We start from the raw sequence: 55,976 nt of genomic DNA, 5'->3' as shown, positions 1-55,976 counted from the left end.
ACCACCGCCTTGGCGCCCTGGTCGGCGAAGGTCTGGACGTTGGCGACGAGCTTGCCGATGTCGTTCTGGGAGTTGGTCAGCGGCAGTGCCTTCACCTCGCCGTCCTTCACCCCCTTCTCGACGTAGGTCTGGTAGGAGTTCCAGAAGTCGCTGTCGCTGCGCGGCAGGTCGATGCCGACCTTCTCGCTGCCCGCGCCGCTGTCCGACGATTCGCGGTTGCAGCCCGCGAGGGCAGTGACGGCCAGCAGTACGGCGCAGGCCGCCGCACTCGTCGTACGCACTCTCATTGGTGTCCCGTTCCTTTGTGGAGTAGCGGCTCGAAGGATCTGATGGCGTTGCGGGGGTGCGTGCTGCGAGAGGTGCGGTCCCGGCCCTCCGGTGCGGACCGCGCGTCCCGGTTTCAGCTGTCGGCGGGGCGCAGGCGCAGTCCCTGCATGCCGCCGTCGACGGCCAGTGCCGTGCCCGTCACGGAGGCCGCGGCCGGACTGGCGAGGTAGAGGATCGCTGCGGCCACCTCGTCGGCGGAGACCAGCCGGCCCAGCGGCTGCCGGGCGTTGAGGGCCGCGCGTTCGGCGGCCGGGTCATCGGCGCGGCCGAGCAGCCGGCCGATCCACGGGGTGTCCGCGGTGCCCGGGTTGACGCAGTTGACGCGGACGCCCTCGCGGACGTGGTCGGCGGCCATCGCCAGTGTCAGGGAGAGGACGGCGCCTTTGCTCGCGCTGTACAGGGCGCGCTGGGGCAGCCCCGCGGTCGCGGCGATGGAGCAGGTGTGGGTGATCGATACGGCGCCGGGGCGCTCGGCGGCGGCCCTGCGCAGGTGCGGCAGGGCGTGCCGGGCGGTGCGGACCATGCCGAGGACGTTGATGTCCAGGACCCGGGTCCACTCGTCGTCGTCGTTGTCCTCCACGCTGCCGATGGAGCCGATGCCCGCGTTGGACACGAGCGTGTGCAGGGAACCGAATTCCGCGGCGGCGCGGTCCACACCCTCGCGGACGGCGGCGTTGTCGGTGACGTCCGCCGTGACGGCGAGGACGCCCTCGGGCGCCCCTGCCGTCTCCCGGTCGAGGACCGCGACGCGGGCGCCGCGCTCCAGCAGCATGGTCGCGACGGCGGCCCCGATGCCGGAGGCGCCGCCCGTCACCAGAGCGTTCATTCCCTCGAAGTCGTGTGTGCCGGTCATCGGCCGTCCTCCTCATCGGTGCGGCGGGCCTGCCATACGGGGCCCTCCGGGTAGCGGTGTGCGGCGATCGACTCGGGGTGCATCCGGGCGGAGAAGCCCGGCGCCGCCGGAGCGGTGTAGCGCCCGGACTCGATCACGGTGGGGTCGACGAAGTGTTCGTGGAGGTGGTCGACGTACTCGATCACCCGGTCCTCCCAGGTGCCGGAGACCGCCACGTAGTCGAACATCGACAGGTGCTGGACCAGCTCGCACAGTCCGACACCGCCCGCGTGCGGGCAGACGGGCACGCCGAACTTGGCGGCGAGCAGCAGGATCGCCAGGTTCTCGTTGACGCCGGCGACGCGTGCCGCGTCGATCTGGACGAAGTCCACCGCTCCGGCCTGGAGCAGCTGCTTGAACACGACGCGGTTGGCGACGTGTTCGCCGGTGGCGACCTTGACCGGCTGGCCGGCGCGCACGGCCGCGTGGCCGAGGACGTCGTCGGGGCTGGTCGGCTCCTCGATCCAGTGCGGGTCGTACGGCGCGAGCGCGGTCATCCACTCCACCGCGTCGGCGACGTCCCAGCGCTGGTTGGCGTCGACGGCGATCCGTACGTCGGTGCCGACGGCCTCCCGGGCGAGCGAGAGCCTGCGGACGTCGTCGCCGATGGTGCCGCCGACCTTCAGCTTGATCTGGGTGAAGCCGTCGGCGACGGCCTCCTTCGCCAGCCGCACCAGCTTGTCGTCGGAGTAGCCGAGCCAGCCGGGCGAGGTGGTGTAGGCCGGATATCCCTCGGCGCGCAGCCGCTCCGCGCGCTCGCCCCGGCCCGGCTCGGCGGCGCGCAGGATCGCGAGCGCCTCCTCGGGGGTGAGGGCGTCGGTGAGGTACCGGAAGTCGACGAGGGAGACGAGCTCCTCGGGCGTCATCCCGGCCAGGAACTCCCAGACGGGTCTCCCCGCGTGCTTGGCCGCCAGGTCCCACGCGGCGTTGAGGACCGCGCCGGCCGCCATGTGCATCACGCCCTTCTCGGGGCCTAGCCAGCGCAGTTGCGAGTCGTGGGTGAGGTCGCGGTACAGCTCGCCGAGGTCGGCAGCGGTCCGGGGCACCGGACGGCCGGTCAGGTAGGGCCGCAGCGCCTCGATGGCGGCGGCCATCACCTCGTTGCCGCGCCCGATGGTGAAACAGAAGCCATGTCCCTCGACAGGGCCGTCGTCACCGTCCGCGGCGTCGGTGCGCAGGACGACGTAGGCGGCCGAGTAGTCGGGGTCGGGGTTCATGGCGTCCGAACCGTCCAGTTGTTCCGAGGTCGGAAAACGGATGTCGTGGACCTCGAAATCCGTGACGGTCTGACTCATGTGCGCCCCCAGGGGAAATAACATCGGACCTCTGCTCTGGTCATCCGATGTATAGCGCCCTGAAGGCCCCAACGTCCAGGGTTGAGCGGAAACTGACCCGCACAGCTCGGATGTATAACGCCACCGCTTGCTCGGCTTCGACCGGTGACACACCCGGGCAGACCGGCTTCGTCCCACGGTGTGCAAGGGCTTCGGCGGGAGTGGCCGGAAGCCGTAAGGTTGTTCCGTACGCAAGGGAACTTCGGAAGGAGGCCTGGGTGATCGAGCTCGAGGGCGTTCCCGAGCTGATCGACCCGGTCATGGTGGCCGCGTTCGAGGGGTGGAACGACGCAGGTGACGCCGCCTCCACGGCGGTCGCGCACCTGGACCGGGAGTGGAAGGGCGAGGTGTTCGCGGCGCTGGACGCCGAGGACTACTACGACTTCCAGGTCAACCGCCCGACGGTCTGGCTGGACGGCGGGGTGCGCAAGATCACCTGGCCGACCACCCGGCTCTCCGTGGTCCGCATCGGCGGCGACAAGCCCCGCGACCTCGTCCTGGTGCGGGGCATCGAGCCGTCGATGCGCTGGCGCTCGTTCTGCAACGAGATCCTGGGCTTCGCCCATGAACTGGGCGTCGAGATGGTGGTGGTGCTCGGTGCGCTGCTCGGCGACACCCCGCACACCCGGCCGGTGCCGGTCAGCGGTGTCACGTCCGACCCGGATCTGGCACGGACCATGGACCTGGAAGAGACGAAGTACGAGGGTCCGACCGGCATCGTCGGCATCCTCCAGGAGGCGTGCACGCACGCGGGTGTGCCCGCGGTGAGTCTGTGGGCGGCGGTGCCGCACTACGTCTCGCAGCCGCCCAACCCGAAGGCCACCCTGGCGCTGCTGAACCGCCTGGAGGACCTCATCGGGCTGCGCATTCCCCTGGGTGAACTGCCCGAGGACGCACGCGCCTGGCAGCTGGGCGTCGACCAGCTGGCCGCCGAGGACAGTGAAGTGGCGGAGTACGTACAGACGCTGGAGGAGGCCCGGGACACCGCGGAGCTGCCCGAGGCGAGCGGTGAGGCCATCGCCCGGGAGTTCGAGCGCTATCTGAGGCGCCGGGACCCCGGTCCCGCCCAGGCCCCGGGCGGGCACGCCACGGAGAGCGGTGACGGCTCGTACCTGCGTGATCCGCCGAGCGGCCGGGCCCGGCCGCCGAAGCCGTCCAGGCCCGAGACCGGCCCCGGGAAGGGTGCCCCGCCGGCCGGCGGTACCGCGAGCAGCGGGCCACCGGAGCCACCGGAGGATTCGTCGGACGGCTCCCCGGACGATCCCTCCGAGGACTGAGACGGGCAGCGCGGAGCCGGGCGGGTGCGTACCCGCCCGGCTCCCCTGCGTCGCTTCCGGCATTCAGGAACAGACGAAGCGCGCCGCGCCCCAGTCCCCGTGGTCGCCGGTCTTGGACCCGTTGGTGTCCGTGACCTTCAGACGCACGTGCCGCGCGCCGTCGAGCGGCACGTCGACCGGCACCGTCGCCGACGCTCCGGTCACCTTGGGCGAGGTCCACAGCACCTTGCCGTCGGCCTCGACGGAGAACGCCACTTCGCCGTAGCCGTTGATCTCGTCGTCGATCCCGGCGTCGGCGGTGAACTTCGAGCACTGTCCGCCGAGGTAGACCTCGATGTCGGAGTCGGCATGGGTGCCGATCCCCTTCTCGTACACCTTCCCGGCCAGGGTCAGCGGGTGTCCGTCCGCGGCGCCCGATTCGCCGTTGCTGCGGTCGCGCTCCGCCGGCCCGTACCCGTTGGTGGAGGTCAGCCACTCCAGGTCGCTCGCCCAGGCCTCACCGGTGGGCGGCGCCGGCATCACGGCCGGGGCGAAGCGCTGGAGCGCCGTGCGGGACTCGCCCGCCGAGCGGTAGCGCGTGAGCGCGGTGATCCGCGCCTCGCCCACCTTCGCGTCCTTCGCCGGGGTGACCCGCACCTCGACCCGCCGGGTCGTGCCGGCCCTGATCCGGTCCACGGCGGGAGCCGGAGTGGACCGCCAGCCCTCGGGGACGTCGAGCGAGACCACGGCGTCCGTGACATCGGCCGAGCCCGCGGTGACGTCGACGGCGACGGTGCCCGTGGCCCCCGCGCCGATCTCCTGCCCCTGGGGCGCGGAGAGGACGGCTGCCGCGGCGGCGTCACGCCCGCCGATCGCACTGGTGTTCTCCAGCTTCACGGAGAACTTCTTGCCGGTGGACAGCGGGGCGGTCTTGATCTTCACCACACCGCCGCGGTCGTCGCGGTCGTACCACCAGCCCTGCTTCGCGGCCGCGTACGCGGCGGCCGAGTCCAGCCGGGGCAGCTTGCCGGAGAGCTTCACCGCACTGGGCGCGGAACCGGTGTGCACGCTGAACTCGTACGGGCGGGTGGCCTGCTTCCCGGTGAACTTCCCCTTGCTCGCACCGATGTCCACGGTGACGTCGCCCCCGCCCTCGGCAGGTGCGCGGACGTCGGCCCGCTGGGTGGCGTACGCGCCGTCGCGGTGCTGCCGGGTCACGCCGTCGTCCTCGTACAGCGTGAAGGAGGAACGGCCCTGCGGGTAGATGTCCCACGCGAGCGCGGAGGTGGCGGTGCGGTCCTTGTACGAACGGATGCCCGGCCACATCGGCACAGCGGCACCGCCCTTGACGAACAGCGGCAGCGTGTCGAGCGGAGCGCTGTAGTCGTCGACGGTGACCGGCCCCTGGTATGTCCGCCCGCTCCAGTAGTCGGTCCAGGTGCCCTTCGGCAGGTAGATGCCGTCGCGCTCGGTGCTGTCCTGGTAGACGGGGGCGACGAGGAAGTCCTCGCCCGACATGAACTCGTACTTCGCCGCGTCCGTCGCCGCCCTGGGGTCGTCCGGGTACTCCAGCGCCAGCGGGCGGACCATGCCGACACCGGTCTTCGTCGCCTCGTGGGCGTAGGAGTACTGGTAGGGCAGCAGCGACTCCTTGAGCTTGAGGTAGTCGCGGTTGACCGAGGTGTACGGCTCTCCGTAGCGGAAGGGCTGCTTGTCGCTGGCCGCCCAGCCGTCCATGGTCATCGTGGTGCCCAGGAACATCTTCCACTGGAGGTCACGGGTGTACGTCTTGGCGCTGCCGCCGAAGATGCCGTCGACGTCACCGGTGGTGTAGGCGAGACCGGACATCGTGGCGCCCGCGTAGGTCGGGATCTGCCAGCGGATGTAGTCCCAGGTGCCGTACTGGTCGCCGGACCACTGGACACCGCAGCGCTGCGCGCCCGACCAGCTCTCGGGGGCGTAGGTGAAGCCGCGGGCGTCGCTGTTGTCCTCGATGCCCTTGTACGCGTCCTTGCAGCCGTCGAGGGCGAACTTGTAGCCCTCGCCGACCCAGGCCACGTCCAGCTTGGCCACGCGCTGGCCGGCCTTGACCTGGTCGGCGATCTTGTCGATGCCGTCCTCGGTCCACAGGCCGAGCTCCATGTCGCGGTCCTGGAGCCCCTTCGCGGTCTTTGCGAGGTCCTCGTACCCGCAGCCGTAGCCGTCGTTGACGAGCATCCAGCCGTTCGGCATGTCGTTCTCGGCATAGCCGTCGGCGACCTTCAGCGCGTCCAGGGTCCGGCGCTCACCGCGGTTGGCGTTGTGCAGGTAGCAGTCGGAGTCGCCCATCTCCAGTCCGTAGACCGGGGGCATGAACGGCTTGCCGGTCAGCTTCGTGTACTGGCCGATGACGTCCTTGGCGCTGTCACCCGCGAAGTAGTAGGCGTCGAAGCGGCTTTCCTGCTCGGTGGTGCTCACCGGGTCGGTGAAGGCATAGGTGCCCGGCGCGAAGGTGTTGCGGAAGACCCCGTAGCCGGCCGTCGAGAGGTAGAACGGCACCGAGTTGGGGTGCCCGCCGTCGTCCCAGTCGTAGTCGACGCCGACCTCGACGGTCTTGTCCCGGTGCGAGGTGTTGCCGCGGCCGTTCTGCATGCCGGCGCCGTAGAACTGCTCGTCGGCGCCGCGGGCCAGGGTCTGGGTGGTCTTCTCGCCGTCCCAGCTCAGCCCCTTCGCCTCGGACCAGACCTGACTGCCGTCGGCCCGGTACAGGGCGAACCGCAGAGGCGACTTGTAGACACGCAGGGTGACGTCGCCCGTGGAGAGGTCGTAGCGGTCGGCCCGCTCCTTCCACCGGGTGCGGGGCGGAGCCCCCTGCGGCAGCACGATGGCGTCGCCCGCGGGGTCCTCGAACGTGCCGTCGGGGGCGAGTTCGATACGGAAGGTCTCCTCGGACACGAAGCTGACGCGGGCCTTCGCGGCGCCCGCGCTCAGCCGGTAGACGGGCCCGTCGGCCGTGAAGCCGGTCAGGTCCCCGACCGTCGTGCCGACCGGTTCGGCCGGCTCCGCCGCCTGTGCGCTGCCTGGTCCGGAGACCGCGGCGAGCAAGCCCAGCAGCGCTGCAACTACTGCCCCTCTGATGCGCGTTGTTGATTGCATAGAGTGCTTTTAGCGCAGCATCGAGCATTTGACCATGGACAAAACGGAACCGGCCCCGAACTTCATCAAGAAGTTCGGGGCCGGTGAACGGACGTCGTACGGCGGGCAGTTACAGAGCGACACCGAGCAGGGCGTCGACAGTGCGCGAGACGAGACCCGGAGCACCCTCGTCCGTGCCGCCCTCGGCGGTCTGCCGCTCCGCCCAGCGGTCCACGGCGGCCAGGGCCGTCGGGGCGTCCAGGTCGTCGGCGAGGGCCTCACGGACCTCCTGCACCAGCGCGTCGGCGGACAGCCCGTCGGGCCGGGAGACGGCGGCGCGCCACCGGGCGAGCCGTGCCACCGCGTCGGCGAGCACCTGGTCGGTCCACTCCCAGTCGGAGCGGTAGTGGTGCGAGAGCAGGGCGAGGCGGATCGCCGCCGGGTCCACGCCGTCGCGGCGCAGCGCCGAGACGAAGACCAGGTTGCCCTTCGACTTGGACATCTTCGCGCCGTCCAGGCCGACCATGCCGGCGTGCACGTACGCCTGGGCGAACGGATGCTCGCCGGTCAGCACCTGGGCGTGCGAGGCGCCCATCTCGTGGTGCGGGAAGGCGAGGTCGGAGCCGCCTCCCTGGACGTCGAAGCCCATGCCGAGGTGGTCCAGGGCGATGGCGACGCACTCGATGTGCCAGCCGGGCCGGCCGGCGCCGAGCGAGGCCCCGTCCCAGCTCGGCTCGCCCTCGCGGGCGGCCATCCAGAGCATCGGGTCGAGCGGGTTCTTCTTGCCCGGACGGTCCGGGTCGCCGCCGCGTTCGGCGGAGAGCAGGCGCATCGCGTCGGCGTCCAGGTTGGAAACCTCGCCGAAGTGCGGGTCGGTGTCGACGGAGAAGTACACATCGCCGTCGAGTTCGTAGGCGGCGCCCGCGTCCCGGAGCCGTTCGACGAGCGGCACGATGCCGGGTATCGCCTCGACGGCTCCGATGTAGTGCTGCGGCGGGAGCATGCGCAGGGCAGTCATGTCCTCACGGAACAGGGCCGTCTCGCGCTCGGCGAGCTCGGTCCAGTCCTGTCCGTCGCGCACGGCCCGCTCCAGTAGCGGGTCGTCCACGTCGGTCACGTTCTGGACATAGTGAATCTGCCGCTTGGTGTCGAGCCACACGCGCTGAACGAGGTCGAACGCGTTGTAGGTCGCCGCATGACCCATGTGGGTCGCGTCGTACGGCGTGATGCCGCAGACATAGATGCGGGCGACGGGACCGGGGTCAAGGGTGATCCGTCCGCCGGTCGCGGTGTCGTGGATCCGAAGGTCGCGGCCCTTGCCAGGCAGGGCGGGGACCTCAGAAGCGGGCCAGGCATGCATGCCACGAGCGTAACCGGACGCGGCTTCCGGATACGAACCGGAGGGGTGATCCTGACCGAAGACGCACTCTTGTGTCCCGGCCGGGAAGGTGCATGCCCAGGCGGCTCCCGGGGCCCGGCGGCGGTCACGGGGGCTTGATCACACCGGTGGCCACGGGATGGCCGGCCACTCGCCGCTCGGCTCACGGTGCAGTCCCGTGCCCCGCAGCGCCGCCACCCGGGCCCGCAGGGCCTCGATCTCGGCGGCGGTGATCAGTTCGCCCAGCCGGGTGACCAGCGCGGCCCCCGGCTCCAGCTCCGCTGCCAGCCGGTCCAGCACCTCGACGGCCTCCGCCGTCAGCGGCTCCCCGGCCCACCCCCACAGCAGTGTGCGCAGCTTGTCGTCCGCGTTGAAGGTCACACCGTGATCGATGCCGTACAGCCGGCCGTCGGGCGCGGGCAGCAGATGACCGCCCTTGCGGTCGCCGTTGTTGATCACGGCGTCGAGCACCGCGAGCCGTCGCAGCCGCGGATCGTCCGCGTGCACCAGCAGCGCCGTCTTCCCCTCCGCCACCTCGGCGAGGGCGACGGGCTTCCAGCCCTCGCCCGGCTCCTCGTCCTCGATGAGCGCGAGCAGCCCGGGGTCGTCCTCGTCCTGCGGGGCCGCCTCGATCCAGAGCTGGCACATGCCCTGGCCGTACGGGCCGTCCCGGAGCACGGTCGGGGGCACCAGGCCCCATCCCGTGACCTCGGAGACCTCGTAGGCGGCCACCTCGCGCTGGGCGAGGGTGCCGTCGGGGAAGTCCCACAGGGGCTGCTCGCCCGCCACCGGCTTGTAGACGCACGTCGCCTCCTCACCCTCGTACGCGACCGAGCAGTAGAGCACCGCGTTGGACGCCCCGCGGACCTGTCCGAGGACCGTGAGCCGCCCCTTGCCGAGCAGGGTGATCAGCCGGTCGTCGGTCAGGCCCCGCGGCGGTATCCGTTCTGGCGCGGGCATACGTGTCCTTCCGGGTCGAGCGGCAGGCTGCACAGCGGGCACGGGGGGCGGCCGGCGTTCACGACGTCCAAGGCGCGTTTGGCGAAGGCCCGGGCCTGCGCGCCGCTGAGCCGGACCCGGAGCATCGGCGGGCCGTTCTCCTCGTCCTGGAGCAGCCGTTCCTCGGCCTCGGCGAGGTCCTCCACGGACTCCGCGTCCAGTTCGACCAGGGCCTGCGCCTCGACGATCATGCGCTGTTCGTCGCCGTCCCAGGCGAGCGCCATGGTGCCGACCCGGAACTCCTCCTCGACGGGGACGTCGAGCGGAGCGGTGTCGGTGACGTCCATCGGGGCGACGACGGGGACCGGCGAGTTACCGCCGGTGCGCCGCACCACTTCGTCGAGCAGTTCGTCCACCCGCTCGGCGAGCGCGGCGACTTGGGTCTTCTCCAGGGCCACGCTGGTGACACGTCCGCCTGAGGATGCCTGCAGGAAGAACGTACGACGTCCAGGCAGCCCGACCGTACCGGCCACGAAACGGTCCGGGGGGTCGTAGAGGAACACCTGACGGGACACGTCCTGTCTCCCTTGAAAATTGACGGCATATGAGGGTCGGCCGGGGCCCGGGAGAGTCCTCCCGGTAAGGCGCCTGCGGCGCGTCCACCCTACTGCGCGGAGCGATCACGGTGCCCCAGCGCCGCCGCCGACCGCCGCGTCCCCTTCGCCGCCGGTCCGCGCACCCGGCCCGGCGCTCGCGTCCGGCGCCGGTTCGCGGGGCGCCAGCGAGGCGAGATCGCCCGTGTCGCCGAGGCGCAGCAGGAACGGGCGCAGCCTGGTGTAGCGGATCGCGGTGACGGAACACGGGTCGGCGTGGACGCGCTGGAAGAGGTCCAGGTGCATGCCGAGGGCGTCGGCGACGAGTGACTTGATGATGTCGCCGTGGGAGCACATCACGTAGACGGCGTTCTCGCCGTGCTCCGCCTCGATCCTCGCGTTCCAGTCCCGTACCGCGTCGACGGCGCGTGCCTGCATCGCCCGCATCGACTCGCCGCCCGGGAAGGCCGCGGCGGAGGGGTGCTGCTGGACGACCGTCATCAGCGGCTCGTCGGTGAGCTCCGCGAGCTTGCGCCCCGACCAGTCGCCGTAGTCGCACTCGCTGATCCGCTCCTCGGTGTGCGGCTCCAGCTCCGGCCGGGCGGCGAGCAGCGGCGCGAGTGTCTCGCGGCAGCGTTGCAGAGGGCTGCTGACGGCGGCGACGAGGGGCAGGGCGGCCAGCCGGCCGGGGAGTGCGGCGGCCTGCTCGGTGCCGCGTTCGTCGAGCGCGACACCGGGGGTGCGGCCGGCGAGCACCCCGGAGGTGTTGGCGGTGGAGCGTCCGTGGCGTACGAGGATCAGGGTCGGCATACCGGCAAGCGTAGGGCCTCCCCAAAGGTGCGCCGGGGGCCGGAGCAGGGAAGAATGCGCGCGTGATCGTGGACTGTGCCATTTACCGCGACGGACGCCGCACCGACGGCCCCGCCGATTTCTCCGATGCCCTGGACGAGGCGCGGGCCTACGGCGACGCGTTCCTCTGGATCGGCCTGCACGAGCCGACGGAGAAGGAGTTCGAACTGGTCAGCAGCGAGTTCGGGCTGCATCCGCTCGCGGTGGAGGACGCGCTGTCGGCGCACCAGCGGCCGAAGCTGGAGGTGTACGACGACTCGCTGTTCGCGGTGATCAAGCCGATCGTGTACGAGCACGAGAGCGACACCGTCAGCGCGGGCGAACTGATGGTGTTCATAGGCGACTCGTTCGTGGTGACGGTCCGGCACGGCGAGGGCGCACCCCTGGCCGCGGTCCGCCGCCGTCTGGAGGCCGAGACCGATGTGCTCAAGCACGGGCCGACGGCGGTCCTGTACGCGATCAGCGACGCGGTCGTGGACCACTACATCGATGTCGCGGGTGAGCTCCAGGTCGACCTGGAGGAGCTGGAGACGCGGGTCTTCGCCCCGGACGGCAGCGGCGACTCCAAGAGCACCGCGGCCCGCATCTACACCTTCAAGCGCCAGGTGCTGGAGTTCCGCCGGGCGACGGTCCCCCTGGCCGCGCCCATGGCCCGGCTGGCGAGCGCCGGGGTGCCGTTCGTCCACGAGCACTCGCAGCCGTTCTTCCGGGACGTCCAGGACCACCTGACACGCGCCAACGAGCAGGTGGAGGGGCTGGACCGGCTGCTCTCCGACATCCTGTCCGCGCATCTCGCGCAGATGGGGGTGCGGCAGAACGACGACATGCGCAAGATCTCGGCCTGGGCGGCGATGGCCGCCGTGCCGACCATGGTGGCGGGGATCTACGGCATGAACTTCGAGCACATGCCGGAGCTGCGGTGGGTCTGGGCGTACCCGGCCGTCATCCTGCTGATGGCGGGCGCGGTCGTCGGGCTGTACCGCCAGTTCAAGCGCCGCGGCTGGCTCTGACGACCGGATGAGCGGGCCGGTAGCCCGCGCTCAGGCGAATTCGGGCGCCGGTGCGACCGGTCCGCCCAGCGCGTCGGCCGTCCCGGGAGGCGCCAGACTGACCATGCGCCGCCAGCCGAGGAGCCGCTCGTACGCGTACACGGCGTGAATCCCCGCCGCGAGCGCCGCGGCCCTGGCCCGGGACCAGCCCAGGACGCGGCCCATGTGCTCCATCACGGCCAGGCTGACGTCCCGGTACACCCGGATCTCGGCGAGGGCGCACACGCGCAGGGTGTGCTGGATCGTCCGGCCGTGGCCGGCCGCCGCGAAGCGCAGGAGCTCCTCGTGGCAGTACGCGAGGTGGTTGTCCTCGTCGTTCGAGATCATCCTGACCGCGCGGCCCAGGTCGGGGTGGTCGGCGAAGTACCTGAGCAGCAGCCGCATCTGCTCGGACGCGCGCTGTTCGGTCACCCGGCTGTGGGCGAGGTAGGTGATGATGTCGTGCTCGGTGAGGGGTTCCTCGCGTCCCAGCTGCTCGTGGGCGAGTCCGATGCCGTGCTTCTCCAGGAGCATCGTGTAGTCGGTGTCCTCCGGGACCGGGACCGCTGTCAGCCCGCGCTTCCTCAGCAGGGCGTGGAAGATCCGCCCGTGCTTGTCCTCGTCGGCGCCGTGCCGGGCGATCTTCGGGGCGAGCGCGCGCTGGCTCGCGGGCACGAGGGCCGCGATCCGGCCGTTCTCCCAGCCGCCCTGGGACTCCCCGCTGGCGGCGATGGAGCAGAACAACCGGAACGAGCCGTCGTCGTCGAGAATCTCCTGGAACAGGTTCTTTGCCGAGAGCATCACTGCCACCTCCGTGCGGGCGTCCGCCGTGCGACAGTCAAATGCGCCCGGCCCGGGTGGGCAACAGGAGCGCTCACACCCTGGGCCGAACGGGTGACCCACGCCGGCTGCGCACCCCATGTGGCGAACCGTTTCCGCACAGGCCCCGTAACCCAACCGCCCCGCTCGCGTTGTTCCTCGTGACGGCCGTGGCGGGGAGGACCCCCGAGCCCCCACCACGGCCGTAGTGCTGCCCGGCCCCGGGCCTCCGCGGTCCGCCCTAGGCGAGCCCGGAGCGCTCCAGCGCGTCGGTGCCGGCCCGCAGCGCGGCGATGCGCTCGTCGAGCGTGAAGCCCGCGGGGGCGAGGGTCAGGGTCGTGACGCCCGCGGCCGCGTACGCCTGCATCCGGTCGGCGATCCGCTCCACCGATCCCAGCAGCGTGGTCTGGTCGATCAGCTGGTGCGGAACGGCGGCCGCCGCCCCGGCCTTGTCGCCGGACAGGTACTTCTCCTGGATCTCGGCGGCTTCCTTCTCGTACCCCATGCGCTGGGCGAGCTGGTTGTAGAAGTTCTGCTTGGGGCTGCCCATGCCGCCGACGTACAGCGCGGTGTACGGCCGGAACATGTCGGCGAGGCCCTTGACGTCGTCGCCGACGGCGAGCGGCAGCGTCGGGCAGACGTCGAAGCCGTCCATCGTCCGGCCGGCCTTCTCGCGCCCCGCCCGCAGATACCTCATCGCGGTGTCCTCGAGGTGGTCGGCGGACGGGAAGATCAGCAGGGCGCCGTCGGCGATCTCGCCGGTCTGCTCCAGGTTCTTGGGCCCGATCGCGGCGATGTACAGCGGGATGTGCTCGCGCTGCGGGTGGACGGTCAGCTTGATCGGCTTGCCAGGACCGCCGGGCAGCGGCAGCGTCCAGTGCTGCCCCTCGTACGAGAGGCGCTCGCGGGCCATCGCCTTGCGGACGATCTCGACGTACTCCCGGGTGCGGGCGAGCGGCTTGTCGAACTTGACGCCGTACCAGCCCTCGGAGACCTGTGGCCCGGACACCCCGAGGCCGAGGCGGAAGCGGCCGCCGGAGAGGGAGTCGAGGGTCGCCGCGGTCATGGCCGTCATGGCGGGCTGACGGGCCGGGATCTGCATGATCGCGGAGCCGACGTCGATGGACTCGGTCTGCGCGGCGACCCAGGACAGGACGGTCGGCGCGTCGGAGCCGTACGCCTCGGCCGCCCAGCAGACGTCGTAGCCGAGCCGGTCGGCCTCCTGCGCGACGGCGAGGTTGTCGCCGTCCATTCCCGCACCCCAGTAACCGAGATTGATGCCGAGCCGCATAGCCGCTCCCCTTACTGATCAGTAACGTCCCTTTGCTCCGGACTCTAGCGCGCGGCAGGGCGATTCGGCAGGGGCCACCCGGGCCCCGGTTGTCCCCGGGCCTGCGACGCGTGGGGCCATGGCCAGTAATCTCAGCGCCCATGGAGCAGAGGCATCTCGGCCGCACCGGCCTTCGAGTGTCCCGGATCGGGCTCGGCACCCTCACCTGGGGCCGGGACACCGACGAGCACGACGCTGCCGAGCAGCTGAAGGCCTTCTGGGAGGTGGGAGGCACCCTGGTCGACACGGCGGACGTGTACGGCGGCGGAGAGGCCGAGTACGTGCTCGGGCAGCTCGTCGCCGGCCTGGTGCCGCGGCACGATCTGGTCATCGCCACCAAGGCGGGCAGCGTGGCCGATCCGTACCGCAGGTTCAACGGCTCGCGCGGGCATCTGCTGGCCGCCCTGGACGCCTCGCTGGCACGCCTCGGCACGGACTACGTGGATCTGTGGCAGGTCCACGCCTTTGACCCCATGACCCCGCTGGACGAGACGCTCCAGGCGCTGGACATCGCGGTCTCCAGCGGACGCGCCCGGTACGCGGGGGTGTCCAACTTCTGCGGCTGGCAGCTGGCGAAGGCCGCGACCTGGCAGCTCGCCTCGCCCGGGGTGCGGACCCGTCTCGCCAGTACGCAGATGGAGTACTCGCTCCTGCAGCGGGGCGTGGAGCGCGAGGTGCTGCCGGCCGCGCTCGACCTCGGTGTGGGACTGCTGCCGTCCTCCCCGCTGGGCCGGGGCGTGCTGACCGGCAAGTACCGCACCGGGACCCCGGCCGACTCGCGCGGCGCCTCCGAACTGCTGGCCCCCTTCGTCGAGCCGTATCTCGACGACCCGGCGAGCCGCATCGTGCACGCGGTGGCCACGGCGGCCGAGGGACTGGCCACCACGGCCCTCCAGGTGGCGCTGGCCTGGGTACGGGACCGGCCGGGGGTGGTGGCCCCGATCGTCGGCGCGCGCAACGCGCGGCAGCTCGAGGAGGCATTGTCAGTGGAGGCGCTTAGTCTTCCTGACGAGATCTGCCAGGCGCTCGACGATGTGTCGGCGCCCGTGCACCGCTATCCCGACCAGGACTGGAGCACGCTGTGACTGCGCTTCCCCGGGGGGAATCCCCCGGCCCCTCGGCCACCGACGACGACGGCGTCGTCACGGACGAGCCCGCCACCGTGCCCGCACCCGCCGACGGGACCGTCGCGGGGGCCGATGACGAGGAGACGGCCGGGGAACCCGGAGCAACGGACGGGCCCGCCGCCTCCGAGGACACCGCCGGGGGCGACGCCACCGCCTCCGCGGCGCCTTCCGAGGCCGAGGCGGAACTGGCCGCCCAGCGCGAGCTGCTGGAGCGGATCGAGAAGCGCAAGGCCGAGAAGGAGGGCCCCATCGACGCCGGCACGAAGCTGAGCGGCCCGGCGGCCGACCTGCTGGCGGCCGTGCGGGCCGTGGAGAGCGGTGAGAAGCCCGGCGCCGCGTTCTTCGACTCCCCCGCCCCGTCCCCGGCCCGCCGGAGCGTCCCCGCCCCGGCGCCGGTGCGCGAGCGGGCCGCCGAGCCCGTCCAGGTGCGGAGCGCGCCGCCGGAGGCCGTCGCCGCCGTGGCGGCCGTGCTGGCCGAGGGAGGCGCTCCGGAGGCGCTGGCGGGGCCCGCGGCCGCCACCCTGGGCGCACAGGCCGGCGAGGCCCTGCGGCAGGACCCCTGGCAGCTGTTGTCCCTGCCCGGTGTCGGCCCGGAGCAGGCGGACGGCTTCGCCCGGGCGCTGCTGGGCGCCGGATGCGGACCCGACGACGAGCGGCGCACCGCGGCCCTGGTGGGCTGGCTGCTGGAGCGTGCCGCGTTGCAGGGCCACACCGCGCTGGACGCCGAGCAGGTCCGCGCCGCCCTCGCCGGGCGGTCGGTGAGCGACCCCGAAGCGGCGGTGCGGCACGCCATCGCCGAGGGCGTGGTCCTGGTCTTCCAGGACGGCCCGGAGGGCGAGGCGAGCGAGGGGGAGACCTCGGAGACCGACGCGGGCGACGAGGAGGGCGCGGAGCCGGCGGCCGGGGCGGAGCCCGTACAGGTCTTCCTCGGCCTCGACCGGTACGCACTGGCGGAGGAGAGCCTCGCCGACGGACTCGCCCGGCTGGTCAACGCCTGCGAGAAGGACGCCGACTGGTCGGACGCCGCCACCGCGGCCGCCTCCCCCTCGGCCGCCGAGCTGATCCGCACGGCCGCGGCCCACGGCCTCGTGGCGCACACGGGCGGTGAGGCGGCGCGGGCCGAGCCCGCGGCGCTGATCGCCGCAGCCGCCGGTCTCGGCCTGCGCGCCCTGGGCGCCACACACAGCGTGGACGGCCGTCTGCGGCTGGCCGACGCGGTGGGCGACGCCCCGGCGGCCGTCACGCTCGCGGGGCTGCTCACCGGCGCGGAGGGCCCCGGGCGGGACGAGGAGGGGGCGCTCGCCCTCGACCTGCTCGTCGTGCTCGACGCCCCGCAGCTGGACGTCGAGACCGGCGCGATGCTGGTGGAGTCCCTCGCCGACGGCACCCGCCTGGTGCTCAGCGGTGACCCGGGGGTGCTGGGGTCGGCCGGTGCGGGGCGGGTGTTCGCCGATGTGCTGGCCGCCCGCGCCTGCCCGCAGGTCGTCTCCCGCACCCCGGACCCAGGTCCCATCGGCGAGCTGGTGTCCGGCATCGGCATCGGGGAGCTGAACCAGGTGGAGGCGCCGGGCAAGGAGGTCGTGATCGTCCCCGCGCGGGACGCGGGCGAGGCGGTGCACCGCACGGTGCAGCTGGTCGCCGACTCCGTACCGCGCGCCATCGGGGTGCCGTCCTCGGACACCCAGGTCATCACCGTCGGCCATGGCGGCTCCGCCGGCACCCGGGCGCTGAACGAGGCGCTCAAGCAGCGGCTCAACCCGGGCCCCGGCCGCTTCGGCGGTTTCGACCCCGGGGACCGGGTGGCCCATGTCCCCGCGCCGGGCAGGACCGTGCCCGGGGTGGTCGTCTCGGCCGACGCCGAGGGCCTGCACCTGGACTGCGCGGGGAGCGCCGTCGTCGTACCGCAGGAGCGGGTGGCCGCGTCCGTCCGGCATGCCTGGGCGCTGAGCGCCCACCAGGCGGCGGGAATGCGGTGGCCCGCGGTCGTCGTCGTCCTGCCCGGTGACGCGGCTCAGGGGCTGAGCCGCCCCTGGGTCTACACCGCGTTCAGCCGGGGCGAACGGCATCTCTCCGTGGTGCACGGCGTCGACCAGGCGCTGCCCCGCGCCGTGGCCGAGTCCCCCGCCGAGGCCCGCACCACCCGGCTGCGCACGCTGCTGGAGGCGTCCGAGGGCTGACGGCCGGAGGGCCGGGCGGACGCGGCGTGCGCGTCCGCCCGGCCCTCCGGTACGGATCGGTCAGGAGCGGCGGCGAGGCATCAGGTCCTGTCCCGCGTCAGCCCGTCCAGCTCCTCGTCCAGATCGTCCTCGTCGAAGACGGCGCTGACGTCGAAGCGGCAGACGACCAGCTGGGGGTCCGCGTCGTCGAACGGGGCGCCGAGCCACTCCCCCGGCTCCGGCAGTTCGTCCACGGCCGCGACCCAGAGCGTGGAATCGCCCTCCTCCAGACCGAACTCCGTGTGCCGGGAGGCGATCTCGTCCGCCTCGTACTCCCCGAAGAGCACCCCCAGCGCCGCGTGGACGCTGCCGCCGACCACGGCGCTCTCGCCGCCGCGGTCCTCGGGGTCCACGTCCGCGATGCGCTGCGCCTGCGCGAGCAGCCGCTGCGGCTCCACCACCGCGTAGTCGCGGCGGATCAGCACGCTGAGCGCGTTCGGCTCCTCCGGGCCTGCGTACGGCGGCAGGGAGTCCTCGCCCCCCGGAATCTCGAAGGGGGTGACCTCGTCATGGCGGTCGTAGAGGAGTTCGTCGTAGACCTCGGCCGCAGCGGCCAGTGCGTTGAACGCGTCGTAGACAGCGGGGTCATCGTCCCCGGACCGGCGTTCGACCGCCGCGAGGTGGTGGTCGATCGCGGCCTTGACCGCATCGGCGGCGGCGCGTACCTCGGCAGCAGTGGGCTGCGCAGCATCAGACATAGGGCAGACGCTATCCGTACACGGGCTCTGCCCGCACAATAGATGCGATGCCGGAATACGAATTTGTCGACGTGTACGTGCCGCGCGGGGTGTCCCGGAAGGATACGGCCCGCCTGTTGACCGACCATGCCGAGTACGGGCACTGGGAGTTGGACCGACTCACGCTGCGCTTGGACGGCAGCCGCCGGGTGCGGCTGCGGCGGCGGATCATCCGCCAGCTACGAGCCACCTGGTGACACGGAACGGGCCCCGCTGCCGCGGGGCCCGTTCCCTTCACCGTGCTGCCTGCTGCCGTCAGGCGGCGGCCTTGGCGCGGCGGTACAGCACCGTGCCGGCACCGGCCAGCAGCAGTCCCGCGCCTGCGGGGACGAGCAGGTCGAGCCCGCCCGCCCCGGTGTGCGCGAGCTGCGGCGTGCTCGCCGGCAGCGTCTGCGGCTCGGGCACGTTCGGGACGGTGTGCGGCCCGGGCTTCGGCGGTGTCACGTGGGTGACAGGGGTCTCCGGGACGACCGGCGGCGGCGTGCTGTCGTTCTCGCACGTGTTGCCCAGCGCGGGGTTCAGCAGACCAGCGATGGTGACGCTGTTCCCGCAGGCGTTCACGGGGATGTCGATCGGCACCTGGATCTGGTTGCCCGAGAGCAGGCCGGGTGAGCCCTGCGCGACTCCCTCGGCGGTCGCCCCGCCCCCGTTGTCGCTGCCGGCGGCCCGGTGCTTCCCGGTGCCCGCCCGCACCCCCTGACCGCGGTCGTCCGACGCCCGGCCGTGGCCCGCGGCGTGACTGCCCGAGGACGAGGACTGGGCGGTCGCACCGTGGTGGCCGGCGGCCGCACGGTCCGAGCCGTTGCCGCAGGCGTTGCCCGCCGCGGGGTTGAGCAGTCCCACCACGTTCACGGAGTTTCCGCAGACGTTGACCGGCACGTCGATGGGGATCTGTACCGAATTCCCTGAAAGCACCCCCGGGGAATTCGATGCGCCGCCGACCGCTCCCGCGTCGGCGTGCGCGTAACCGCCACTGAGCGCGAGCACGCCGCCCGCAGCCGCCATGGTGATCAGGCCTTTACGCGTGACCTGTCGCATAGGTTGATTCCTGCCTTCTACCTTCCGGAATACCCCCGGACTTGACCGTGCGGAGGCAAAGGACCCGACGGCCCCGGAGCGCATGGCGTGCGCTCCGGGGCCGAGCGGGCTCAAACCCTTACGGGTTGACGCACAACGTCAGGCGTTGACGCAGGTGTTGCCGAAGGCCGGGTTCAGCAGCCCGATCACGGAGATCGTGTTGCCGCACACGTTCACGGGAACGTGGACGGGGACCTGAACGACGTTGCCCGAGAGCACACCGGGGCTGCCGATGGCGGCACCCTGGGCACCCGAGTCGGCGACGGCCATGCCGGCACCCGCGAGAACCAGACCACCGGTGACAGCCGCAGCGGCGACGATCTTCTTGATCATTATTCCTCCTAGTTGGCAAATGCGGTCCCAGCCGCGGACCGCATCACCTGTAACGAGGAAGAAGTAATCGGGCTACGAGCGATCCGCCCCTTTCACTCGTTCCGGTTAGGTACGTACACGCTGGCGATTCTTGCGAAGAGATGTCTGTCAGCTGTGGTCGATGAAGCGGTCGAGCACTCGCGCACCGAACTTCAGACCCTCCACCGGGACCCGCTCGTCCACACCGTGGAACATGCCCGCGAAGTCGAGCTCCGGCGGAAGCTTCAGCGGGGCGAAGCCGAAGCAGCGGATGCCCAGGTCGTCGAAGGACTTGGCGTCCGTGCCGCCGGACAGCATGTACGGGACCGCGCGCGCGATCGGGTCCTCGGCCTTGAGCGCGATCTGCATCGCGTCCACGAGCGAGCCGTCGAAGTCGGTCTCCAGCGCCTTGTCGCCGTGCACGTCCTCGCGCTTGACGCGCGGGCCGAGGATCCGGTCGAGGTCGGCCAGGAACTCCTGCTCGTACCCCGGCAGGAAGCGGCCGTCGACGTGGGCGGTCGCCTGCCCGGGGATCACGTTCACCTTGTAGCCCGCGCCGAGCATGGTGGGGGCCGCGGAGTTGCGCAGGGTCGCGCCGACCATCTTGGCGATGCCGCCCAGCTTGGCCAGTGTGGCGTCCATGTCCTCCGGGTCGAGCGGGGTGCCCAGCGCGTCCGACAGCTCGTCCAGGAACGAGCGCACGGTCTTGGTCACCCGCACCGGCCACTTGTGCCGGCCGAGCCGCCCGACCGCCTCGCACAGCTCGGTGATCGCGTTGTCGTCGTTGGTCATCGAACCGTGGCCGGCCGTGCCGTCCACGGTCAGCCGCATCCAGTGCATGCCCTTCTGCGCGGTCTCGACGAGGTAGAGCCGCAGGTTCTCGTTGACCGTGAAGGAGAAGCCGCCGACCTCCCCGATGGCCTCGGTGACGCCCTCGAACAGGTCAGGGTGCTTGTCGACGAGGTAGCGGGCACCGTACGTCCCGCCGGCCTCCTCATCCGCGAGGAAGGCGAGCACGATGTCGCGCGGGGGCTTGCGGCCGCTGCGCATCCGGTCGCGGACGACCGCGAGGGTCATCGCGTCCATGTCCTTCATGTCGACCGCACCCCGGCCCCACACACACCCGTCGGCGATCTCCCCGGAAAAGGGGTGGTGCGTCCAGTCATGGGCGTTGGCGGGGACGACGTCGGTGTGGCCGTGGATCAGCAGGGCCGGCTTGGAGGAGTCCTCACCCTCGATCCGCGCCACCGTCGACGCACGCCCCTTGTGGGACTCGAAGATCTGCGGCTCCAGACCGACCTCGGAAAGCTTCTCCGCGATGTACTCGGCGGCCGCCCGCTCGCCCGGCCCCGAGTGGTCCCCGTAGTTGCTGGTGTCGATCCGGATCAGGTCACGACAGAGGTCGACGACCTCGCTCTCGGCGCTCTCGCCCGAGCCGGTCCTGGCCGCTTTGGTCTCGCTCACGCTGGTTCCTTCCACTGTCGCTGTGGTGCTCCCCCTCATCCTCCCGCGCCCGGCCCGCGTACCCAAGGCCGCCCGCCCCCCGTCACACGCCCGTCACACCGACAGGGGCGTGATGGAGCACCCCCCGTTGTTTGCTATTGTTTTCCACGTCGGAACGGGCAGGGCCCGCGAGACAGACACCTTGTCCGGGTGGCGGAATGGCAGACGCGCTAGCTTGAGGTGCTAGTGCCCTTTATCGGGCGTGGGGGTTCAAGTCCCCCCTCGGACACAGAGCACGTGCCGGTCAGGAGAAATCCTGACCGGCACTTTGCGTTGCCCGGGACCCGCGGGGCTTCGCGTCCGGCGCCGGACGCGAACCGGCCCCCGCCGTCGCCGCGCCCCGCCATCCACAGCACCGCCCCTTGTTGAAACGGTTCACCCCTGGCTAACGTCGCCTCCGAGAAGGGTGATCCCCGGCGAGGAGGACCATGAGCCGCACCGAGACCGACGCGCTGCCCTGGTACGAGGACCCGAGCCCCGGTTCCGGTGGACTCGCGCCCCGGGCCTGGTACGCGACGTCCGATGCCTGGCGGATGTCCCTGAACGGCGAGTGGGCCTTCCGGCTCTCACCCGCGGCCGGAAGCGAGGACGCGTCGTTCGCCCGGCCGGGGTTCGACGCCTCCGCGTGGGGGACGGTCGCGGTGCCCGGTCACTGGGTGCTCCAGGGAGCCGGTGGCGCTCCGGCGTACACGAACGTCGTCTATCCCTTCCCCGTCGATCCGCCCCGGGTGCCGTCCGAGAACCCCACGGGCGACCATCTGCGGACGTTCGCGCTGCCCGGGGACCGGCCGCGGGACGGCGAGTTCGTGCTCCGGTTCGAAGGGGTGGAGTCCTGCGCCCGGGTGTGGCTCAACGGGCGGGAGCTGGGTGCGTTCAAGGGGTCCAGGCTGCCGCACGAGTTCGCCGTGGGCGATCTGCTGGAACCGGGCGAGAACATCCTGGCCGTACGGGTGCACGCGTGGTCGTCGGGGAGCTATCTGGAGGACCAGGACCAGTGGTGGCTGCCCGGCATCTTCCGTGAGGTCACCCTGCTCCACCGCCCGCGCGACGCCGCCCGGGACTTCTTCGTGCACGCGGGCTTCGACCACCGGGAGGGTGCCGGGACGCTGCGGGTGGAGTGCGAGGGCGCTGCGGGCCGGGTCCTGGTGCCCGAGCTGGGTGTCGACATCGCCGCGGGCGCGTCCGTGACCCTGCCGGTCGAGCCGTGGACCGCCGAGACGCCCCGGCTGTACGAAGCGGAACTGGTGACGGCGGGCGAGCGGATCCCGCTGCGGATCGGTTTCCGTACGGTCGTCGTCGGGGACGGCGTCATCAAGGTCAACGGCCGGCGGCTGCTGTTCCGCGGGGTGAACCGGCACGAGTTCCACCCGGAGACGGGACGGGCCGTCGACGCGCGGACGATGCGGCGCGATCTGGTCCTGATGAAGCAGCACAACATCAACGCCGTGCGGACGAGCCACTATCCGCCGCACCCCGCGTTCCTCGACCTGTGCGACGAGCTCGGTCTCTGGGTGATCGACGAGTGCGATCTGGAGACACACGGCTTCGTCGACCTGGAGTGGCGCGGCAACCCGGTCGACGACGAGCGCTGGACCCCCGCGCTGCTCGACCGGGCGGCCCGCATGGTCGAGCGGGACAAGAACCACGCCTCGGTGATCATCTGGTCGCTGGGCAACGAGTGCGGTGCGGGCCGCGGCCTGTCCGCGATGGCCGAGTGGATCAGGGGGCGGGACCCGGAGCGGCTGCTGCACTACGAGGGCGACCGCTCCTGCGGGGACGTCGACCTGTACTCCCGGATGTATCCGACGCACGCCGAGGTCGAACTCATCGGCAAGCGGGCGGAGGAGCCGCTGGCGGACGCGGACCTGGACGCCCGGCGGCGCGCGATGCCCTTCATCATGTGCGAGTACGGGCACGCCATGGGCAACGGGCCGGGCGGCCTGAGCGAGTACCAGCGGCTGTTCGAGCGGTACGAGCGCTGCCAGGGCGGCTTCGTCTGGGAGTGGATCGACCACGGCTTCGCCCACCCCGAGTACGGCTTCGCCTACGGCGGGGACTTCGGCGAGGAGCCGCACGACGGCAACTTCGTCTGTGACGGACTCCTCTTCCCGGACCGCACGCCCTCCCCCGGACTCGTCGAGTACAAGAAGGTCATCGAGCCGGTACGGATCGGTCCCGGGCGGGCCCCCGGATCGTTCTCGGTCAACAACGGCCACGACTTCGCCGGGCTGGAGCACCTCGACTTCGTCTGGTCGCGCGAGGTGGACGGAACGGTCGTGGCCTCGGGCACCCTGGCGGTGCCGGACCTGGCGCCGGGCGCCTCGGTCGAGGTGACACCCGACGCCCCGGGCGAAGGCCTGTGGACGGTACGGGCGGTGCTCGCCGCGGACACCGCCTGGGGCGAGCGCGGGCACGTGGTGGCGTGGGGTCAGGTGGAGACGGGTGCGCCGGCCGCCCCGGCACCGCCCACCGGTGCGCGGCCGGTGCGCTCCGGTGGCGTGATCACCCTCGGACCGGGCGTCTTCGACGCGGTGACCGGGGCTCCGCTGCGCATCGGGGAGGTTCCGGTGGAGGGGCTGCGGCTGGATGTGTGGCGGGCGCCCACCGACAACGACAACGGGGCGCCCTGGCAGCCGGACGAACGGTACGGGCTGCGCTGGCGGGAGCTGGGGCTGCACCGGATGCGGCACCGCGTCGACGCGGTCGAGGTGGACGGGGACGCGCTGACCGTGCGGACCCGGGTGGCCCCGGCGGGCTGGGACCTGGGGCTGCGGACCACGTACCGGTGGACGGCCGCCGGGGACCGGACGGGGCTGACGGTCTCCGTGGTCCCGGAGGGCGACTGGCGGGTGCCGCTGCCCCGGCTCGGCATCCGGTTCGGCCTGCCCGCGGCGTACGGAGGGGCGCGGTGGTTCGGCGGCGGGCCGGGGGAGGCGTACCCGGACACCCGGGCGGCCGCGATGCTCGGGTGGTGGGAGAGCGAGGTGGACGCGCTCCAGACCCCGTACGTCAGGCCTCAGGAGAACGGGGCCCGGGCCGACGTCCGCTGGGCCGAGCTGACGGACTCCCGCGGGGCGGGGCTGCGGGTCGAGGGCGGTGCGGGGGTGCGGGCCGGGGGCGGTGCCCCGTTCTGGTTCACCGCGCGGCGCTGGACGAGCGAGCAGCTGGACGCGGCGGAGCACGGGCCGGATCTGGTGGCCGGGGACCGGGTCTGGGTCAATCTGGACCACGCGATGCAGGGCATCGGCTCCCAGTCGTGCGGGCCGGGCGTGCTGCCGGAGCACCGGCTGGACGCGGCGCCGGCCGAGTTCTCGTTCCTGTTCTCGGCGCCGGCCTGAGCCGCACCGGCCGCATCCACGGCCCCCGTGGCTGTGGAAAAATGCGGGGCACCATGAGAACCAGCACCACGGGCCCCGGCGGGCCCCGATGAGGGGCCGCGCGAAGCCTCCGCCGTCGCCGCTGCCCCAGCGCGACGGGGTCGATCCGGTGCGGGTGCGGCTTCCGGAGGACCCGGACGGGCAGTGGGCCACGGTCCGCGATCATCTGCTGGCCCGGTTCGCCGACGCGATCGGCGCGGCGGGTGTCGACGCCATGCTGGCCGGGGGCCGGTTCGTCTCCGCGCAGGGTGCGGTGACGGGCCTCGAGCCGTACGTGGTGGGCCGGTACCTCTGGTTCCACCGGGACTTCGCGCCGGAGGAGCCCGTGCCCTTCCCGGTCGGTGTGGTGTACCGGGACGCGCACCTGGTGATCGCGGACAAGCCGCACTTCCTGGCGACGACGCCGCGCGGCCGGCACATCACCGAGACCGCGGTGGCCCGGCTCCGCCGCGAGCTGGGGCTGCCCCTGCTGCAGCCCGCCCACCGGCTGGACCGGCTGACCGCCGGGCTCGTCCTGTTCGTCGTGCGGCCCGAGGAGCGGGGCGCGTACCAGACGCTGTTCCGCGACCGGCTCGTGCGCAAGGAGTACGAGGCGGTGGCACCGTACGATCCGGCCCTGGTCCTGCCCCGCACCGTGCGCAGCCGCATCGTGAAGGAGCGTGGGGTGATCGCCGCCCGCGAGGAGCCCGGCGAGCCGAACAGCGAGAGCAGGATCGAGCTGCTGGCGCACCGGGAGGGACTCGGCCGTTACCGGCTGCTGCCCGCCACCGGGCGTACGCATCAGCTGCGGGTCCATATGAGCGGCCTGGGGCTGCCACTCGTCCACGACCCCGTCTATCCCCGGGTCGAGGCGGAGGGTGCCCCCGACGACTTCTCGCACCCGCTGCAACTCCTGGCCAGGGTGCTGGAGTTCACCGATCCGGTCACGGGAGAGCCGCGCCGCTTCGAGAGCGGGCTACGACTCTCCGCGTGGCCGGAGGGCTGAGCCCCGGCCTCAGTGGCCGCGGGCGATCCACTCGTCCAGGTGCGGGGCCTCCGCGCCGATGGTCGTGGAGTCGCCGTGGCCCGTGCGGACGGCGGTCGCCGGGTCCAGGGCGAGCAGCCGGTCCCTGATCGAGGCGACGATCGTCGGGAAGTGCGAGAAGGACCGGCCGGTGGCGCCGGGCCCGCCCTGGAAGAGCGTGTCACCGGTGAAGACGGTGGACAGCTCGGGGGCGTACAGGCAGACGGCGCCCGGGGCGTGCCCCGGGGTGTGCAGGACGGTGAGCGTCGTGCCGGCGACCTGGATCTCCTGGCCGTCGGTCAGTTCGCCGTCCGGGGCACGGTCCGGGTGGGTCTGCTGCCACAGCGGCAGGTCGTCGGGGTGGAGCAGGATCGGTGCGCCGGTGGCGTCGGCGAGGGCCGGGGCCGCGTCGATGTGGTCGTTGTGCGCGTGGGTGCAGATGATGGCGCGCAGCGTACGGCCGGCGAGCGCGGCCTCGATGGCGGCGGCGTCGTGGGCTGCGTCGATGACGACGGCCTCGGTGTCATCGCCCACGATCCAGACGTTGTTGTCGACGTCCCATTCGCCGCCGTCGAGGGCGAAGGTGCCGGAGGTGACGAGGTGGTCGATGCGGGCGGCCATCAGAGGACCACCACCGAGCGCAGGACGTCGCCGTCGTGCATCCGGGCGAAGGCCTGCTCGATGTCGCCGAGGGCGATGGTCTCGGTGACGAACGCGCCGAGGTCGATCCGGCCCTGCTGGTGCAGGTCGATGAGCATCGGGAAGTCGCGCGAGGGCAGGCAGTCGCCGTACCAGGACGACTTGAGCGAGCCGCCGCGGCCGAAGACGTCCAGGAGCGGGAGTTCGAGCTGCATCTCGGGGGTGGGGACGCCGACCAGGACGACGGTGCCGGCGAGGTCGCGGGCGTAGAAGGCCTGCTTGTACGTCTCCGGGCGGCCGACCGCCTCGATGACGACGTCGGCCCCGTTGCCGCCCGTGAGCGAGCGGATGGCCTCGACCGGGTCGGAGGAGCGGGAGTTGACGGTGTGCGTGGCACCCATCTTCTTCGCCGTCTCCAGCTTGCGGTCGTCGATGTCCACGGCGATGATCTTCGCCGCGCCGGCCAGCCGGGCGCCGGCGATCGCGGCGTCGCCGACGCCGCCGCAGCCGATGACCGCGACCGAGTCGCCGCGGCCGACCTGGCCGGTGTTGATGGCGGCGCCGATGCCCGCCATCACGCCGCAGCCGAGGAGACCGGCGACGGCCGGGGAGACCTCGGGGTCGACCTTGGTGCACTGGCCGGCGGCGACGAGGGTCTTCTCGGCGAAGGCTCCGATGCCGAGCGCCGGCGAGAGCTCGGTGCCGTCCAGCAGGGTCATCTTCTGCTTCGCGTTGTGCGTGTCGAAGCAGTACCACGGGCGGCCGCGCAGACAGGCACGGCACTGCCCGCACACGGCACGCCAGTTGAGGACGACGAAATCGCCGGGCTCGACGTCGGTGACGCCGTCGCCCACGGACTCCACGACGCCCGCGGCCTCGTGGCCGAGGAGGAAGGGGAACTCGTCGTTGATGCCGCCCTGCTTGTAGTGCAGGTCGGTGTGGCAGACGCCGCACGCCTGGATCTTCACCACGGCCTCACCGGGGCCGGGGTCCGGAATCACGATGGTCTCGACCCGTACCGGCTCGTTCTTCCCCGGTGCGATGACCCCTTGTACGTGCTGCGCCATTCCCGTGGTCTCCCTTTCCCGACTCTTCCTGAGACCGATTCAGGACTTTTCCCGAGATCGATCACGAGCAACCGTACGCGGTACGAGGGGGCCGCGGGAGCACGCCGCGTTGGCGCACCGCAGTACGGTCGCGGCACCCCCGCGGGAGACCCGCGCGTCAGTCCCCGTACACCCGCCGGCCGCCCACGTACGTCGCCAGGACCCGCGCGTCCGCGATCTCCTGTGGCGGCGCGGCGTAGAGGTCACGGTCCAGGATCACCAGGTCGGCGAGGGCGCCGGCGCGGATGCTGCCGGTGTCGTCCAGGTGGTTCACGTACGCCGAGCCCGCCGTGTACGCGGCGAGTGCCTCGGTCAGGGAGATGCGCTGCCGGGGGAGGAAGACCGGGCCGGCGCCGCCGGGTGCGACGCGGTTGACCGCGGTGTGGATGCCCTGCAGCGGATCGGCGCTGCTGACGGGCCAGTCGGAGCCCGCGGCCACGGTGGCGCCGGAGCGCAGCAGGGCGGCGAACGGGTACTGGAGGGCGGCCCGTTCGCCGCCGAGGAAGGGGATGGTGAGCTCGTCCATCTGCGGTTCGTGGGCGGCCCAGAGCGGCTGGATGTTGGCGGTGGCCCCCAGTGCGCGGAAGCGGGGGATGTCGGCGGGGTGGACGATCTGGAGGTGGGCGAGGTGGGGCCGGGTGTCGGTGTGCCCGTTGGCGGTGCGGGCGGCCTCGACGGCGTCCAGGGCCTCGCGCACCGCCCGGTCGCCCAGCGCGTGGAAGTGGGTCTGGAAGCCGAGGGCGTCCAGCTCGGTGACGTACCGGCGCAGTTGGACGGGGTCGACGAAGCTGGTGCCGGTGTTGGCGGTGGCGCAGCCGCACGCGTCGAGGTACGGGGCGAGGAGGGCGGCGGTGCCCGTCTCGGCGACCCCGTCCTGCATGATCTTCACCGATCCGGCGCGGAAGTTCCGGCCGGTCAGCGCCTCGCGCCGGGCGACGAGTCCGGGTATCTGTTCGGTGCCGTGTTCGCGGTCCCACCACAGGGCACCGGTGACGCGGGCGGTGAGTGTGCCGTCGCGGTCCGCCGTGAGGTAGGCGTCGGCCACGTCGTCCATCGATCCGTAGGTGCCGACGATGGCGTCCTGCCAGGCGGTGATGCCGTACGCGTGGAGGAGGCGCTGGGCGCGGAGCAGTCCGGCGAGCCGGTCGGCGGCGGTGGAGCGCGGGGCGTGGCGGGCGACCAGGTCCATGGCCCCTTCCTGGAGGAGCCCGGTGGGTTCGCCGCGGCGGTCGCGTTCGATGCGGCCGTCGGCCGGGTCGGGGGTCCGTGCGGTGATCCCGGCCAGCGCGAGGGCCCGGCTGTTGGCCCAGGCCCCGTGGTGGTCGCGGTTGACCAGGCAGGCGGGGCGGTCGGGGACGGCGGTGTCGAGCTGCTGCCGGGTGGGGGCGCCGCCCTCGAACGCGTCCATGGACCAGCCGCCGCCGGTGATCCACTCCCGTTCCGGGTTCGCGTCGGCGTAGGCCCGTACGGCGGCGAGGGTGGCGGGGGCGTCGCCGGCGCCCGTGAGGTCGCACTGCGCGAGTTCCTGCCCGGCGGTGACCGGGTGGATGTGGGCGTCCTGGAAGCCGGGGAGCAGGAGGCGTCCGGCGAGGTCCACGACCTCGGTGCGGGGGCCGATGAGTTCGCGTACCTCGTCGTGGCCGACCGCGGTGACGCGGTCGCCGGTGACGGCGACCGTGGTCGCGCGGGTCCGGGCGGCGTCCATCGTGTGGACGGGGCCGCCCGTGAGGACGAGGTCGGCGGGGGTGCGGGGCATGGTTCGTTCCGTTTCGTGGGGTGGCGGGGCTGTGGCGGGGCGGGAGTCAGGCCGGGCCGGGGGCGGGGTCCGCGAGTGCGTCCGGGGCAACGGAGCGGCCGGTGACGAAGTAGGGGGATCTCCTGACCCACTTGGCCCAGGCCGCCGCGACGACACCGGTCAGCAGCATGACGGCCGGGCAGAAGAGCATGAACCACCCGTTGTCCGGGCTGATCTCGAAGTGGTCGGCGGAGGTGTAGAACGTCCAGCAGAGGTACCCGCCGAGGCCGAGCAGCACGGCGGCGCTGGCCACGGGGATGACCACCGCCCGCAACGCCTGCGCCCAGCCCTCGCGCAGGGCGCCCCGGAAACGCGCGGCGGCGGCCAGCGCGGTGAGGGCGTAGTAGAGGGCGACGACCACCCCGATCGCGTTCACGGAGGCCAGGATCAGGTCGCCGACCTTCGGGATGACGAGCGAGAGCACGGCGATGGCGGCGGCGACGCATCCGATCACGACGGTTCCGGCGGCGGGGGTCGCGTACCGCGGGCTGACCTTGGTCCACAGCGGTCCGAGCGTACGGTCCCGGCTCATCGCGAACATGCCGCGCACCGTCGGTATCACTCCGGACTGCAGCGAGGCGACGGCCGAGAAGGTGAGCGCGATCAGCGGCAGCGCGGCGAGCGGCTGGTCGGCCAGCCGGTCGCCGAAGTAGGTGAGCCCCTGGGCACCGTGGCCGGTCAGCTCGTCGAGCGACAGGACGCGCTGGAAGGCGAAGGAGCCGAGCAGGAACAGGCCCAGCATCGTGAAGAGCGTGAGGAACCCGGCCTTGGAGGCGTCCTGCGGATCGCGGATCTCCTCGGTGACGCTGAAGGTGGACTCGAAGCCCCAGAAGCAGAAGACGGAGAGCAGGAGCCCCTGGGCGAGCTGTTGCCCGGAGGGGATGGTGAACGGGTTGATCCAGTCGAGGCTGAACGGGTGCGGGCCGGCGAACAGTCCGTATCCGCAGAAGCCGAGCAGGACGAGGTACTCGAAGACCAGGAGGTACTTCTGGAAGGTGGCGGCCGACCGGAGCCCGGTGATCGCGGTGAAGGTGACGGCGACGAGGACGACGATGCCGAGTGCGGTCGACTGGGCCGTGGAGTCCGGGTCGAGACCGATCCCGGCGAGCCGGTGCAGCCCTCCCTCATGGGCGAGTTGGAGCAGGGCGGAGCCGGTGACGGTCGTGGTGTACGCGAGGAACACGACGGTGGAGACGATGCCGATCCAGCCGACCAGGAAGCCGAGCCAGGGGTTGAGGGAGCGGCCGACCCAGACGTAGCCGCTGCCCATGTTCGGCTCGACCCGGTTGAGGCGGGAGTAGGCGCTCGCGATGCCCAGGATCGGCAGGAAGGCGAGCAGCATGATGGCCGGCAGGTGCAGCCCGACGGCGCCGGCGGTCACGCCGAGCCCGATGCCGATGCTGGTGGTGGCCGCGGTCGACGAGGCCGCGATGGCGAACCCGTCGACCACACCGAGGCTCTTGCGCAGGGTCGCGGGCGGCCGCGTCGGTCCGGGTGGTTCATCGCGGTAGCGCGTACGAGAGGACGTCACGGTCGCTCCTTCACCGAGGGGCGCTGTTCGGCCCCGATGGCGGCACATCGAACTCCCCGGGGGTTCCACAGGTCAACGCCGTTGTCATAAGGTGCCGCCATGAACGCGAGCGAGCGGGTGGTGCCGGAGGGGGCGAGGCGCCGCAGGCGACCCACCAAACAGGGCACGGTGCTCTCCGAGCAGTTGATCGTGGAGACGGCGCTGCGGCTGATCGGCGAGCACGGGGCGGCGGCGCTCACCGTGCGCCGGCTCGGTGCGGCACTGGGGTGCGATCCGAGCGCGCTCTACCGGTACTTCCGCGACATGGACGAGCTGTTGCTGGCGGTGGCCGACGAGTTGATCGGGCGGACGCTGCGCGACTGGCGGCCGACGGGTGACTGGCGGGCCGATCTGCGGTCGCTGGGACTGCGGATGCACGCGGACTACCTGGCCCACCCGCAGGCGGCGATGCTGACCTGTGCGCGCGTGACCGGCCGCACGCACGAGATCCGGTCGGTGGAGGCGATCCTGGGGGTGCTGCGGGCGGCGGGGTTCCCGGACGCCGAGGCGGTGCGGGTCTATCACGTGTTCGTCGATCAGACCCTGTCGTTCGCGGCGCTGGACGCGTCGACGATGGTGCTCCCGGAGCAGGCCAGGGCCCTGGAGGTGCGGGCCTGGCCCGAGATCTACGCCCGGCAGCCGGCCGGGACGCACCCCAACATCGCGGCGACGGCCCCCGTCCTGGTGGCGGAGATGAGCCGTAGCGGCTATCCGGCGGCCCTGGACATGGTGCTCGCCGCGGCCGCCGCGCGGCTGCAGCACGTGCGGGCGAGCCGGCCCGGCGCCTGAGGACGGCTCAGGGCGCGAGCACGTCCGGAGCCGGGCCACCGCGGGGACGGCTCAGGGGGCGAGCACGTCCAGTTCGTGCAGGGCGCCGACCGCGATCTCCTTCGTCAACCGCTCCGCCGCCGCCGGATCGCCCTCGCGCACCGCTTCGGCGAGCCGGACGTGGAGGGTGACGGCCGCCGGGTCGGGGTCCTCGAACATCACCTGGTGGTGGGTGCGTCCGGCCAGGACCTCCGCGACCACGTCTCCGAGGCGCGCGAACATCTCGTTGCCGGAGGCGTTGAGGACGATCCGGTGGAACGCGATGTCGTGTTCCAGGTAGCCCTCCAACTGCTGGCCGCGCGAGGTGGCGACCATGCCGAGGGCCCGTTCGGTGAGTTCGGCGCACTGTTCGGCGGTGGCGTTGCGGGCGGCGAGCGAGGCGGCGACGGGTTCGATCGCCGAGCGCAGGACGGTCAGCGAGCGCAGTTGCCGAGGGCGGTCCGCGCCGGCCAGCCGCCACCGGATGACCTGCGGGTCGTAGACGTTCCACGCCTCGGTCGGCCGTACGGTCACGCCGACGCGGCGCCGGGACTCGACCAGGTGCATGGCCTCCAGGACGCGGATCACCTCCCGTACGACCGTGCGGGAGACGTCGAAGCGCTGGGCCAGCTCGTCCGTGCGCAGGACCTGGCCGGGCGGGTGCTCACCCGCGGCGATCTCCAGACCCAGGGCGTCCAGCACATGCGTATGCAGCCCCTGGCTCTGTGTGGTCATGGACCAAGAGTACGGGGGCACCCGCAGGGGGCCGGTCGGGGAAGCCCTCTCCACCCCACCCCGGATCAAAAAGTACGACGTTTATGTCACACCATCTTGAATAAGTCGTACGTATGGGTTTCAGTAGCGCGACGGACCGGTGTCGAGGACGACATCGAAGAAGACAGCGAGGCACCGTAATGAGCACCCCCCACGTCGTCGTGGTGATGGGCGTCGCAGGGACCGGCAAGACCACGATCGGTCCCCTGCTCGCCGCCGAACTGGGCGTCCCGTACGCCGAGGGCGACGACTTCCATCCCGCGGCGAACATCGCCAAGATGTCGGCCGGCACCCCGCTGGACGATGCGGACCGGTGGCCCTGGCTCGACGCGATCGGGCAGTGGGCACACGGCAGGGCGGGGCTCGGCGGCGTGGTCAGCAGTTCGGCGCTCAAGCGCGCCTACCGCGACCGGCTGCGCAGCGAGGCCCCCGGCGCCGTCTTCCTTCATCTGAGCGGCGACCGGTCGCTCATCGAGGAACGGATGGCGGGCCGCAAGGGCCACTTCATGCCGACCGCACTCCTCGACTCGCAGTTCGCCACCCTCCAGCCCCTTGAGGACGACGAGGCAGGCGTGGCCGTGGATGTGTCCGGCACACCCGAGGAAATCACCCAGCGAGCCGTCGCCGCGTTGCGCCGGCTCGATACCTAAGGATCTTCACCGTGACCAGTCTCAGCGTCGAGACGCTGGCAGCGGACGCCGTCGAACCGATCACTTCGGCCGGCAACGCGCAGTTGGGCATCGCCGTCCTGGCGGGCATCGCCGTCATCGTTCTGCTCATCACCAAGTTCAAGATGCACGCGTTCCTCGCGCTGACCATCGGCTCGCTGGCGCTCGGTTCGTTCGCCGGCGCCGCGCCGGCGAAGACGATAGCCAGCTTCACCGCGGGGCTCGGCTCGACCGTCGCGGGCGTCGGCGTCCTCATCGCGCTCGGCGCGATCCTGGGCAAGCTGCTCGCCGACTCCGGCGGCGCGGACCAGATCGTCGACACGATCCTCGCGAGGACGAGCAACCGGGCCATGCCGTGGGCCATGGTCCTGATCGCCTCGATCATCGGTCTGCCGCTGTTCTTCGAGGTCGGGATCGTGCTGATGATCCCGGTGGTGCTGCTCGTCGCCAAGCGCGGCAACTACTCCCTGATGCGGATCGGCATCCCGGCCCTGGCCGGCCTGTCCGTCATGCACGGGCTCATTCCCCCGCACCCCGGCCCGCTGGTGGCGATCGACGCCCTCGGCGCCAACCTGGGCGTCACCCTGGCCCTCGGTGTCCTGGTCGCCATCCCCACGGTGATCATCGCCGGTCCGGTCTTCTCCCGTTATGCCGCCCGCTGGGTGGACATCAAGGCGCCGGAGAAGATGATCCCGCAGCGCCCGTCCGAGGACCTGGACCGCCGGCCGAGCTTCGGCGCCACCCTGGCGACGATCCTGCTGCCGGTCGTCCTGATGCTGGCCAAGGCCCTCGTCGACATCGTGGTGGACGACCCGGAGCAGGGGCTCCAGCGGGTCACCGATGTGATCGGCTCGCCCCTCATCGCCCTGCTCGCGGCGGTCATCGTGGGCATGTTCACGCTGGGCCGCGCGGCCGGCTTCACGAAGGGCCGGCTCTCCACCACCGTGGAGAAGTCCCTCGCCCCGATCGCCGGTGTGCTGCTCATCGTCGGCGCCGGCGGCGGCTTCAAGCAGACGCTGATCGACGCCGGTGTCGGCCAGATGATCCTGGAGTTCTCCGAGGACTGGTCGATCCCCGCGCTGCTGCTCGGCTGGCTGATCGCCGTGGGCATCCGGCTCGCGACCGGCTCGGCGACGGTCGCCACCATCTCGGCGGCCGGTCTGGTCGCCCCGCTGGCGGCCGACATGTCGACCTCGCACGCCGCTCTGCTGGTCCTCGCCGTCGGCGCGGGCTCGCTCTTCTTCAGCCACGTCAACGACGCGGGGTTCTGGCTGGTGAAGGAGTACTTCGGCATGGACGTCGGCCAGACGGTGAAGACCTGGTCGGTGATGGAGACCATCATCTCCGTGGTCTCCCTGGCCTTCATCCTGCTGCTGTCACTGATCCTCTAGGGACCTTCCCCCGGCTCCCGCCACAGCGGGTGCTCGCGACGGGCCCACTGGCGCTCGACCGACCCGGTGCGCATGCCACGGCGTGCCTCCGGGTCGGCGAGCGCCATCGCGATGTGTCCGCCCAGCACGATGCCGATGGCGAGCGCCAGCCAGTCGTGGACGAAGGTCGCGCCGGTCCGCCACATCAGCGGCGCGAGACCGGTGAACCACATCAGCAGCCCGGTGGCCGCCATCACGAGCACCGCTCCCGCGATCCATGCCGCGTACAGCTTCTGTCCGGCGTTGAACTTCCCGGCCGGGCGGGATGCCGGCCGGTGGTCACGGCGGCGTACCGCCCGCAGCCACTGCCGGTCGTGCGGCCCGAAGCGGTTGAGCCGGCCCAGGTCCGCCCGCAGGGACCGCGAGACGAGTCCGGTCAGCAGCGGTACGGCGATGAGCAGCCCGGACCACTCGTGCACGGTGACCACGAGGTGGCGGCGCCCGACGAGTTCGGCGAGCTGTGGCACGTACAGACAGGCAGCCGACGCCACGCACACGAGCATCAGCCCGGCCGTGGTGCGGTGCACCCAGCGCACCGAAGCGCTGAAGCGTCGTACCCGGCCGGCCGTCTCAGGTGGTGGGGGCATCGTCGCGGCCGTTGGACCGGCCGACCCAGGCGTCGACGTCATATCCGAGCTTCTCCCAGTAACCGGGGCGAACCGAGTCCGTGACGGTGATCCCGGAGAGCCATTTCGCGGACTTGTAGAAATACATCGGGGCCACGTAGAGCCGGACCGGCCCGCCGTGGGAGTGGGACACCGGCTTGTCCTGCATCCGCAGCGCGACCAGCACGTCGGCCCGGCGCGCCTGGTCGAGGGTGAGGCTCTCGCTGTACGTGCCGTCGAAGCAGGTGAAGCGGACGGCCTTCGCCCCCGGCCTCACCCCCGCCGCGTCCAGCAGGGCGGAGAGCCGTACGCCCTCGAAGGGCGTCTCGGGCACGCGCCAGCCGGTGACGCACTGGACGTCCCGGACCATGCGGGTCTGTTCCATGTGCTGGAGGGCGCCCAGGGTGTACGAGGCCGGGCGGTCGACCAGGCCGTCGACGGTCAGCCGGTAGTCGGCGGCGCTCTTCTTCGGTACGGACGTCGCGACGGAGTAGTAACGGAAGCCGCCGCCGTTGGGCAGCAGTCCCGTCAGTCCGGTGGGGTCCTTGGTGGAGAGCGCGCCCAGGCCGGACTCCAGGGTCCGTTGCAGTACGGGGGCGGCGACGAGCCCGGCGGCGCCGAGGCCGAGCATCGTCAGGACGAGCCGACGGCCCACGGGTGCGCCGGTGCCGTCCGGATCGGGGCCGTGCGGCGCCGGGTCCGGTTCCGCGCCGGAAGAGGAACTGTTCACCCTTCGATTCGAGCACTCCGGGGCGCCGGACGCCAGGGGCGACGGGGGCACGTCACCGTCCCGTCAGATTCTCCCCGCCCGCGGCCGGCCGCGGATGCCAGACTTGCGCCATGCCGAACCGTGAAGCGCTCAAGCCCTTTCTCCTCGTCTTCCCCGGTCCGTTGCGCGATCAGCTGGTCGCCGCGGTGCTCGAGGGCCGGAAGGTGTCGACCACCGGACTCCTCGTGGAGTACCAGGTGGAGAAGGAGGAGCCGCCGCCGGTGGGCGAGCGGTCCGCCCTGATCGACTCGGACGGGCGGGAGATCGCGGTGACGGAGATCACCGAGGTGCGGATCCTGCGGCTCGGGGACGTCGATCTGCGGCATGTGCTCGACGAGGGCGAGGGCGACACCTCGGTGGCCGGGTGGCGGGAGAGCCACGAGCGGTTCTGGCACAGCGACGAGATGCGGGAGGCGCTCGGCGACCCGGAGTTCACGGTCGACGACGACACACTGGTCGTGGCGGAGCGGTTCCGGGTCGTCGAACTCATCGAACCGGTCTGACCGGCTCCGTCCTCACAGCGCCTCCGCCTCCGCCTTCTTCCGGTTCGCGCCCTTGACGAGGCCCAGGCGGCGCCGGAGCGCGAGCAGCCGGGGGTGGCGCTCGTGCAGCTCGGCCGAGCGGCGGTCGAGCTCCTGGCCCAGACGTTCGGCGCGCTTCTCGATGTCGAGCTCGTCCAGGATGCGGTCGACCTCGGCGAGCAGGGCCCCGTGCAGCTGCCACTTCCTGGGATGCTCCTGGACGGCGGCCAGCAGCATGTCGGCCACCAGGTCCCGGGTTGTCCGGCTGGCGGTGAGCGCCTCGGTGAGCCGCTCCTCGGCCTCCTCGGCGCTGGCGGCCACCGGAGTGGTGATGAGCACCGAGAAGCTTTCGATGGCCCCCGCCATCTGCTCGAACAGTTCCGTGATGTGCCCGGCGACCTCAGCGGGGAAGAGGGGTTCGTCGACCCGGTCCTTGGCGAGGTCGGTCAGCGTCCTGGACAGCACCCGCACGACGACCGCGCAGATCTCCAGCGTGTCCAGACCGGTGCGCAGCACCACCCGGTGCAGCAGCCCCTGCCGCACCCTCGGGTTGTACATCAGGCTTTCCTCGGCCTGCCGCAGTGAGGCGTCCACCTCGACGATGTCGTGGTCGAGACGGCGGGCCCGGTGCAGCCGGTCGGCCGCCTCCGGGACGGTGACCGGACGGGCGAGGTCGCTCCCCAGGTCGCGGAACATCTGCCCCATCTCGCGGGCCAGTCCGTCGATGGACGTGCCCGCGGTCTGCACCCAGACGGGCGGGGCGAACAGCAGGTTGAACAGCAGGCCCACACCGGCGCCGATGAGTGTCTCGTACACGCGGTCCCACGCCATGCTGGACCGCGCGGTCTGCGAGGTGACGCCGAGGACGAGCATGGCGCTGATCGCCACCTCGGGGACGAACTCGTCGACGCGGACCAGTCTGCCGATGACCAGCGCCGTGAAGATGGTCAGCCCCAGGCTCCACCAGGAAATGCCGACCAGGGCGCTGAAGCCGCTCGCGATGAGGACACCGACGATGACGGCCACCACACGCTTGACCGACATGTTGACGGTGGCGTAGAGGGTCACCTGGACGACGAGCAGTGCGGTCAGCGGTGCGGTCAGGGGTGCGGGCTCGGTCAGCGTCGCGGTCGCCACGGCATAGGCGATCACCGCCGCGCCCGTGGAACGCAGGGTCTGCGCGGCCACGGGCTCGGTGGTGCGCCGGACGAGGTTGATGACGGGTTCGGCTACTCCTGGCATCTTGTTCCCATGCCCGAATCCGGCGCCTCGGCACGGTTCCGGCTCCGGAACCCCACCGGACGGACGCGCGCGGGGCCGTGGGCGGCCCGCCGGCCGCCCGCCGGCCGCTCTATCCGACCGCCGCCGCGGCCGCGCGCCCCGCTGCCCGGCCGGAGAAGATGCAGCCGCCGAGGAAGGTGCCCTCCAGGGAGCGGTAACCGTGCACTCCGCCGCCGCCGAAGCCGGCCGCCTCGCCGGCCGCGTACACCCCGGCCAACGGGCTGCCGCCGGCGGTGAGGACGCGGGAGGACAGGTCCGTCTCCAGTCCGCCGAGCGACTTGCGGGTCAGGATGTTGAGCCGCACGGCGATCAGCGGCCCGGCCTCGGGGTCGAGGATGCGGTGCGGCGCGGCCGTACGGATGAGCTTGTCGCCGAGGTAGGTGCGGGCGCCCCTGATCGCGGTGATCTGCAGGTCCTTGGTGAAGGGGTTGGCGACCTCGCGGTCGCGGGCCGTGATCTCGCGGCGCAGGTCGTCCTCGTCGATGAGCGCTTCGCCGGTGAGCGCGTTCATGCCGCGGACCAGGGCCCCGAGGTCCTTCTCGACGACGAAGTCCACGCCCCGGTCCATGAACGCCTTCACCGGCCCCGGCACGTCCGCGCGGGCCCGTCCGATCACGTCGCGGATGGACTTGCCGGTCAGATCGGGGTTCTGTTCGGATCCGGAGAGGGCGAACTCCTTGCCGATGATCTTCTGGTCCAGGACGAACCAGGTGTATTCGTGGCCGCTGCGCATGATGTGTTCGAGGGTGCCGAGGGTGTCGAAGCCGGGGAAGAGCGGGACGGGCAGCCGCTTGCCGCGGGCGTCCAGCCAGAGTGAGGACGGGCCGGGCAGGATGCGGATGCCGTGCTTGTCCCAGATCGGGTTCCAGTTCTCGATGCCCTCGGTGTAGTGCCACATCCGGTCGCGGTTGATGTGGTGGGCGCCCGCGTCCTCGGTGATGCCGAGCATCAGCCCGTCGACGTGGGCGGGGACGCCGGAGAGCATCTTCGCGGGCGGTGTGCCGAGCCGCTCGGGCCACTGCTTGCGTACGAGGTCGTGGTTGCCGCCGATGCCGCCCGAGGTGACGATCACCGCCTGGGCCGTGAGCTCGAAGTCGCCGGCCTTCTCACGGCTGCTCGCGGTGCCGCGGGCCGCGGCGCTCGGCTCCAGGATCTCGCCGCTCACGGTGTCGACGGTGCCCCCGGTGCGGCCGAGGCCGGTGACGCGGTGGCGGAAGCGGAAGCTGACGAGCCCCTTGGCGACGCCCTCGCGCACGCGGCGCTCGAAGGGGGCGACGACGCCGGGGCCGGTGCCCCAGGTGATGTGGAAGCGGGGGACCGAGTTGCCGTGGCCGTTCGCGTCGTAGCCGCCGCGCTCGGCCCAGCCGACGACGGGGAAGAACCGCATGCCCTGCTGGTGCAGCCAGGAGCGCTTCTCACCGGCGGCGAAGTCGACGTACGCCTCGGCCCACTTCTTGGGCCAGTGGTCCTCCTCGCGGTCGAATCCGGCCGTGCCGAACCAGTCCTGGAGGGCCAGCTCATGGCTGTCCTTGATCCGCATGCGGCGTTGTTCGGGCGAGTCGACGAGGAAGAGACCGCCGAAGGACCAGTGCGCCTGGCCGCCGAGCGACTGCTCGGGTTCCTGGTCGAGCACGATGACCGAGCGGCCCGCGTCGACGAGTTCCGCGGTGGCGACCAGCCCCGCGAGTCCTGCCCCGATCACAATCACGTCAGCGTCGTACGCCATGGGTTCCATCCTTGTCGGGGCGACCGGGCCGCGGTCCGGTCGAAGGACCGCACGTCATCCGTGCGGCCGCTCGGGAAGTTACTCGTGCGTCAGATCTTCGGTACCGGCCGTCCCGGCGTCAACCGCCCGGTCGGCGGCACACCGGCCGCAGCGGTGACCGGCAGGCGTTATCGTCGAGACACATCACCCTCTTACGGCCTGACTCGGGGTGGAGAAGCGTGTCGGTGCTGGTCCTCGTGCTCGCCGTGAGTGCGGCCTGTTGTCTGGGGTTCGGCTTCGTGCTGCAGCAGGCCGCCGCCCGCCATGCCCCGAAGAGGGACTACCTCTCGCCCCGGCTGCTGCTGGACCTGATGCGGGTGCGCAGCTGGCTGGCCGGCATCGGACTGATGGTCTGCGGGATGGTGCTGGGCGCGCTGGCCCTGGGCAAGGGCGAGGTCTCCGTCGTGGAACCGCTCCTGGCCACCAACCTCCTCTTCGCGATGGCCCTGTCCCGTCACCGCACCGGTCAGCGGCTGGGCCGGCAGGGCTGGGCGGGGCTCTGGCTGCTGGCCGGCGGGGTCGCCGCGTTCCTGGTGGCGGGCGAGCCCAAGGGCGGGCAGGCGGTGTCCAGTCCGCTGCGGCACTGGCTGGTGATCGGTGTGGTGGTGGGCCTGGCCCTGCTGCTGACCGCGTTCGCCAAGCGCTCACGGTCGGGGGCGTCCCCCGCGCTGCTCGCGGTGGCGGCGGGGCTGCTGTACGGACTCCAGGACGCCCTCACCCGGGTCAGCGGGGAGCGGTTCTCCGACGGTGGCTGGGCGGGGCTCGTCACCAGCTGGCAGCCGTACGCGGTGCTGGTGCTGGGGGTGACCGGACTGATCCTCGTCCAGAGTGCCTTCGAGACGGGCCCGCTGCGGATGTCCCTGCCGGCGCTGACCGCGGCCCAGCCGCTGGCCGGGATCGCCTGCGGGATCGGTTTCCTGGGTGACCAGGTGCGTACGGACACGGGAGCCCTGGCCTGGCAGGCGGCCGGGCTGGCGGCGATCGTGGCCGGGATCGTGCTGCTGGGACTGCACCCCGCGATGCCGGAGGGGCCCGTGGGCGGACGTCGCACGCAGAGCCTCCAGCCGCGTTGAGGGGTGCTCGCCGCTCGCGAGTCGTGGGGCTGCTGTTGGATGAAGGCATGAATCCTTCTGACGAGATCCTGGACATCGTCGACGAGAACGATGTCGTCGTGGGACAGGCCCCGCGCGGTGAGGCGACAGCGCGGGGCCTGCGCCATCGCTGTGTCTTCATCGAGGCCCGGGACGCCGACGGCAGGATCTTCGTGCACCGCAGGACCGCCACCAAGCTGGTCTTCCCCTCCCACTACGACATGTTCGTCGGCGGGGTCGTCGGTGCCGGTGAGTCCTACGACGAGGCGGCGCTGCGGGAGGCCGAGGAGGAGCTGGGCGTCACGGGACTGCCCCGGCCCGAGCCGCTGTTCACGTTCCTCTACGAGGGCGGCGGGCACAGCTGGTGGTCCTCCGTGTACCGGGTACGGTGCACGCTGCCGGTGCGGCCGCAGGTGGAGGAGGTCGCCTGGCACACCTTCCTCACGGACGCGGAGCTGGAGCAGCGGCTCGGCGACTGGCCGTGGGTGCCGGACGGGCTGGAGGGTTACCGGCGGCTCCAGGCGTTCCGGGCATCGTCCTGAAGCGGCCGGGGAGGGCCGCCGAAGCAGCGGATAAGGTCCACACGTGAACGAATTCGTACAGAGTCTGCGGCTGTGGTTCGCGCCGCAGCGGATCCGCGAAGAGGGCGACACCCCCGACTACCGCTTCTCGCTCGCCAACGAGCGGACGTTCCTCGCCTGGATCCGGACGGCTCTCGCACTGATCGGCGGCGGTTTCGCGGTCGACCAGTTCCTGCCGGAACTGGCGTGGGGCGTGCGCGCGGGCCTTGCGCTCGCGTTGCTCGCGGCGGGGGTGCTGTGTGCGCTGCGGGCCGTCAACCACTGGGTGCGGTGCGAGCGGGCGATGCGGCGCGGGGAGGACCTGCCGGTGTCGCGTTTCCCGACGCTGCTGAGTCTGGTGGTCGCCGTGGTGGCCGTGGCGATGGTGGTGGTGGTCCTGTTCCGTTGGGAGGGCCGGTGAGCACGGCGGAGCGCGACCCGGGGCTCCAGCCCGAGCGGACCAGGCTGGCCTGGCGGCGTACGACCCTGTCCTGCACGGTGGTGGCTCTGCTGGCCGGAAAACAGGCGCTGCACGGCGGGGTGACCCCGGCCGGGGTCGTCGCGCTGTCGCTGAGCGTGCTGGCCTGGCTGGGGTTCCTGCGGGTGGCGAACCGGCGGGTGCAGGGCATGGGGGCCTCGCGCCCCCAGCCGCTCGGGGCCCGCGCGGCACTGACGGCCGCGGCGTGCACGGTGGCACTGGCGGGGTTCGCCGCGGCGATGCTGTTCTGAGGGCGGCCCGCCGGTTCAGCTCTCCCAGTCCACGGTGACGACGATCTTGCCGCGCGTGCGGCCCTCGGCGTTGAGCCGGTGGGCCTCCGCGGCCTCGGCCAGCGGGAAGACCCGGTCCACGTGGACCGAGACGATGCCCCGCTCGGCCAGCTCCGCCAGATGGGCCAGGTCCTTCGCGTCGGGCCGTACGAACGCGTAGGTGCCGCCGTACGAGAACACCTCGTCGTCCACGATGGAGGCCAGGCGCCCCTCCGGTGCGAGCGTCTCGGCGGACACCCGCAGCGCCTCCCCGCCCACGGTGTCGAAGGCTGCGTCGATCCCGTCCGGCGCCAGCGCCCGCAGCCGGTCCGCGAGGCCGTCCCCGTACGCCACGGGTTCCGCGCCGAGCTGCCGGAGGTGGTCGTGGTTGCGTTCGCTCGCGGTCCCGATGACCCGGCATCCGGTGTGGCGGGCGATCTGCACGGCCATCGAGCCGACGCCGCCGGCCGCCGCGTGGACGAGGACGGTGTCGCCGTCGCGGACGCGCAGCGAGTGGTACAGCACCTGGTACGCGGTGAGACCGGCCAGGGGCAGGCCCGCCGCCTCCTCGAAGCTGAGGCTCAGCGGCTTGCGGGCCAGGGTGCGCACGGGCGCGGCCACGTACTCGGCGAAGGTCCCGCGGCTGAGGAAGTCCTCCCGCACATAGCCGATGACCTCGTCGCCGACGGCGAACTCGTCGACGGCGATGCCGGGCTGGACGACGACCCCCGAGACGTCCCAGCCGGGAATCACCGGGAAGACCGTGTCCATGAGGGCGTCGAGGTGCCCCTCCCTGGCGACGCGGTCGACCGGATTGACCGCCGCGGCCCGTACCTTCACCAGGACGGTGTCGGGGCCGACCTTGGGGTCGGGCCGCTCGCCGTACTCCAGGACGTCGGCCCCGCCGTATCCGCTGTAGCTGATCGCCTTCATGTACCGACACTCGCCGCGGGGCGGGGCGTCCGCAACTCAGGCCGTCACCAGCGCGGGATCGAGGGCGTCACCCACCCCGGTTCGGCCTTGCGCATCGCGGCGGCGTCGTCGCGCTCGCGCATCGTGCCGTCGTCGTCGAGCCAGCGGCGGTGCAGCACGGCGAGGCGTTCCCGGTCGAGTTCGACGCCGAGGCCGGGGGCGTCGGAGATGGTCAGCCGTCCGTCCTCGAAGACATGACGGGCGGTGATGACGTCCTCGGTCTGCCAGGGGTAGTGGCTGTCGCAGGCGTAGTCGAGGTTGGGGACGGTGGCCGCGACGTGCGTCATGGCGGCGAGGCTGATCCCGAGGTGGGTGTTGGAGTGCATGGAGAGGCCGACGCCGAAGGTGCGGCAGATGCCGGCCAGTTCGCGGGTGCGGTGCAGCCCGCCCCAGTAGTGGTGGTCGGAGAGGACGACCTGCACGGCGTCCCGGGCGAAGGCCTCCGGGACCTCGGCGAGCGTGGTGACGCACATGTTCGTGGCCAGCGGTACGTCGGTGCCGGCCGCGACGGCGGCCATCAGGTCCGTACCGCTCGCCGGGTCCTCCAGGTATTCGAGTACGTCCCCCAGCTGCCCGGCGACGTACAGCGAGGTCTCCACGGACCAGGCACCGTTGGGGTCCAGGCGCAGCGGCTGCCCGGGGAACGCCTCGGCCAGTGCGCGGATCGCGGCGATCTCCTCGTCGGGCGGGAAGACGCCCCCCTTCAGCTTGAAGGAGGAGAAGCCGTACTCCCGGGCGAAGCGCCGTGCCTGGGCGACGACTCCGGCCGGGTCGACGGCCGCGCCCCAGTCGTCGCGCTCGCCGCCGTCCGGGTGGCCTGCCCAGCGGTAGAAGAGGTACGCGCTGTACTCGACGCTGTCACGGACCTTGCCGCCGAGCAGCGCGTGCACCGGCAGGCCGAGCGTCTTGCCCCACGCGTCCAGGCAGGCCACCTCGAAGCCGGAGACCACCGACAGCCGCAGCTTGTCCGCGGTCTGCACACCGCGCAGCCCGCCCGCGTCGACCCGCTCGTCGGCCGCGCGTGAATCGCCGCACACCTCGTCGGCGAGGGCGAAGAGGCCGTTCACATCGCTGACCGGGCGTCCGACCAGAGCCGTGGCGAGCGGCTGGGCCAGGTCGAGGTACTTGCCGTCGCCGTACGTCTCCCCGATGCCGGTCACGCCGCCACGGGTGACGACCTCCACGATGAGCCGCGGGGTGTACGGCTGGTGGACGCCCTGGGTGTTCAGGAGCGGCGGGTCGGCGATGAGGATCGGGGTCAGCCGGACTTCGTCGATCAACCAGTCTGTATTCATACGTGAACTCTATTCAGCCATGCGACTGAAAGCCAGGGCCCGCCCGTCATTCGGGCCGGAGTCACACATTCCAATGCGGGAGTTCACTGGACGACATACCGACTGGTCGGCATCATGAACACCGACGTCATAGGCCGGTCGGTCTTTTTCCACCCCGGAGGTGCGCACGATGAGCCCAGTCCACCCGCCAGGTCTCGATCTGGACCGCTTGCGCGGACATCTCGACCGCGAGCGGCCGGGTCTGGTGAACGGACCGCTCGACGCCCGGCTCATCGAGGGCGGTCGCTCGAACCTGACGTACGTCGTCACGGAGACGGACGGCACGGGCCGCTGGGTCGTGCGCCGGCCGCCCCTGGGCCACGTCCTGGCCACCGCGCACGACATGAAGCGCGAGCACCGCGTGATCAGCGGGCTGCATCCCACGGCCGTCCCGGTCCCCGAACCGGTCCTGCTCTGCGAGGACGACTCGGTCATCGGCTCGCCCTTCTACGTCATGGAGTACGTCGAGGGCACCCCGTACCGCACCGCGGAGCAGCTCGCCCCGCTGGGCGCCGAGCGCACCCGCAAGGCGGTGCTGGGTCTGGTCGACACCCTCGTGGAGCTGCACGCCGTGGATCCGCAGGCGGTCGGCCTCGGCGACTTCGGGCGCCCCGAGGGCTTCCTGGACCGGCAGTCGCGCCGCTGGGGCAAGCAGCTGGACGCCTCCCGCAACCGCGAACTCCCCGGCATCGACGAGCTGCACGCGGCACTCGGACGGCAGCTGCCCCACTCCCCCGCCCCCACCGTCATCCACGGCGACTACCGCCTGGACAACGTACTGATCGGGTCCGACGACGAGATCAAGGCGGTCCTCGACTGGGAGATGTCCACGCTCGGCGACCCGCTCACGGACCTGGGCCTGCTGGTGATGTACAGCTCCGACCTGGACCTGCCCGCGTCCCCGGTGTCCACCACCAGCGGCGCGGCCGGCCACCCCTCCCCCGCCGAGCTGATCGAGCGCTACGCGGCCCGCTCCGGCCGGGACACCTCCGGCATCTCCTGGTACACGGCGTTCGCCTGGTTCAAGCTCGCCGTGATCCTGGAGGGCATCCACTACCGCTACACCCTGGGCCAGACGGTCGGCGGCGGCTTCGACCGCATCGGCGACCTCGTCCCCGTCTTCATCGAGCACGGCCTCACCACCCTCCAGGAAGGCTGACCCACCCCATGGACTTCGCATTCGACGCCCGTACCGAGGAGCTGCGCGCCAAGCTGCTCACCTTCATGGACGAGCACGTCTACCCCGCCGAACAGACCGCGGAGGAGCAGCGCGCGCAGCTCGCGTCGCCGTGGGACACCCCACAGATCGTGGAGGACCTCAAGGCCGAGGCGCGCAGGCAGGGCCTGTGGAACGTCTTCCTGCCGGACGCCGAGTACGGCGCCGGGCTCACCAACCTCCAGTACGCCCCGCTGGCGGAGATCCTGGGCCGCTCCCCGCAGTTGGCGCCCACCGCGCTGAACTGCGCGGCACCGGACACCGGGAACATGGAGGTGCTGGCGCAGTTCGGCACCGAGGAGCAGAAGAAGCAGTGGCTGGAGCCGCTGCTGGCCGGTGAGATCCGGTCCGCGTTCGCGATGACGGAACCGGAGGTCGCCTCGTCGGACGCGACCAACATCGAGACCCGGATCACCCGGGACGGAGGGGGCACCTCCCGTTCGAGCGGAGCCGAGAACGGGGGAGACTACGTCATCAACGGCCGCAAGTGGTACATCTCCGGGGCGATGAACCCGGACTGCGCCGTCTTCATCGTGATGGGCAAGACCGACCCGGACGGCGAGGACCTCCGCCGCCAGCAGTCGCAGATCCTGGTCCCGCGCGACACCCCGGGCCTGACGGTGAAGCGGGCCATGAAGGTGTACGGCTACGAGGACCACTACCACGGCGGTCACGCCGAGGTGGTCTTCGACGACGTGCGGGTGCCCGCCACGAACCTGATCGGCGAGGAGGGCGGCGGCTTCGCCATCGCCCAGGCGCGACTGGGCCCGGGCCGTATCCACCACTGCATGCGGCTGATCGGCATGGCCGAGCGCGCCATCGAGCTGATGTGCCGGCGCGCGGTGGCCCGTACGGCCTTCGGCAAGCCGCTCGCCCAGCAGGGCGTCGTGCAGAACTGGATCGCGGACGCCCGGGTCACGGTGGAGCAGTTGCGGCTGCTGGTGCTGAAGACCGCCTGGCTGATGGACACCGTCGGCAACCGGGGCGCGCACACCGAGATCCAGTCCATCAAGATCGCCACCCCGCGTGCGGTGGTCGCCATCCTCGACCAGGCGGTGCAGCTGCACGGCGCGGGCGGGGTCAGCCAGGACTTCCCGCTGGCCGAACTGTGGGCGGCGGCGCGGACGCTGCGGCTGGCGGACGGCCCGGACGAGGTGCACCAGCGGTCGCTGGCGCAGCGGGAGATCAAGAAGTACCTCTAGGGCGTGTTCCCGGCCGGCCGGGGCGGCGCATCACGTCAGGGTGCGCCGTCCCCGATCCGGTCCAGAACCGCCGTGTACAGGGAGCGACGGTCGGGCCGGGCCCGGGCCGTGGCGTGACGGAGTGCGGGGACCGCCGCCCCGCCCATTTCCACGAGCCCTTCGGCGGCCGCCTCGCGCACGACGGCGTGCGGGTGCCCGAGCAGGGCCGCCACCGCTGGGACCGCCGGCTCCCAGCCCGCCCGGCAGAGCGTGCGGACCGCCATGCGCACCACGTCCGGACGGGGATCGTCCAGGAGGAGTTCGGTGTGGCGCAGATGCGCCGTCCGGCCGAGCATCGCCCGTGAGGTCCGGTGGGCGCGCAGTCGGACGCGGGGGCGGGGATGCGTGAGCAACCGGCCCAGCAGGTCGAGGAGTCGCCGGTCCTGGTCGGGTGCGGGGCCGGGGTCCGTCTGGGCCAGTTCCGTGAGCGCCCGGCAGATCTGCTCCGGGGTGCCCGTCGCGGCCAGGTCCAGCAGGTCCTGCCGGGTGGGGCCGCGCCCCCTCGCGGCGTCAGGGGCCGCACCGCGGTCGCGGAGGGCGGCCACCGCCGCCGCGTCCTGCTGTCCGGCGTCCGGTCCCCGCAACGGCCCCTGCACGAGGTGGAGTCGGTCGGCGAGTTCGGCGCGCCCTTCCCTGCGCAGGCGCCGGCAGGTCTTCGTCAGGGCCGGGGTACGCAGCAGCGGGCGGGCGGCGAGCAGGTCGAGGAAGCCCCATGCTCCGGCGTCGAGCCGCTCTCCCAGCGTTTCGGCCAGCGCGTCGGCGGGGTACGCGCGCAAGGCGTCCCCGGCGGCGCGGGCCACGACGGGCGGTGCATGTTCCCACCACTCCAGCAGCAGCGGGACCAGCGGTGCCGCCTCGCCCGGGCCGAGCCCGCCGGCCGCGCGTGCCACCCTTTCGCGCACGATCCCCTCCTGGCGGAGTTCCGTCTCGCCGAGGGTGCCCAGCGCACGGGTGAAGTCGGCGCCGGTGGGCAGGTCGACGTGGCCGCGCAGGTACGCGCGGAGCACGGCCAGGCGGACCTCCGGCTCGGGCCACCGCGCCAGCGCCTCGGCCGCGGTCCGCCGGCTCTCCGCGTCGGCCGACCCCAGCATGGTGAGCAGCCGCTCCCGCAGGGCCGCCGAACGCGGCTGGTCGAGGTCGTCGGCCCGTACCCGGCGCGCAGGAGGCTCCGGCACGCGGGCGGTCTCCGCGAGGGTCCAGGGCGGCGCGTCCACGGGCTGCAGCCACGTCATCCAGTCGACGAGGGCGGCGCCGGCCCCGGGACCGGCGCCTCGGTGGGCCTCGACCAGCGCGGCGAGCCGCTCACGCGAGGGGACCGCGCCGTCGTCCTTCCGGCGGAACTCCGCCAGGGCACCCGGCGCCCGTACGGCGTCGGCCAGCGCGGACCGCCAGGCCCGCGTCCCGGCCGACCCGGACGCGGCGGCGCCGGGCTCCGGTACGTCAAAGGCCCCCCGCAGCACGGCGGCCTCGGCCCGCCAGGGGTCGGCGCCGAGCCGGGCCCCCGCGAGGGCCCGGTCCAGATCGGCGCGGACCAGGACAGCGCCGAGACGGCGCAGCAGGGTCAGCGTCGACCGGTTCGGCCTCGACGGTGCGGGGTCCAGGGCCCGTACCGCGGCGACGGCGGCCGGTCTCGCGGTGGCCGTCAGCAGCGGCGCGACCGCTTCGAGCACGGCGAGCAGATCGTGCCGGTCCCCGTCCCGGGCGTCGGCCAGCGCGTCCAGCAGGACCGGGGCGGACCGGGAGAACGCCGTGAGCTCCCCGGCGCTCCACGGCTCGGCGCACAGCCTCAGCGCGAACCGCACCACCTTGTTCCGCAGCGCCTTGTCCCGGGGCTGCGCCCGGGAGCCCGCCAGCACCAGCCAGCCGCCCACCATCGATCGCAGCCGTTGCGAGGCGGGGCCCAGGGGCTCGTCCCGCTCGGCCAGGCGCAGCGCGGGCCCGGGGTCCCAGCCTCCGGAGACCAGGGCCTCGATGTCGCGGTCCGCCGCACCGGTCGCCGGCGGCTCGTCGTCGACCGGTACGGCGATCTCGTGCCGGGCCAGCGCGGGGGCCAGCAACCGGACTGCCGTCGCCGGGGTCAGCAACGGGCCGGTGCCGGAGACCAGGGCGACCCGGCGGGCCGCCACCAGGGTGAGCAGGTCACGCGCCACGGCTGACTTCTGTTCGTCCAGTGCGAGGACCGCGCGTGCGGTGAGGACGCCATCGAGGCCCTCCAGCAGCAGGCGGCGGGAGGCGTCGTCCCGGCTGTGTTCGGCGGCAGCGACGAGGGTGGCCGCGTAGGCGTCGCCGAGCACGGCGTGCAGAGCCGCGACGAGGGCGGCGCGCAGACCGGGATTGCTGTCCTGCCCGAGCCGGGAGAGGAGCCCCGGGAGCGCCGCCGGTGCGGCGGCCCGGACCAGCGCCACGGCCGCCGTCCTCCTGATGTTCATGTTCGGATGGCCGAGGCAGGCGGAGATCGCGGCGCTCGCCCAGTGGGCCCGGGCATGGCCCAGGGCGAGCAGTGCCTGCCGGACCGTCTGGATGTCCCGGGCTCTCGTCAGCACGATCAGGGTCGCCGAGAGCGCCTGGGCATCCTCGCCGGTGGCGTCGTGGGCGAGCAGGGCGATGACGTGCTTGCGGACGTGCCGGTCGCGGTGGCGCAGCAGGCGGTGCGCCCGCGCACGGGTTCCCGTCCAGGGGGCCCTGACCAGCATGTCGACGAGGATCACCTGCTCGTCGTCGGACAGTCCGGGGCGGTCGAGCAGGTCCAGTGCCATGGTCGCGACCAGCGCGTGTCCGGCCTCGCGCGCGTCCGCCGCGTCGAGCAGGCAGACGGGCCGGATCGCGCCCCGCCCGTGGAGTCGCCGGCCCAGGGCGCTCAAGGCGTCCAGGACCTCCTGCGGGACCGCGGGCTCGCCGGCCGGCTGTCCGTGCTCCCCTGTCCGGGGAGCGGAGTCCGGGCTCCTCGCCGCGGCCTGCCCGGTCACGACGCGCAGCAGCAGGTCGGCGATGACGGGGAGGGTGGCGGCGTCGCCGCGGGCCGCCAGCCGGCACAGGGCCGGCACCGGCGCGTCCGGGTCCAGGTGGGAGCTCAGCAGGGCCATTTCGCGCGCGTCGGGTCCGCCGAGCCCGGCCGCGATGCGCGGCGGCAGGTCGAGGGGGTCGAGCCGGGCGAGCAGGGCGCGGCGCTGCTCCGGATCGACGTTCAGCTGCCACACCAGTTCGAGGGCCCGGTCGCGTACGGGGCGCAGGTGGGGCGCCGTCCGGCCGCCGGTGAGGCCAAGTCCTTCGCGCAGGGCCCGCAGCGTCCGCTCGCCGCCGATCGCCTCCAGGGTGTCCAGGGCGGCGGCCGGCACCGAGGGCAGCAGGGCGATCACGGCGTCCTCCGCGTCCGCGTGGCGCAGTGCCCGGATCGCGGCGAGGAAGGGCACGGGTGCGGGAGCGGAGGGCAGCACGCGTGCGATGGCCTCCCCGACCGGGAGGTCCGCGGCCCCCTGCCCGGCCAGGGCGACGAGCAGGGCGAGCCGCCGCGGCCAGCCCGGATCATCGGCCGGTACGTCCGTCAGGAGACGGAGCACCTCCGTCCGGCAGGTGTAGAGGATCGTCGCCACGTCGCCGGGCCGGATCGAGTGATCGGACAGGGCCAGTTCGACGACGGTGCGGGCGGAGGGACCGTCCGGGAAGTGCCCGCGGCGGTGGAGACCGCGCAGGCAGGCCACAGCCGGGCCGCCGAGCAGCAGGGGATCGCGGGCGGCGAGGGCCGTCAGGTCGCCGATGTCGTCGCGGTCCGCCAGGTCCCCGAGCCGTTCCATCGCGCGGCGCCGAAGGCCCGGCGCGAGCCCGGGTTCGGCCACGACCCGGCGCAGCACTTCCCGGTGTCCGTGGCGGGCGGCGGCCGCGAGGGCGGCCTCGGCCACTGCGGGCCGCTCCCGCACCGCGTCCCCGGCCGGGCCGGGAAGGGGGCCGCGGACGAGAAAGGGGGCGAAGTGGCCGGGCGGCAAGGGGTCCGCCGCCGCCCACGGTTCGGCCAGCCCGCCCAGCGCGCCCGCGACGACCGGGGCCGCTGCGGCTCCCAGCAGAGCGACCAGTCTCCCCCGGACCAGGGCGGGGGCCAGGAGTCCGGCGTGCAGGCCCTCCCGGGCCAGCCGCAGCGCCTCGGCCTGAAGCACCGGATCGCCGCTGCCCGCCAGCACGTCCACCAGGAGCGCCGGCCGGGGCGCGCCGGTGATCTCCACACCCCGCACGGCCTGGTACAGGAGCTCGCCCGGAGCCTCGTCACGGAGCACCTCGGGATCGTGGAGCACATCGGCGCGCAGCCAGGCGATCCGTACCCGGGCGGGCAGGTACCCGGCCGTGCGCCACGGCGGCCGGGGTCGGCCGACCAGGTGGTGGCCGAGCCGCTCGTAGAGCTCTGCCAGGAGCAGGTCGGCCTCAGGCAGTCCGGTGAGTGACGTGGGCAGCAGGTCGGCGAGAGCGTCCACCTCGCCGTCGTCGGGCGGCGGGCACCCGGTGACGCGCTCGGCCAGGCGGACCAGCGCCGCATGACGCTGCCCGGGGTCCTCGTGCCCGAACAGTCGGCCCAGGGCTCGGATCTCTTCGTCGACCGGCGTCCGCATCGTCGGATGCTAACCGTGCCCACCGCAGCCCCACCAACGCCTTTCGGGCTCTCCCGCGGCCCCGCCCACGTGTGCCGAGCCTCCCCCGCGACCGCCTCAGTAGCCGCCGTACGGTACGTGGTCGGCCAGCGCCAGCTCGCGGACGAAGGCCCGCACCCGCAGCAGGCCGCGGGCGAGGATCCGGACGGCCCTCGGCCGGTGCCGCCCGTAGGCCACGTTCCACAGGGCGGGGACACGCGTCGAAACCTGGATGTGCGCCATGTATCCAGCTTCGCCCCACCCCCTGCGTCGGCCCAACAGATGGGTTCGCCGGCTGGGATCGCTGCCGACCGGCGCGGACGCCGGGCTGCCGTGCGTGAGTGTCCGCCGGCCGGAACCGGGGCGGACCGTGCTGCTCGTGGGCCGGGCGCACCGGCCGCGCGGCTCGGCGGAGGCGCTGCCGGGCCGGCCGGCAGCGCCTCCTGAGGCAGAAGGGCAGACGCTCCCTACGGCCGCAGCGCGCGCAGCAGCAGGTCGGCGAGGTGGTCGGCGACCTGCTGCTGGGTCAGCGGGCCGTCCGGCCGGTACCAGGTCGACAGGTGGTGGACCGAGCCGAAGTGGTAGTCGACGATCAGGTCCGCCGGGGTGGCGGTGGAGAAGACCCCGCTGCGCTGCCCCTCCTCCACGAGTGCGCGGAAGCGCTCGTGGTAGCGGCGGCGCTCCACGCGTACCTGCTTGTTCTTCTCGGGGCTCAGGTGGTGCATGGAGCGGAAGAAGATCGAGGCGTCGTCGAGGTTCTCGATGGTGGTGACGACGACGTCGGCAGCGGCTTCGCGCAGCCGCTGCTCGACGGGCGCGTCGGCGTCCGCGAAGGCGTCGAGCCGCTCCTGCTGGAGCCGCAGCACCCGGGCGTAGACCTCCTGGAGGAGGTCCTCCTTGGAGCCGAAGTAGTGGTAGAGCGCGCCCTTGGTGACCCCGGCCGCCTCGACGATCTCCTGGACCGAGGTGCGGTCGTACCCCTGCTCGGCGAAGAGCCGGGTGGCGGCGGCCAGCAGCCTCTGGGGGACGGGGGTACCGCTCCCGTCCGTCGCCTTGGCCATTGCCGCCACCTTCCTTCCGTGAGTCGCGTGGACCGGTGACCGGTCCTAGCGGGGTGAACGCAGTTCCCGCCTGAGGATCTTCCCACTTGCGGTCTTGGGAAGTTCCGTCAGGATCTCGACTTCGCGCGGATACTTGTACGCGGCGAGCCGTTCCTTGCAGTACGCACCCAATTCGCCGGGTTCGACCGCGGCGCCGGGCCGCAGACTGACGTAGGCGCGGACCGTCTCGCCGCGGTAGGGGTCGGGGACGCCGACGACGGCGGCCTCGCGCACGGCGGGGTGGGTGTACAGGACATCTTCCACCTCGCGGGGCCAGACCTTGAAGCCGGAGGCGTTGATCATGTCCTTCTTGCGGTCGACGACGTAGAGCCAGCCCTCGCGGTCCATGAAGCCGATGTCCCCGGTGCGCAGCTCGCCGTCCGGGAACGCGGCGGCGGTGGCGTCGGGCAGCCGCCAGTAGCCGGAGACGACCTGCGGGCCGCGCACCGCGATCTCGCCCTGCTCGCCGAAGGGCACGTCCGCCCCGTTCTCGTCGATGATCCGTACGACGGTGTCCGGGCCGGGCACGCCGACCGAGAGGGTGCCGGAGACCGGGTCGACGGGTGCCTCGCGCTCGGGCGGCACGGAGGCGCACGGCGCGGTGCACTCGGTGAGGCCGTAGCCGTTGCGTATGTACGGGCCGAAGCCCGCCCGGAACTTCTCGACGAGCGCGGGAGGCAGCGGTGCGCCGCCGGAGGAGATCACCTCGAAGGAGGCGAAGTGCTCGGGCGTGACGCCGGGGGTCGCGGCGAGCGCCATGAAGGCGGTCGACGGGCCGACGGTGTAGGCCGGGCGGTGCTCGGTGAAGGCGTCGAGGACGACGCCGGGGTGGAAGCGGTACGCCAGGACCAGGGTGCCCGCGTTGGCGAGACAGGCGGCCAGTTGGCAGACCATGCCGGTGATGTGGAAGAGCGGGGCGAGGGCGAAGTAGGCCGAGCCCTCGGCGATGGGGTGGCCGGTGCGCTGGCGTTCGGCGTTGACCATGATGTTGCCGTGGGAGTTCATGGCGCCCTTGGGGGTGCCGCTGGTCCCGGAGGTGTAGCTGATCAGCGCCACGTCGTCGGCGCCGAGCTCCCGGCCGGCGGGGGCCGCGAGGCCCTTGCGGGCGACGGCCACCAGATCGTCGGCGTCACCGGCGGCGGGCAGCCGCTCGAAGTTCAGCACCCGCTCGTCGTTCTTCGTCTGGAGGTCCAGCTCGCAAGTGGTGACGGCGATCCGGACGGACGGGGCACCGGCCGCGGTGTCCCGCAGATACGCCTCCCAGGCCCGGTCGGAGCAGATCAGCGCCGTGACGTCGGCGTCCTTCAGTACGTGGCCGACCTCGGCGGACTTGTACATCGGGTTGAGCGGGACGACCGTCGCCCCGGCCTTCCACGCGCCGAGCAGCGCGAGCACGAACTGCGGGGAGTTCTGCAGCATGATCGCCACCCGCTCGCCGCGCTCCAGGCCCCGGGCCGCCAGGTGCCCCGCCACGGAGTCGGAGAGCTCGTCCGTCTCGCGGTAGGTGAGGCGTCCGTCGAAGTAGGCGAGCGCCGGATGGGCGGGGGCCCGGGACGCGGACTCCCGGAAAGCGTGCACCAGGGTCTCGGCGGGGCTGACGGGCGCCCGCTGGGCCTCGCTGAGGAGGTGGAGCCAGGGCTTGGCCGCGTAGATCGAGTCGCTCATGCGCCGGTCTCCTCCCAGGTGCGCTGAAGGCGGTTCATACCGCGGAGCCAGCGATCGGTGTTCTCGGCCCGGGCCCCGTAGTACTGGGCGACCTCGGGGTGGGGCAGGACCAGGAAGCGGTCCTCGGCCATGGCGTCGAAGAGGGCGTCGGCCACGTCCTCGGGCTCGATCGCGCCGGGGGTGAGGACGAGCTTCCCGGCCGATCCGGCGGCGGTGAGCATGTCCGTACGCACGCCCTGCGGGCAGATCGCGTGGACCTTGACGCCGCGGTGGCGGTAGGTGAGGGAGAGCCACTCGGCGAAGGCGACCACGCCGTGCTTGGTGACGCTGTACGGCGCCGCGCCGATCATCGTCAGCAGTCCCGCGGCGGAGGCCGTGGAGACGAACGTGCCGCTGCCGCGCTCCAGCCAGTCCGGGAGCAGCGCCCTGGCCGCGCGGACGTGGGCCATCACGTTGACGTCCCAGGCGGCGGCCCAGACCTCCTCGTCGGCGAAGACGTCACCGGGCGAGGCGAGGCCTGCGTTGGCGCAGTAGACGTCCACGGTGCCGTCCAGCGCGTCCCGGGCGGCCCCGACCATCTGTGAGGCGTCACCGGCGACGGCGATGCCGCCGATCTCCTCGGCCAGTGCCTTGATCCGGCTCTCGTCGAGGTCGTTGACCACGACCCGTGCGCCCTCGGCGGCGAATCTGCGGGCCAGTGCGGCTCCGATGCCGCCTCCGGCTCCCGTGACCACTACGCCCGCGCCCTGCACCGTACTCATCGGTCCCGCCTCTCTCAGCCGATTGCTCCAGCAGACTAACCAGTCGGTATGTCGTCGGGGAAGGGGTGGGGGCGAGTCATCCGCCACTCGACGCACAGCCGTCCCGTCCGGCTCGTTCCCTGCGGCCGTCACGCGCGCTAGCGTGCGTGACCATGACAGACGTCGCGATCATGGAGGTAGCTGAATGAGCCTGTCCAGGCGTGGATTGCTGGCCGCCGGCGGTGCGGTCGGAGCGCTCGCGGCGACTGCCGCTTCGGCCGGGCCCGCGGCCGCCGTCCCCCAGCACGGCAAGGGGCACGGCGGTGGACACGGCCGGGTCCGCACCGGCTTCGACCGGCTGGCGGCGGACGGCTACGCGGCCCTGAAGGGGCAGCGCGTCGGCATCGTCACGAATCCCACCGGGATCACGTCCGACGTCCGGCACATCGTCGATGTGATGCACCCGGACGAGCGCGTGAACCTGATCGCCGTCTTCGGCCCCGAGCACGGCTTCCGCGGCACCGCGCAGGCGGGCGGCTCGGAGGGGCGCTACGACGACCCGGCGACCGGGCTGCCGGTCTACGACACGTACCTGAAGAGCGGGCAGGCGCTCGCCGACGTCTTCACCGCGTCGGGCGTGGACACGATCGTCTTCGACATCCAGGACGCGGGCGCCCGCTTCTACACGTACATCTGGACGCTGTACGACTGCCTGGAGGCGGCCGCCCTCGCGGGGAAGAAGTTCGTCGTGCTGGACCGGCCGAACCCGGTGACGGGGCGGGCGGCTCTCGGGCCCGTGCTCGACCCCGCGTTCGGCACCTTCGTGGGGCGTCGGGAGATCTCCCAGGCGCACGGCATGACGGTCACCGAGCTGGCGCTGCTGTTCAACTCGGAGTTCCTCGCAGAGCGTCCGGCCGAGCTGGAGATCGTGAAGATGTCGGGGTGGTCGCGGTCGGACTTCTTCGACGACACCGGGCTGCCGTGGGTGCCGCCGAGCCCCAACATGCCGACGCCCGACACCGCGCTCGTCTACTCGGGCACCTGCCTGTTCGAGGGCACCAACCTCTCCGAGGGGCGCGGCACCACGCGCCCGTTCGAACTGCTGGGGGCCGAGGGGGTCGACCACACCTGGGCGGCGGCTGCCAACGCGCTGGAGCTGCCCGGAGTGGCGTTCCGCGAGGCGTACTTCGCGCCCACGTTCTCCAAGTTCCAGGGCAGGACCGTGGGCGGGGTCCAGGTGCACGTGCTGGACCGCCAGGTCTTCGACCCGGTGCGCACCGGGATCGCGCTCCTCGTGACGGCGAAGCAGTCGTGGAGCGGGTTCGCCTGGCGGCCGGACAACTGGATCGACAAGCTCACCGGCAACACCCGGGTCCGCACGATGATCGACGCGGGCGCGGACACGGATGAGGTCGTGGGGGCGTGGGCGGCGGACCTCGCCGCGTTCCGGGCGGTGCGGAAGCGTTATCTGCAGTACCGGTGAGCTGTGCCGGGCGGGCCCGTCGGATGCGGGCCCGCCCGGCGACCGGTCATGTCCCCGGTCGCCGGACGGACTTGGACTCAGCGGTGCGCCGGGAACTCCACCACCTGCTGGTACGTCGGGCGGTTCTGCCAGTGGATCGCCTTCTGCGCGATGCCGCCCAGCGCCCGGTGGATGATCGAGTCGGTGCACCACTGGTCACCCGCCGCGCAGGTGTCGTCGGCCGGGTACACCTCG

The 55,976-nt window shown here is 72.3% G+C and carries 49 protein-coding genes and 1 tRNA gene (2 of these 50 cut by a window edge); 19 read left to right on the top strand and 31 right to left on the bottom strand.

Annotated elements, in window-relative coordinates; genetic code table 11:
* The 3 genes from ACFYPA_RS32345 to ACFYPA_RS32335 form a co-directional block, all read right to left on the bottom strand.
* Window positions 1-287 carry the 5' end (the start) of a sugar ABC transporter substrate-binding protein gene (locus ACFYPA_RS32345; protein WP_359353018.1) on the bottom strand. 754 nt of this gene lie to the left of the window's left edge, so 287 of the gene's 1,041 nt are visible here — the first part of the coding sequence; its start codon is at window positions 285-287; the stop codon falls past the left edge of the window.
* 113 nt (window positions 288-400) lie between these two features.
* Window positions 401-1,180, bottom strand: coding sequence for an SDR family oxidoreductase (locus tag ACFYPA_RS32340; protein ID WP_359085954.1), 780 nt, complete (start codon window positions 1,178-1,180; stop codon window positions 401-403).
* Window positions 1,177-2,514, bottom strand: coding sequence for an L-fuconate dehydratase (locus ACFYPA_RS32335; protein WP_389135917.1), 1,338 nt, complete (start codon window positions 2,512-2,514; stop codon window positions 1,177-1,179). The genes ACFYPA_RS32340 and ACFYPA_RS32335 overlap by 4 nt, the downstream gene beginning before the upstream one ends.
* Before the next feature lie 257 nt (window positions 2,515-2,771).
* Between ACFYPA_RS32335 and ACFYPA_RS32330 the strand changes: the two genes are divergently transcribed.
* Window positions 2,772-3,830: a PAC2 family protein gene (locus ACFYPA_RS32330; protein ID WP_359315968.1), complete on the top strand. Its 1,059-nt coding sequence runs from the start codon at window positions 2,772-2,774 to the stop codon at window positions 3,828-3,830.
* 63 nt (window positions 3,831-3,893) lie between these two features.
* Here ACFYPA_RS32330 and ACFYPA_RS32325 read toward each other — a convergent pair whose 3' ends face one another.
* The 5 genes from ACFYPA_RS32325 to ACFYPA_RS32305 form a co-directional block, all read right to left on the bottom strand.
* Window positions 3,894-6,944, bottom strand: a complete 3,051-nt coding sequence (locus ACFYPA_RS32325; RefSeq protein WP_389135914.1) for an NPCBM/NEW2 domain-containing protein — start codon at window positions 6,942-6,944, stop codon at window positions 3,894-3,896.
* Between the two features lie 109 nt (window positions 6,945-7,053).
* Complete coding sequence (mshC, locus tag ACFYPA_RS32320; protein WP_359085958.1) at window positions 7,054-8,283, bottom strand: cysteine--1-D-myo-inosityl 2-amino-2-deoxy-alpha-D-glucopyranoside ligase; 1,230 nt, start codon at window positions 8,281-8,283, stop codon at window positions 7,054-7,056.
* Between the two features lie 138 nt (window positions 8,284-8,421).
* Entirely contained in the window at window positions 8,422-9,261 is an 840-nt protein-coding gene (locus ACFYPA_RS32315; protein WP_359315962.1) for an SCO1664 family protein, read from the bottom strand.
* Window positions 9,225-9,815 (bottom strand): DUF3090 domain-containing protein, encoded by a 591-nt coding sequence (locus ACFYPA_RS32310; RefSeq protein WP_359085960.1) that lies wholly within the window; start codon window positions 9,813-9,815, stop codon window positions 9,225-9,227. Before ACFYPA_RS32310 ends, ACFYPA_RS32315 begins: the two co-directional genes overlap by 37 nt.
* Window positions 9,816-9,920: 105 nt before the next feature.
* Window positions 9,921-10,643 carry a histidine phosphatase family protein gene (locus ACFYPA_RS32305; RefSeq protein WP_359315959.1) on the bottom strand — a complete coding sequence of 241 codons (723 nt, stop codon included), beginning with the start codon at window positions 10,641-10,643 and terminating at the stop codon, window positions 9,921-9,923.
* Window positions 10,644-10,705: 62 nt separating this feature from the next.
* On the opposite strand from ACFYPA_RS32305, the gene corA reads away from it, so the two are divergent.
* Window positions 10,706-11,692 carry a magnesium/cobalt transporter CorA gene (gene corA / locus ACFYPA_RS32300; RefSeq protein WP_359085962.1) on the top strand — a complete coding sequence of 329 codons (987 nt, stop codon included), beginning with the start codon at window positions 10,706-10,708 and terminating at the stop codon, window positions 11,690-11,692.
* 30 nt (window positions 11,693-11,722) lie between these two features.
* Here corA and ACFYPA_RS32295 read toward each other — a convergent pair whose 3' ends face one another.
* Together ACFYPA_RS32295 and ACFYPA_RS32290 are read right to left on the bottom strand one after the other, a co-directional pair.
* Window positions 11,723-12,511 carry a ferritin-like domain-containing protein gene (locus ACFYPA_RS32295; RefSeq protein ID WP_359315956.1) on the bottom strand — a complete coding sequence of 263 codons (789 nt, stop codon included), beginning with the start codon at window positions 12,509-12,511 and terminating at the stop codon, window positions 11,723-11,725.
* Window positions 12,512-12,770: 259 nt separating this feature from the next.
* Entirely contained in the window at window positions 12,771-13,820 is a 1,050-nt protein-coding gene (locus ACFYPA_RS32290) for an LLM class F420-dependent oxidoreductase (protein WP_359085964.1), read from the bottom strand.
* 140 nt (window positions 13,821-13,960) lie between these two features.
* On the opposite strand from ACFYPA_RS32290, the gene ACFYPA_RS32285 reads away from it, so the two are divergent.
* Both ACFYPA_RS32285 and ACFYPA_RS32280 read left to right on the top strand, forming a co-directional pair.
* Window positions 13,961-14,944 carry an aldo/keto reductase gene (locus tag ACFYPA_RS32285; protein WP_359085965.1) on the top strand — a complete coding sequence of 328 codons (984 nt, stop codon included), beginning with the start codon at window positions 13,961-13,963 and terminating at the stop codon, window positions 14,942-14,944.
* Window positions 14,941-17,163 (top strand): helix-hairpin-helix domain-containing protein, encoded by a 2,223-nt coding sequence (locus ACFYPA_RS32280; protein ID WP_389135907.1) that lies wholly within the window; start codon window positions 14,941-14,943, stop codon window positions 17,161-17,163. Before ACFYPA_RS32285 ends, ACFYPA_RS32280 begins: the two co-directional genes overlap by 4 nt.
* An 80-nt stretch (window positions 17,164-17,243) precedes the next feature.
* Here ACFYPA_RS32280 and ACFYPA_RS32275 read toward each other — a convergent pair whose 3' ends face one another.
* Window positions 17,244-17,900, bottom strand: coding sequence for a hypothetical protein (locus ACFYPA_RS32275; protein ID WP_359085967.1), 657 nt, complete (start codon window positions 17,898-17,900; stop codon window positions 17,244-17,246).
* A gap of 47 nt (window positions 17,901-17,947) precedes the next feature.
* Between ACFYPA_RS32275 and ACFYPA_RS32270 the strand changes: the two genes are divergently transcribed.
* On the top strand, window positions 17,948-18,136 hold the full coding sequence (locus ACFYPA_RS32270) for a DUF5703 family protein (RefSeq protein ID WP_164404066.1): 189 nt from the start codon (window positions 17,948-17,950) through the stop codon (window positions 18,134-18,136).
* Between the two features lie 58 nt (window positions 18,137-18,194).
* Here the strand turns inward: ACFYPA_RS32270 and ACFYPA_RS32265 are convergent, their stop codons facing one another.
* The 3 genes from ACFYPA_RS32265 to ACFYPA_RS32255 form a co-directional block, all read right to left on the bottom strand.
* Window positions 18,195-18,977 (bottom strand): chaplin, encoded by a 783-nt coding sequence (locus ACFYPA_RS32265; protein WP_359085968.1) that lies wholly within the window; start codon window positions 18,975-18,977, stop codon window positions 18,195-18,197.
* A gap of 138 nt (window positions 18,978-19,115) precedes the next feature.
* Window positions 19,116-19,349 (bottom strand): chaplin ChpH, encoded by a 234-nt coding sequence (gene chpH, locus ACFYPA_RS32260; protein WP_123528131.1) that lies wholly within the window; start codon window positions 19,347-19,349, stop codon window positions 19,116-19,118.
* A 147-nt stretch (window positions 19,350-19,496) separates the two neighbouring features.
* Entirely contained in the window at window positions 19,497-20,831 is a 1,335-nt protein-coding gene (locus ACFYPA_RS32255; RefSeq protein ID WP_389135903.1) for a M20/M25/M40 family metallo-hydrolase, read from the bottom strand.
* Window positions 20,832-21,014: 183 nt separating this feature from the next.
* Here ACFYPA_RS32255 and ACFYPA_RS32250 point away from each other — a divergent pair.
* From ACFYPA_RS32250 to ACFYPA_RS32240, 3 genes are all read left to right on the top strand, one after another.
* A tRNA-Leu gene (locus tag ACFYPA_RS32250) sits at window positions 21,015-21,099 on the top strand.
* A 199-nt stretch (window positions 21,100-21,298) separates the two neighbouring features.
* Window positions 21,299-24,208 (top strand): glycoside hydrolase family 2 TIM barrel-domain containing protein, encoded by a 2,910-nt coding sequence (locus ACFYPA_RS32245; RefSeq protein ID WP_389135900.1) that lies wholly within the window; start codon window positions 21,299-21,301, stop codon window positions 24,206-24,208.
* Between the two features lie 88 nt (window positions 24,209-24,296).
* The gene (locus tag ACFYPA_RS32240; RefSeq protein ID WP_359315947.1) at window positions 24,297-25,232 is read left to right on the top strand and encodes a pseudouridine synthase; all 936 of its coding nucleotides are present in this window, start codon (window positions 24,297-24,299) and stop codon (window positions 25,230-25,232) included.
* 9 nt (window positions 25,233-25,241) lie between these two features.
* On the opposite strand, the gene ACFYPA_RS32235 is transcribed toward ACFYPA_RS32240, so the two are convergent.
* The 4 genes from ACFYPA_RS32235 to ACFYPA_RS32220 form a co-directional block, all read right to left on the bottom strand.
* On the bottom strand, window positions 25,242-25,871 hold the full coding sequence (locus ACFYPA_RS32235) for an MBL fold metallo-hydrolase (RefSeq protein ID WP_359085972.1): 630 nt from the start codon (window positions 25,869-25,871) through the stop codon (window positions 25,242-25,244).
* The gene (locus tag ACFYPA_RS32230) at window positions 25,871-26,956 is read right to left on the bottom strand and encodes an S-(hydroxymethyl)mycothiol dehydrogenase (protein WP_359085973.1); all 1,086 of its coding nucleotides are present in this window, start codon (window positions 26,954-26,956) and stop codon (window positions 25,871-25,873) included. The genes ACFYPA_RS32235 and ACFYPA_RS32230 overlap by 1 nt, the downstream gene beginning before the upstream one ends.
* 157 nt (window positions 26,957-27,113) lie before the next feature.
* A complete protein-coding gene (locus tag ACFYPA_RS32225) occupies window positions 27,114-28,751 on the bottom strand; it encodes an amidohydrolase (protein ID WP_359315941.1) in 1,638 nt (545 codons plus the stop codon).
* A 46-nt stretch (window positions 28,752-28,797) separates the two neighbouring features.
* Complete coding sequence (locus tag ACFYPA_RS32220) at window positions 28,798-30,321, bottom strand: APC family permease (protein WP_389135895.1); 1,524 nt, start codon at window positions 30,319-30,321, stop codon at window positions 28,798-28,800.
* 99 nt (window positions 30,322-30,420) lie between these two features.
* Here ACFYPA_RS32220 and ACFYPA_RS32215 point away from each other — a divergent pair, with 99 nt between their 5' ends.
* On the top strand, window positions 30,421-31,149 hold the full coding sequence (locus ACFYPA_RS32215; RefSeq protein ID WP_359353025.1) for a TetR/AcrR family transcriptional regulator: 729 nt from the start codon (window positions 30,421-30,423) through the stop codon (window positions 31,147-31,149).
* A gap of 51 nt (window positions 31,150-31,200) precedes the next feature.
* On the opposite strand, the gene ACFYPA_RS32210 is transcribed toward ACFYPA_RS32215, so the two are convergent.
* Window positions 31,201-31,902 carry a FadR/GntR family transcriptional regulator gene (locus ACFYPA_RS32210; protein ID WP_359085976.1) on the bottom strand — a complete coding sequence of 234 codons (702 nt, stop codon included), beginning with the start codon at window positions 31,900-31,902 and terminating at the stop codon, window positions 31,201-31,203.
* Between the two features lie 179 nt (window positions 31,903-32,081).
* Between ACFYPA_RS32210 and ACFYPA_RS32205 the strand changes: the two genes are divergently transcribed.
* Window positions 32,082-32,591 carry a gluconokinase gene (locus ACFYPA_RS32205; RefSeq protein ID WP_359085977.1) on the top strand — a complete coding sequence of 170 codons (510 nt, stop codon included), beginning with the start codon at window positions 32,082-32,084 and terminating at the stop codon, window positions 32,589-32,591.
* 11 nt (window positions 32,592-32,602) lie between these two features.
* Window positions 32,603-34,000 (top strand): gluconate:H+ symporter, encoded by a 1,398-nt coding sequence (locus ACFYPA_RS32200; RefSeq protein ID WP_359085978.1) that lies wholly within the window; start codon window positions 32,603-32,605, stop codon window positions 33,998-34,000.
* Here ACFYPA_RS32200 and ACFYPA_RS32195 read toward each other — a convergent pair.
* Entirely contained in the window at window positions 33,997-34,626 is a 630-nt protein-coding gene (locus ACFYPA_RS32195) for a cytochrome b/b6 domain-containing protein (protein WP_359315935.1), read from the bottom strand. The genes ACFYPA_RS32200 and ACFYPA_RS32195 overlap by 4 nt on opposite strands.
* The gene (locus ACFYPA_RS32190) at window positions 34,610-35,275 is read right to left on the bottom strand and encodes a molybdopterin-dependent oxidoreductase (RefSeq protein ID WP_359086002.1); all 666 of its coding nucleotides are present in this window, start codon (window positions 35,273-35,275) and stop codon (window positions 34,610-34,612) included. The genes ACFYPA_RS32195 and ACFYPA_RS32190 overlap by 17 nt, the downstream gene beginning before the upstream one ends.
* Window positions 35,276-35,484: 209 nt before the next feature.
* On the opposite strand from ACFYPA_RS32190, the gene ACFYPA_RS32185 reads away from it, so the two are divergent.
* Window positions 35,485-35,916, top strand: coding sequence for an ASCH domain-containing protein (locus tag ACFYPA_RS32185; RefSeq protein WP_359085980.1), 432 nt, complete (start codon window positions 35,485-35,487; stop codon window positions 35,914-35,916).
* Between the two features lie 12 nt (window positions 35,917-35,928).
* Here the strand turns inward: ACFYPA_RS32185 and ACFYPA_RS32180 are convergent, their stop codons facing one another.
* Entirely contained in the window at window positions 35,929-37,176 is a 1,248-nt protein-coding gene (locus ACFYPA_RS32180) for an aromatic acid exporter family protein (RefSeq protein ID WP_359085981.1), read from the bottom strand.
* A gap of 109 nt (window positions 37,177-37,285) precedes the next feature.
* Entirely contained in the window at window positions 37,286-38,941 is a 1,656-nt protein-coding gene (locus ACFYPA_RS32175) for an FAD-binding dehydrogenase (protein WP_359085982.1), read from the bottom strand.
* A gap of 218 nt (window positions 38,942-39,159) precedes the next feature.
* Here ACFYPA_RS32175 and ACFYPA_RS32170 point away from each other — a divergent pair, with 218 nt between their 5' ends.
* The 4 genes from ACFYPA_RS32170 to ACFYPA_RS32155 are packed head-to-tail and all read left to right on the top strand — an operon-like array spanning window position 39,160 to window position 41,360.
* The gene (locus ACFYPA_RS32170) at window positions 39,160-40,053 is read left to right on the top strand and encodes a DMT family transporter (protein WP_359085983.1); all 894 of its coding nucleotides are present in this window, start codon (window positions 39,160-39,162) and stop codon (window positions 40,051-40,053) included.
* Between the two features lie 47 nt (window positions 40,054-40,100).
* Complete coding sequence (locus ACFYPA_RS32165) at window positions 40,101-40,613, top strand: NUDIX domain-containing protein (protein ID WP_359315933.1); 513 nt, start codon at window positions 40,101-40,103, stop codon at window positions 40,611-40,613.
* A 43-nt stretch (window positions 40,614-40,656) separates the two neighbouring features.
* Complete coding sequence (locus ACFYPA_RS32160; RefSeq protein WP_359085985.1) at window positions 40,657-41,052, top strand: DUF202 domain-containing protein; 396 nt, start codon at window positions 40,657-40,659, stop codon at window positions 41,050-41,052.
* Window positions 41,049-41,360 carry a DUF202 domain-containing protein gene (locus ACFYPA_RS32155; protein ID WP_359315931.1) on the top strand — a complete coding sequence of 104 codons (312 nt, stop codon included), beginning with the start codon at window positions 41,049-41,051 and terminating at the stop codon, window positions 41,358-41,360. The genes ACFYPA_RS32160 and ACFYPA_RS32155 overlap by 4 nt, the downstream gene beginning before the upstream one ends.
* A gap of 15 nt (window positions 41,361-41,375) precedes the next feature.
* Here ACFYPA_RS32155 and ACFYPA_RS32150 read toward each other — a convergent pair whose 3' ends face one another.
* Window positions 41,376-42,311, bottom strand: coding sequence for an NADP-dependent oxidoreductase (locus ACFYPA_RS32150; RefSeq protein ID WP_359085987.1), 936 nt, complete (start codon window positions 42,309-42,311; stop codon window positions 41,376-41,378).
* A 44-nt stretch (window positions 42,312-42,355) separates the two neighbouring features.
* Entirely contained in the window at window positions 42,356-43,645 is a 1,290-nt protein-coding gene (locus ACFYPA_RS32145) for a glucarate dehydratase family protein (protein WP_359315928.1), read from the bottom strand.
* A 169-nt stretch (window positions 43,646-43,814) separates the two neighbouring features.
* On the opposite strand from ACFYPA_RS32145, the gene ACFYPA_RS32140 reads away from it, so the two are divergent.
* The gene (locus tag ACFYPA_RS32140) at window positions 43,815-44,843 is read left to right on the top strand and encodes a phosphotransferase family protein (protein ID WP_359315926.1); all 1,029 of its coding nucleotides are present in this window, start codon (window positions 43,815-43,817) and stop codon (window positions 44,841-44,843) included.
* Window positions 44,844-44,851: 8 nt separating this feature from the next.
* Complete coding sequence (locus ACFYPA_RS32135; RefSeq protein ID WP_389135885.1) at window positions 44,852-46,102, top strand: acyl-CoA dehydrogenase family protein; 1,251 nt, start codon at window positions 44,852-44,854, stop codon at window positions 46,100-46,102.
* A gap of 35 nt (window positions 46,103-46,137) precedes the next feature.
* Here the strand turns inward: ACFYPA_RS32135 and ACFYPA_RS32130 are convergent, their stop codons facing one another.
* The 5 genes from ACFYPA_RS32130 to ACFYPA_RS32110 all read right to left on the bottom strand — a co-directional run bounded on the left by ACFYPA_RS32130 (window position 46,138) and on the right by ACFYPA_RS32110 (window position 54,280).
* Window positions 46,138-50,736, bottom strand: a complete 4,599-nt coding sequence (locus ACFYPA_RS32130; protein WP_389135883.1) for a HEAT repeat domain-containing protein — start codon at window positions 50,734-50,736, stop codon at window positions 46,138-46,140.
* A 96-nt stretch (window positions 50,737-50,832) separates the two neighbouring features.
* On the bottom strand, window positions 50,833-50,997 hold the full coding sequence (locus ACFYPA_RS32125) for a hypothetical protein (protein WP_359085992.1): 165 nt from the start codon (window positions 50,995-50,997) through the stop codon (window positions 50,833-50,835).
* 224 nt (window positions 50,998-51,221) lie between these two features.
* On the bottom strand, window positions 51,222-51,815 hold the full coding sequence (locus ACFYPA_RS32120; RefSeq protein ID WP_352123909.1) for a TetR/AcrR family transcriptional regulator: 594 nt from the start codon (window positions 51,813-51,815) through the stop codon (window positions 51,222-51,224).
* Window positions 51,816-51,860: 45 nt separating this feature from the next.
* Complete coding sequence (locus tag ACFYPA_RS32115) at window positions 51,861-53,519, bottom strand: class I adenylate-forming enzyme family protein (RefSeq protein ID WP_389135880.1); 1,659 nt, start codon at window positions 53,517-53,519, stop codon at window positions 51,861-51,863.
* Complete coding sequence (locus ACFYPA_RS32110; protein WP_389135878.1) at window positions 53,516-54,280, bottom strand: SDR family oxidoreductase; 765 nt, start codon at window positions 54,278-54,280, stop codon at window positions 53,516-53,518. The genes ACFYPA_RS32115 and ACFYPA_RS32110 overlap by 4 nt, the downstream gene beginning before the upstream one ends.
* Before the next feature lie 184 nt (window positions 54,281-54,464).
* Between ACFYPA_RS32110 and ACFYPA_RS32105 the strand changes: the two genes are divergently transcribed.
* Window positions 54,465-55,742, top strand: coding sequence for an exo-beta-N-acetylmuramidase NamZ domain-containing protein (locus ACFYPA_RS32105; RefSeq protein ID WP_389135876.1), 1,278 nt, complete (start codon window positions 54,465-54,467; stop codon window positions 55,740-55,742).
* A 77-nt stretch (window positions 55,743-55,819) separates the two neighbouring features.
* Here ACFYPA_RS32105 and ACFYPA_RS32100 read toward each other — a convergent pair whose 3' ends face one another.
* A protein-coding gene (locus ACFYPA_RS32100; RefSeq protein ID WP_389135873.1) for a penicillin acylase family protein crosses the window boundary here: on the bottom strand, window positions 55,820-55,976 show its final stretch. The gene runs 2,690 nt beyond the window's last position; only the last 157 of its 2,847 coding nucleotides appear in the window; the start codon falls outside the window, past its right edge — the gene reads right to left on this strand; it ends in the stop codon at window positions 55,820-55,822.

The sequence above is a fragment of the Streptomyces sp. NPDC005775 genome (assembly GCF_042871565.1).
GTDB lineage: Bacteria > Actinomycetota > Actinomycetes > Streptomycetales > Streptomycetaceae > Streptomyces.
The sequence above is the reverse complement of the archived record's forward strand: the minus strand, read 5'-3'. Positions and strand labels throughout refer to the sequence as shown.

Coding starts and splice junctions, on each gene's coding strand:
- ACFYPA_RS32340 (WP_359085954.1), bottom strand. CDS start 1,180: ATGACCGGCACACACGACTTCGAGGGAATGAACGCTCTGGTGACGGGC.
- ACFYPA_RS32335 (WP_389135917.1), bottom strand. CDS start 2,514: ATGAGTCAGACCGTCACGGATTTCGAGGTCCACGACATCCGTTTTCCG.
- ACFYPA_RS32325 (WP_389135914.1), bottom strand. CDS start 6,944: ATGCAATCAACAACGCGCATCAGAGGGGCAGTAGTTGCAGCGCTGCTG.
- mshC (WP_359085958.1), bottom strand. CDS start 8,283: ATGCATGCCTGGCCCGCTTCTGAGGTCCCCGCCCTGCCTGGCAAGGGC.
- ACFYPA_RS32315 (WP_359315962.1), bottom strand. CDS start 9,261: ATGCCCGCGCCAGAACGGATACCGCCGCGGGGCCTGACCGACGACCGG.
- ACFYPA_RS32305 (WP_359315959.1), bottom strand. CDS start 10,643: ATGCCGACCCTGATCCTCGTACGCCACGGACGCTCCACCGCCAACACC.
- ACFYPA_RS32295 (WP_359315956.1), bottom strand. CDS start 12,511: ATGCTCTCGGCAAAGAACCTGTTCCAGGAGATTCTCGACGACGACGGC.
- ACFYPA_RS32290 (WP_359085964.1), bottom strand. CDS start 13,820: ATGCGGCTCGGCATCAATCTCGGTTACTGGGGTGCGGGAATGGACGGC.
- ACFYPA_RS32285 (WP_359085965.1), top strand. CDS start 13,961: ATGGAGCAGAGGCATCTCGGCCGCACCGGCCTTCGAGTGTCCCGGATC.
- ACFYPA_RS32275 (WP_359085967.1), bottom strand. CDS start 17,900: ATGTCTGATGCTGCGCAGCCCACTGCTGCCGAGGTACGCGCCGCCGCC.
- ACFYPA_RS32270 (WP_164404066.1), top strand. CDS start 17,948: ATGCCGGAATACGAATTTGTCGACGTGTACGTGCCGCGCGGGGTGTCC.
- ACFYPA_RS32265 (WP_359085968.1), bottom strand. CDS start 18,977: ATGCGACAGGTCACGCGTAAAGGCCTGATCACCATGGCGGCTGCGGGC.
- chpH (WP_123528131.1), bottom strand. CDS start 19,349: ATGATCAAGAAGATCGTCGCCGCTGCGGCTGTCACCGGTGGTCTGGTT.
- ACFYPA_RS32245 (WP_389135900.1), top strand. CDS start 21,299: ATGAGCCGCACCGAGACCGACGCGCTGCCCTGGTACGAGGACCCGAGC.
- ACFYPA_RS32240 (WP_359315947.1), top strand. CDS start 24,297: ATGAGGGGCCGCGCGAAGCCTCCGCCGTCGCCGCTGCCCCAGCGCGAC.
- ACFYPA_RS32235 (WP_359085972.1), bottom strand. CDS start 25,871: ATGGCCGCCCGCATCGACCACCTCGTCACCTCCGGCACCTTCGCCCTC.
- ACFYPA_RS32230 (WP_359085973.1), bottom strand. CDS start 26,956: ATGGCGCAGCACGTACAAGGGGTCATCGCACCGGGGAAGAACGAGCCG.
- ACFYPA_RS32225 (WP_359315941.1), bottom strand. CDS start 28,751: ATGCCCCGCACCCCCGCCGACCTCGTCCTCACGGGCGGCCCCGTCCAC.
- ACFYPA_RS32215 (WP_359353025.1), top strand. CDS start 30,421: ATGAACGCGAGCGAGCGGGTGGTGCCGGAGGGGGCGAGGCGCCGCAGG.
- ACFYPA_RS32210 (WP_359085976.1), bottom strand. CDS start 31,902: ATGACCACACAGAGCCAGGGGCTGCATACGCATGTGCTGGACGCCCTG.
- ACFYPA_RS32205 (WP_359085977.1), top strand. CDS start 32,082: ATGAGCACCCCCCACGTCGTCGTGGTGATGGGCGTCGCAGGGACCGGC.
- ACFYPA_RS32195 (WP_359315935.1), bottom strand. CDS start 34,626: ATGCCCCCACCACCTGAGACGGCCGGCCGGGTACGACGCTTCAGCGCT.
- ACFYPA_RS32190 (WP_359086002.1), bottom strand. CDS start 35,275: ATGCTCGGCCTCGGCGCCGCCGGGCTCGTCGCCGCCCCCGTACTGCAA.
- ACFYPA_RS32185 (WP_359085980.1), top strand. CDS start 35,485: ATGCCGAACCGTGAAGCGCTCAAGCCCTTTCTCCTCGTCTTCCCCGGT.
- ACFYPA_RS32180 (WP_359085981.1), bottom strand. CDS start 37,176: ATGCCAGGAGTAGCCGAACCCGTCATCAACCTCGTCCGGCGCACCACC.
- ACFYPA_RS32175 (WP_359085982.1), bottom strand. CDS start 38,941: ATGGCGTACGACGCTGACGTGATTGTGATCGGGGCAGGACTCGCGGGG.
- ACFYPA_RS32165 (WP_359315933.1), top strand. CDS start 40,101: ATGAATCCTTCTGACGAGATCCTGGACATCGTCGACGAGAACGATGTC.
- ACFYPA_RS32150 (WP_359085987.1), bottom strand. CDS start 42,311: ATGAAGGCGATCAGCTACAGCGGATACGGCGGGGCCGACGTCCTGGAG.
- ACFYPA_RS32145 (WP_359315928.1), bottom strand. CDS start 43,645: ATGAATACAGACTGGTTGATCGACGAAGTCCGGCTGACCCCGATCCTC.
- ACFYPA_RS32140 (WP_359315926.1), top strand. CDS start 43,815: ATGAGCCCAGTCCACCCGCCAGGTCTCGATCTGGACCGCTTGCGCGGA.
- ACFYPA_RS32135 (WP_389135885.1), top strand. CDS start 44,852: ATGGACTTCGCATTCGACGCCCGTACCGAGGAGCTGCGCGCCAAGCTG.
- ACFYPA_RS32130 (WP_389135883.1), bottom strand. CDS start 50,736: ATGCGGACGCCGGTCGACGAAGAGATCCGAGCCCTGGGCCGACTGTTC.
- ACFYPA_RS32125 (WP_359085992.1), bottom strand. CDS start 50,997: ATGGCGCACATCCAGGTTTCGACGCGTGTCCCCGCCCTGTGGAACGTG.
- ACFYPA_RS32120 (WP_352123909.1), bottom strand. CDS start 51,815: ATGGCCAAGGCGACGGACGGGAGCGGTACCCCCGTCCCCCAGAGGCTG.
- ACFYPA_RS32115 (WP_389135880.1), bottom strand. CDS start 53,519: ATGAGCGACTCGATCTACGCGGCCAAGCCCTGGCTCCACCTCCTCAGC.
- ACFYPA_RS32110 (WP_389135878.1), bottom strand. CDS start 54,280: ATGAGTACGGTGCAGGGCGCGGGCGTAGTGGTCACGGGAGCCGGAGGC.
- ACFYPA_RS32105 (WP_389135876.1), top strand. CDS start 54,465: ATGAGCCTGTCCAGGCGTGGATTGCTGGCCGCCGGCGGTGCGGTCGGA.